This window comes from Leifsonia sp. ZF2019 (genome assembly GCF_019924635.1).
In the GTDB taxonomy this organism is placed as follows: Bacteria; Actinomycetota; Actinomycetes; order Actinomycetales; family Microbacteriaceae; genus Leifsonia.
The window spans coordinates 1,247,369-1,303,952 of sequence record NZ_CP065037.1; the positions used below are offsets into that span (position 1 = coordinate 1,247,369).

The following is a 56,584-nucleotide window of genomic DNA, read 5'->3' on the forward strand; positions in this document are numbered from 1 at the left end:
AGGAGCGAGGACTCGAAAGCGGTGTCGATCCGGGGCTCGTCGGCGATTCGGGCGGCCGACGTGCGCGCCGTGTCCACGACGATCACGACACGGCGATCCCGCTCCGGCCGCCACGTGCGCACCATCACCCGGGCGCCGCTCCCGCCGGTCGGATCGTGCCGCCGGGCGGTCGCGCGCCAGTCGATGGAGCGCACGTCATCCCCACGGACGTATTCCCGGAGCGAGTCGAACTCGGAGCCCTGACCGCGCAGGAGCACGCTGGTGGTCCCGTCGAGCTCGCGTAGCCGCGCCAGTCGCGACGGGAGATGCTTGCGGGAGGAGAACGGCGGAAGCACCCGGATGCGCCCGGGCGCGGAGAGCGTCGCCTGCCGCGCCCACAGGTGCAGCGGCCCCCATGCCCGCACGGTGATCTGCGCGACCCGGCGCTCGCCCCGCCGCCACGGCTTCAGCGTGACTGCGAACCGGCGACGCTCGCCGGACGGGAGCACCAGCCGGTGCCGGGAGGGCGCCGCCCCGGCCGACGGCTCCCACGCATCGCGCAGGGTTCCGCGGATCGTCCGCCTGCCGGTGTTCGTAATGACGAGCTCTGCCGTCGCCTCGGCGCCGAGACGGACGCGCCCCGGGATCGAACGCTCGATGCGCACGCGTCGTGGGGAGCCCGCGATCGCGAGGTCCACGGCGCCGAGCAGGAGGCAGAGCAGCACCCAGCCGCCGAGCGCGGCATAGGCGGGCGCAGCCTCACGCCCCAGCAGCACGATGGGAATGACCCCCAGCGCGAGCAGGGCGACGAAACGTCCGGAAACCGTCATGGTCGGTCAGATCGGGACCTGGACCTGCTGGACGATCGAGCGCAGGATCGCATCCGGTCCCACGCCCTCCAGCTCCGCCTCGGGCCGCAACTGGATACGGTGCCGCCAGACGGGGACGAGCATCGCCTGCACATGATCCGGCGTGATCGAGTCGTAGCCGGACAGCCAGGCCCACGCCTTCGCGGCGGCGAGAAGGGCGGTGGTTCCGCGCGGACTCACGCCGAGGCGCACGGACGGGCTCTGCCGGGTGGCGCGGGCCAGATCCACGATGTACGCGAGCACGTCCGCGTTCGCCCCCACCGCGGCGGCCGAGTCGCGGGCGGCCTGCAGCTCGGTGGCGGTGAGGACGGGCATGACGCCGGCGGCGGCCAGATCCCGCGGATTGAAGCCGGCCGCGTGGCGGCGCAGCACCTCCACCTCGGTCTCGCGTTCGGGGATGTCCAGGGTCAGCTTGAGCAGGAAGCGGTCGAGCTGTGCCTCAGGCAGCGTGTACGTGCCCTCGTACTCGATCGGGTTCTGCGTCGCGGCGACGATGAACGGGTCGGGGAGGCGACGGCTCAGACCGTCGACGCTCACCTGGCGCTCCTCCATCGCCTCGAGCAGGGCGGACTGCGTCTTCGGGGGAGTGCGGTTGATCTCGTCCGCGAGCAGGATGTTCGTGAACACCGGGCCCTCGCGGAAGACGAAGCCGCCGGTCTGCGCGTCGTAGACGAGGGAGCCCGTCACGTCGCCGGGCATCAGGTCGGGCGTGAACTGGACGCGTTTGGTGTCGAGGCTGAGCGCGTGGCTGAGCGAGCGGACCAGGAGCGTCTTCGCCACCCCGGGGACCCCCTCGAGCAGCACGTGCCCGCGGGCGAGGAGGGCGATGATCAAGCCCGTGACGGCGCCGTCCTGGCCGACGACGGCCTTGCCGACCTCGGTCCGCACGCGGGCGAGGGTCTGCCGCAGCGCCGCAGCGTCTTCCGGCGGGGCGGGGGATACGGGGACTCCGGTCGTGACGTCGGTCATGGCTCCATTCTTCCGGTCGAGCCCGCCTCGGCGGGCGAGGCGGCGGCAGCGGTCGCCCGTTCGAGCGCCGCGAGGTCGTCGGAGAGGGCGATCAGGTCGCGGTCCGTGCGGGGGATGTCGTCGACCAGCAGATCGCGGACGCGAGTGCGATCCTGGGCGGTGAGCGCCGCGACGGCCTCGGCGAGTTCTGTCGCGCTCGCCGAGGCGGGAAGGCCGACCAGGGCGGCCAGGCGCCCGAGCGTGCCGATCCGGAGGGCATCGGCCGCGCGCAGGTGCGCGGACGAGCGCTGGTACAGGCGGGCGCGGCCCTCCCGCGTCTCACCGGCGCGCACGACGACGGGGAGGTTCTCGACCACGAGCGGGCCGAACCGACGCCCGCGCCAGACCGCCGCCGCCACGACGACGAGGACGAGAAGGAGGAGCACGGGCGTCACCCAGCCCGGCGTCAGGGCCGCGAGGTCCGGCGGCCCGGTCACCGGGCGGTCGTCGATCCCCGGCAGGTACCAGACGAGGGTGCCGTGCTGTCCGAGCAGGTTCAGACCCAGTGCGGCGTTCCCGGCACGGTCGATCCCGTCGTTCATGAGCAGCGGCGCCGACCCGACCAGGTAGACGGTCGCACCCTTGAACATGGTGCGGACGAGAGAGGCCGCGCCGGTCGCGTCGGCGAAGCAGGAGGCGCCGTCGTCCTGCACGCGGAAGGTGCCGGGGACTGTCGCCCCGGAGGTGTTGCCGGTCGGGCGCGGGTCGATCCGCGCGGCCCGCTCCGCGGCGGGGACACCGCAGCCGGCGTCCGCGGGCCCCCTCGGCTCGCCGCTCGCGTGGACGCCGGGCGCCACCGTGCGGAGGGTGCGGAAAGTCGGCTCGACGATCACGATCGTCTTCGCGAGCCGCGCGAGCTCGTCGTAGGCCGACGATTCGAGATTGCCCGCGTCGTCGAACACGAAGAGGGTCGTGTCGCTTCCGGCGCCGACCGCTTCGCGCACCTGATCCAGAGACGATGCGTCGCGCACGTCCACACCGCGGGACCCGAGGACCTGTGCGAGCGCCTTGCCTCCGGTCGGCCCGGCATTGCCTGCATCCAGCGGGACACCGGACGAGGAGCGGCCTCCGGTCAGGAAGATGCCCGCCAGCGCGACCAGGACGGCGACGGCGCCGAGCACGATCCACGGCACGGCGCGACGGCCGCTCTGCCGGAGGGTGGGGGAGACGGCCGACGCATCCGCCGGCGTCGTGCTCGTCTCCGGTGTCATGTCGACGGGAGGTGCGGGCGTCATGGCACCGCCACCGGGATCGCCGGACGCACCTGCTGCAGCCGTTGGTCGAGAGCGACGAGCTGCTGGTAGGCAGCGGGGGTTCCGGGACGGTCGAGGTAGCGCACGGCATCGAACGAGCGCGCCGCCTCGCTCAGCTGCTCCCGTTCGCCCGGGACGACGGTGGAGGCGGTCGCGGCGAAATGGGTCGCGGTGGTCCCGGGCGTGACCGCCACGAGGGTCCGCTCGTCGAGCCCGACCGCGATCGCCCGGAACTGCTCCTCGATCGCCAGCACCCAGTCGCCGGCGCTCGCCGCCTCCGACGCGGAACGCCGCAGTTCTGCGGCGGAGCGCCCGTCGTCGTCCCCGAAGACGGGCCGCCTGTCCAGGGCCGAGCGGCGGTTCACCCGCGGGCGGCCGAAGATCACGAACGCGGCGACGACGAGCGCCGCGATCACCAGGACGACGACCAGCAGGAGGACCGGGCCGGCATCGCCTGTCGGTCCCTGCAGCAGCGAGTCGATCCAGTCCTGCACGGCCTTGGAGGCGAGGTCGAACCAGGTCGGTTTGGCCGCCTGGTACTCCGGCCTGGCCAGCTCCTCCCTGATCCACTCCTGAGCCTGCGGCCCGGACGGGTCGACGGGGATGTCGAAGCGCACGATCCTCAGCTGCCCGGCCAGGGCGGGGTCGCCGAGGGCGCCGCCGGGGCTGCGGGGGCGGGGACCAGGTACGGGTCGGGCAGCTCCTGCCCGGTCTGGCGTGCCTCGACGAAGCGGACAAGCTGGAGGTCGAGACCCTCCTTGCGCATCCGGAGGTCGATGTAGAGCAGCGACACCGCCGCCGTCTGGACCACGCTCCCGATCGCACCGACGACGGCGCCGACGATGCTCGACAGCACATTGACGCCGAGCTGTCCGACGAGGATCTGAGTGAACGACGATGGATCGTTCGTGCTGAGCGAGGTCGGTGCGAAGATGCCGCCGAGCATCCCGCCGACCACGCCGAACGGGATCGACACGATCTGCGCGACCGCGTAGATGATGACGGTCATCAGGGCGATGAGCCCGAAGGTCTTCCAGAAGTACCCGGTCGTGAGCCGCCACGAGCGCGTGAGGGCCTCGCCGATCCGGAGCCGTTCGAGCACGATCGCGCTCGGCACGAGAGCGATCTTGGTGTTGACCCACACGGCCAGCGCGATCAGTCCGAGGCCGCCCAGGATCCCGACGAGCGCGGCCCCGATGATGCCTGCCGAGCCGCCGACGGCGGCCAGCGCGACGGCGATCGCCACGACGAGGGCGATCGCGACGAACCAGGCGAAGGACACCAGGAAGGTCCAGCCGATCAGCGGACCGATGCGGCCGCGCACGAGCTGCCAGAGGGACCGGAAGGTGAGCTTGTCGCCGAGCGTCTCGCGCGCGACCTCGCCGACCACGACGCCCTGGAGCAGTGCGCTGGAGATCGCCGAGACGACGATCGAGAGCAGGCCGAGCACGACCGCGCCGCCGACGGCGCCCGCGAGCAGAGTGCTCTGATCCGACGTGTCTGCGTTGATGGCGCGCTGGAGCAGGAAGTACACGGCGCCGGCGAGGATGACGGTGACCAGGATGGTGGGGATGCCCTGGATGAGCAGCGCCGCGCCGACGGTGATCTTCGGATTGCGCCGCAGCGCCTGGAACGGAGCGCCGAGAAGCGTTCCGAACGGCAGCGGGCGCAGGGGGACGAGCCCCGGTTTCGGCGGCGGCGCCCAGCCGGGCTGCTGCTGCCAGCCGGGCTGCTGCTGCCAGGTCGGAGGCTGCTGCTGCCACGCCGGCGGCTGCTGGCCGTAGACCGGCGGCTGCTGGCCGTAGACCGGCGGCTGTGCCTGACCGGGCTCCTGTCCCGGCGCGTACTCCCCGTATCGCGGCCGCGGTGCCTGACCGTCTTGTTCGTCGCTCACGCCGTGCCCTCTCATCCCCGCCCGTCGTGCGTTGCTCCCATGCTGGCACATCTGTCACCGCCGCACGGTCCCGTCCACAGGGAACGGGCAGGCTTCCGACTTCTCCACAGCGGCCTCGCGGCGGCCCTCCACGGCTCGACCAGGGGACTCGACTATGGTTGTGCCGTTGCATCCGCGGCCGCCGGCCGCCCGAGAGGGGTTCAGGGGAACTTCGCACATGACTAGTCGCATCCTGGTGGTCGACGACGACACCGCCCTCGCCGAGATGATCGGCATCGTGCTGCGCACCGAGGGCTTCGACCCGGTCTTCTGCGAGGACGGCGCCCAGGCCGTCGACACGTTCCACTCGGCACGACCCGACCTCGTCCTGCTCGACCTGATGCTGCCGGGGCTCGACGGCATCGAGGTATGCAGCCGGATCCGGGCGGAGTCGGGCACGCCGATCATCATGCTGACGGCCAAGTCCGACACCGCCGACGTGGTCAAGGGGCTCGAATCCGGCGCGGACGACTACATGGTCAAACCGTTCAACCCGAAGGAGCTCGTCGCGCGGATCCGCACGCGGCTGCGTCCCGCCGCCTCCACGCCGCCGGCCGAGCAGCTGCGCATCGGCGATCTCGTGGTCGACGTCGCCGGCCACGAGGTGCGTCGAGGCGAGCAGCGCATCGCACTCACCCCGCTCGAGTTCGACCTGCTCCTGGCGCTCGCGTCGAAGCCGCAGCAGGTGTTCACCCGCGAGATGCTCCTCGAGCAGGTGTGGGGCTACCACTACAAGGCCGACACCCGGCTCGTCAACGTCCACGTCCAGCGCCTGCGTGCCAAGGTGGAGCAGGATCCCGACAACCCGAAGATCGTCATGACCGTGCGCGGCGTCGGCTACCGCGCCGGCGCGGCGACATAGCGCGGAGCCGGTCGCGATGCGGTTCCGGTGGCCGGACAAGGAGTGGTGGCGACAGGCGCCGTCGCGGCTCGCCCGACTGTGGCGCCGCTCCCTCCAGCTGCGCACCGTCGCGATCACCCTCGCCCTCACCGGGGTCGCGATCCTGGTGACGGGCGTCTACATGGCGCTCAGCATCTCCAACGACCTGTACCAATCGCGGCTGGACCAGGCGCTTCGCGACTCCAGTCGGGCGACGACGGCTGCGCAGTCGACCATGAACGCCTCCGACGTCTCGTCGGCGGACGGCGGCCGCAACCTCCTGAACTCGGCGCTGCAGTCGGTGCAGACCTCGACCTCCAGCCGGCTGGTCGCAGCGTACCGGGTGCCCGGACAGGACACGAGCGTTCTCGCGCCGCCGGACCGGGGGAGCCCGGCGCTCAACTCGGTCATCTCCGACCAGCTCCGCGCCAAGGTGCAGACCGGCGGGACCGAGCAGTTCTACCAGTCCGTCGCGCTGCCGGCGGGTTCCGACTCCTCCGATCCCGGGATCGTCGTCGGAACCCAGCTGACCCTCCCGTCCTACGGGCGGTACGAGCTCTATATCGGCTACAACCTGCGCGACTCCGAGAACACGCTGCTGTTCGTGCAGAACACCCTGCTGCTCGCCGGGCTCGCGCTCATCGTCCTCATCGGAGCGATCACCTGGGTCATCGTACGGTTCGTGGTCGAACCGATCCGCGTAGCCGCCCGCACCAGTGAGCGTCTGGCGGCGGGCGACCTCGCCGTCCGAATCCCGGAACGCGGCGAGGACGTCTTCGCGTCGCTCGCGCGGTCGTTCAACGGGATGGCGGACAGCCTCCAGAGCCAGATCAACCAGCTCGGGACGCTGTCGCAGCTTCAGCAGCGCTTCGTCTCGGACGTCTCCCACGAACTGCGGACGCCCCTGACGACCATTCGGCTCGCCGGAGACGTGATCTACGACCAGCGGTCGACGTTCCCACCCGCGACGGAGCGGACGGCCGAGCTGCTCCACACGCAGATCGAGCGGTTCGACCGGCTCCTCTCCGACCTGCTCGAGATCAGTCGGTACGACGCGGGCTCCGTCGTCCTCGACCCGGAGCCCACCAATCTCGTCCGGCTCGCCGAGGATGTCGTGGACGAGCTGCGAGCGCTGTCCGAGCAGAACGGTTCCCCCCTCACCCTCGACGCGCCCGGCGGCTACTTCGACGTCGGGATGGACCCGAGACGGATCCGGCGCGTGGTGCGCAACCTGATCGGGAACGCGATCGAGCACGGCGAGCGGCGGCCGGTCGTGGTCACCGTCGACAGCAATGAGAGCGCGGTCGCGCTGACCGTGCGCGATTACGGCATCGGGATGAGCCATCACGACGTCAACCACGTCTTCGACCGGTTCTGGCGAGCCGATCCGTCGCGCAAGCGCACGCTGGGCGGCACGGGGTTGGGGCTCGCCATCTCCCTCGAGGACGCGACGCTGCACTCGGGCTGGCTGCAGGTGTGGTCGATGCCGGGGCAGGGGTCGTGCTTCCGGCTGACGCTCCCGCGAGTGCCGGGACGTGAGATCGCCGGATCCCCGCTGCCGCTGCCGCCGGTCGACGCGGGCGAGCTGCCTGCGGCCTCCACGCCGCCCGACGCGCCCGCGTCGCCGGACGCCTCCGCCGACGACGTCCGCCCCATTCCGAAGCGGGAGGCCCGCGCATGAGCAGACGACCGATCCGGTTCATCGCCGCGGCCGTCGCGGTGGCGGTCGCCCTCGTGCTCTCGGCCTGCGCCAGCATCCCGGACAGCGGTCCCGTGCGGCAGGGCGGCCCGGTCGCCCAGGTGGACGACCCTCTCGACCTCGACTTCAACCCGTCCCCACCTGAGAAGGGCGCCTCCCAGCAGCGCATCGTGCAGGGGTTCATCGATGCCGCCTCGAGCCCGAAGAACAACTTCGGGATCGCTCGTGAGTATCTGACCGACGCCATGGCCGCGAGCTGGAACCCGGACGAGTCGGTCACCGTGGACGATGGTCGTAACCGCACCTACGACAGCGATGGCGACCAGTGGGGGGTGGAGGTCAATCCGGTGGCGAGCGTCGATTCGGTCGGCGCGTACCACCCGGTGACGAGCCGGGCGCCGATCGGCCTGCGCTACGAACTCGTCAAGCAGAGCGGTGAGTGGCGGATCGCCGTGGCGCCGAACGGCATCGTGATCGACGACCCGACGTTCCGTGCCGTCTTCACGCAGCAGACGCTGTACTTCTACAGCCCGGACTACAGCTACCTCGTGCCGGACGCCCGGTGGTTCCCCGCCCGAGTCGCGACCTCCGCGACCCGGGTGGCGAGCGCGGTGCTCGCCGGACCGGCGAAGTGGCTGAACGGTGCGGTGGCCAACGCGTTCCCCGAAGGCACACAGCTGGCGGTCCCGTCGGTGACCACCGTCGGCGGCGTCGCCCAGGTCGACCTCAGTTCCGAAGCGGGACGGGCCGACACGCTCCAGTTGCAGCGCATGCAGCTGCAACTGGAGCAGAGCCTCGGGAGCCTCGCCCAGTCGGTGCAGCTCTCCATCGAGGGCAATGTCGAGCAGATCGCCCCGCTCAGCTCCGGGGCCGCACCCCAGCAGGACCCGTCGGTCGACACCCACGCGATCGTCTCCCGCGGGGACACGTTCGGACTGCTCTCCGGTTCCACCGTGGCCCCGCTCAGCGGCCTCAGCGACCGGGTGGTCGCGCTGCAGCCGACGGCGGTGGCCCTCGACGCAGCCCGTGACGAGGCCGCCGTGCTCTCCGCCGGTGGCGCGTACCTGGTGCGGCGCTCCGGCGACACGATCCGCGTCGACGCGCGGGCCGGGCTGATCGCACCGGCCATCGACAACACGGGATTCGTCTGGTCGGTGCCGGCCGACGCGCCGGGCGCGCTCCAGGCGACAGCGGCGAACGGCGAGGTGCACGCGGTGGCGACGGACTGGCCGCAGGCGGTCGGGATCCAGTCGTTCGCCCTCTCCCGCGACGGCACGCGTGTCGTCGCCCTGCTGCGCACCTCGACGGGGTACGCACTCGTGGCGGCGGGGATCGTGCGCGGGTCCGGATCCGTCCCCACCTCGCTGACCCAGCCGGTGGAGCTCGCGGTCGGCTCCGGCACGCCGCTGGCCGTCACGTGGACAGGCGAACTCACGGTCGCCGTGCTCAACGCGACGAACGGGGACGCGACGAGCATCGTCGAGCAGACGATCGGCGGCGAGCAGACCATCACGACCGGGCCGGGCGGAGGCCGCACGATCGTGGGAGCGGACGGTCTTGCGCGCTATCTCGTCCTGACCGCGGATGGAAGCCTCCAGGCGCCCACCGGGACGGGATGGCAGGCGCAGGCCGACAAGGTGGGTGCGGTCGCCGTCCAGCTCGGACAGCCGTAGCGCGTTCTCCACAGGGGAGAGGCTCGGCGCTGTTCTCCACGAAGATCCTCCCGGCGGCCCGGGGCCGCGCGAGCGCCGCGATGCTGGAGCCCATGACAACCACATCGATCCTTCAGGAGTCCCTCCGCGACGCGGCCGCCGTGCTGCTCCCCGTCCGCTGCGCCGGCTGCGGTGAGCCGGACCGGAGTCTGTGCGCGCGATGCAGGCACGACCTGGCCCCTCGCGTAGCGACGACGTCGGCCGGGGGCGTGCGCGTGTGGGCGGCTCTCGAATACGCCGAGACTCCGCGGCGGGTGATCCTCGCCTTCAAGGAGTCCGGGCGGGTGGACGCTGCGCCGGCCCTCGGTCGTGCACTGCGGGCCGCCGTGGTCGACGCTCAGCGAGCCGTGAGCGACCGAGCGGAGACGGGGCGCGGGCGCAGCGATGGCAGGGGCGCGGACGCCTTGCTCCCCGTCCTGATCCCGTCGACCACCGAGGCACGCCGTCGACGGGGGTTCCACCCGACGGGGATGCTGCTCCGCCGTGCCGGCATCCTCGTGCCGCCGCTGTGGCGCGCCCTGCGGCTCACCCGGCAGACGCAGGACCAGGCCGGTCTCTCGTCCGCGGGACGGGCGGCCAATCGTGCGGAGAGCCTGGCCGCGTCCACGCGGCTCCGGGGAAGACGATGCCTGATCGTCGACGACATCGTGACCTCGGGGTCGACGGTCGCTGAAGCCGCTCGCGCGATCCATGCCGCGGGAGGGCTGGTGGTGGGTGCCGCAGCCCTGGCGCGGACGCCGCGCCGCGAGGGCGCCGACCTCACAGCGAGACCTCGGAACGTTCCCAGTCAATAACAGGCGTTGTCCGGTTCCGTTCCCCGTGAGGGAGCACTACGGTAGTCCAAAAGGCGCACGGGTCGCCCGGGATCAGGACGACACCGCGTCGGATCAGGGAGGTCTCCATGGACATCAACATCATCGGACGCAACCTGGGAATCACTGATCGCTTCCGTGAATACGCGACCGAGAAGTCGGACAAGATCGCGCATCTGGCAGAGCGGGCCATCTCCCTCGAGATCAAGGTCAGCCGCCACAACGAGAAGCTCGGTGGCCAGAACGGCGATGATCGGGTCGAGCTGACACTCGTGGGGCCGAAGGCGGTGGTCCGCTCGGAGGCGACGGGCACCGACAAGTACGCGGCGTTCGACATCGCCCTGGGCAAGCTCCTCGAGCGCGTGCGTCGCGCGAAGGACCGTCGCAAGGTCCATCGCGGGCAGCATCGGCCGACCTCGCTGCGCGAGGCGAGCACGGACGGCTTCAGCGCCGTGGGGCTCGCAGCGGCGCCGGTCGCGGTGCTCGACCAGGTCAGGACGGGCAGCGTCCCGGTGGTGCAGGACTCCGAGGCGACGGAGGAGGCCGCTGACGAGGAGTACTCGCCGGTCGTCATCCGCAAGAAGGTGTTCGCCTCGCTTCCGATGACGGTCGACGACGCGCTCTACTACATGGAGCTCGTCGGTCACGACTTCTACCTGTTCGTCGACCAGGAGACGCAGCGACCGAGCGTGGTCTACCGCCGCAAGGGCTGGGACTACGGCGTGATCGCGCTGGACGACGACGCGGATGAGCTGCAGGAGGTGGCCACCGCCAGCCGCAAGCTCGGCTGACGACCCCGCGCCGATGGCGTCCGCCCGGGCGGCGGACGCCATCGGCGCCTCCGTGCGCGGATCCACCCTCCATTCGGCCGGCTTTCAGCTTCCGCTGGAGGAACCCGACGGCTGATCCCGTACGATGTCTCTAACGTCGGCGGTGCCAGCCGTCCGGCGTGCGTCCGACACGGGCGCGGGCACGATCGGCCCGAACGAACACAAGTGGAGTGCATCAGTGGCCTCAGTTCTGGAAAAGGTTCTCCGTCTCGGCGAGGGGCGCACCCTCCGTCGGCTCGAGGCGTACGCGAAAGCGGTCAACGCCCTCGAAGACGACTTCGCCGCGCTCTCCGACGAAGAGCTCATGCACGAGACCGTCGAACTCCGCGAGCGCTACAGCAACGGGGAGTCGCTCGACGACCTCCTGCCCGAGGCGTTCGCCGCCGTCCGCGAGGCGGCGAAGCGCACGCTGGGCATGCGCCACTTCGACGTGCAGCTCATGGGAGGCGCCGCGCTTCATCTCGGCAACATCGCCGAGATGAAGACCGGTGAGGGCAAGACCCTCGTCGCGACGACGGCCGCCTACCTCAATGCCATCGCCAGCCGCGGCGTTCACGTGATCACGGTCAACGACTACCTCGCCAGCTACCAGTCGGAGCTGATGGGCCGCGTGTTCCGCGCCCTCGGCATGACGACCGGCGTCATCCTCTCCGGACAGACCCCGGAGGAGCGCCGGGAACAGTACGCCGCCGACATCACGTACGGAACGAACAACGAGTTCGGCTTCGACTACCTGCGCGACAACATGGCGTGGCAGGCACAGGACATGGTCCAGCGCGGACACTACTTCGCCATCGTCGACGAGGTCGACTCGATCCTCATCGACGAGGCACGTACCCCGCTCATCATCTCGGGACCCTCGTCGGGCGAGGCGAACCGCTGGTTCGTCGAGTTCGCCAACCTCGCCAAGCGCCTCACCGCCGGTGAGGACTTCGAGGTCGACGAGAAGAAGCGCACCATCGGCGTGCTCGAGCCGGGTATCGAGAAGGTCGAGGACTACCTCGGCATCGACAACCTCTACGAGTCCGCCAACACGCCGCTGATCTCGTTCCTGAACAACGCCATCAAGGCCAACGCCCTCTTCAAGCGCGACAAGGACTACGTCGTGATGAACGGCGAAGTCCTGATCGTGGACGAGCACACCGGCCGCATCCTGGTCGGCCGCCGCTACAACGAGGGCATCCACCAGGCGATCGAGGCGAAGGAGGGCGTCGAGGTCAAGGCCGAGAACCAGACGCTCGCCACCGTCACCCTGCAGAACTACTTCCGCCTCTACAAGAAGCTGTCGGGCATGACCGGTACGGCCGAGACCGAGGCGGCCGAGTTCATGAGCACGTACAAGCTCGGCGTCGTCCCGATTCCGACCAACAAGCCGATGCAGCGCATCGACCAGCCAGACCTCGTCTACAAGAACGAGCAGGCGAAGTTCGAGCAGGTCGTCGAGGACATCGTCAAGCGCCACGAGAAGGGCCAGCCCGTCCTGGTCGGCACGACCAGCGTCGAGAAGAGCGAGTACCTGTCGCGCTCTCTCGCCAAGAAGGGCGTCCGTCACGAGGTCCTGAACGCGAAGAACCACGCGCGCGAGGCGGCGATCGTGGCCCAGGCCGGCCGTCTCGGCGCCGTCACCGTCGCCACCAATATGGCCGGTCGAGGCACGGACATCATGCTCGGCGGCAACGCCGAGTTCATCGCGGTCGCCGAGATGAACGCGCGCGGGCTCTCCCCGGTGGAGACGCCCGACGAGTACGAGGAGCAGTGGGACGCCGTCTTCTCCGAGGTGAAGGAGAAGGTGCAGGAGGAGGCCGACAAGGTCATCGAGGCGGGAGGACTGTACGTGCTCGGCACCGAGCGCCACGAGTCCCGTCGCATCGACAACCAGCTCCGCGGTCGTTCCGGCCGTCAGGGCGACCCGGGCGAGAGCCGCTTCTACCTCTCCCTCACCGACGACCTCATGCGACTCTTCAACGCCGGCGCCGCCGAGAGCCTCATGGGCCGGTCGAGCGTCCCGGACGACATGGCGATCGAGTCGAAGGTCGTCAGCCGGGCGATCCGCAGCGCGCAGTCGCAGGTGGAGGCGCGCAACGCGGAGATCCGCAAGAACGTCCTCAAGTACGATGACGTCCTCAACCGTCAGCGCGAGGCCATCTACGGCGACCGCCGCCACATCCTCGAGGGCGACGACCTGCACGAGCGGGTGCAGAAGTTCCTGACGGACGTCATCGACGACATCCTCGACCAGCACACCGGCGAGGGCAGCGGGGACGACTGGGACTTCGACGCCCTGTGGGCGGAGCTCAAGACGCTCTACCCGGTCGGCGTCAGCATCGACGAGGTCATCGCGGAAGCGGGCAACAAGGGCCGCATCAACCGCGAGTTCATGCGACGCGAGATCATGTCCGACGCCCGCCTCGCGTATCAGCGTCGCGAGGAGTCCCTTGGTTCGCCGGCGATGCGCGAGCTCGAGCGCCGCGTGGTGCTGTCGGTCATCGACCGTCGCTGGCGTGAGCACCTGTACGAGATGGACTACCTCAAGGACGGCATCGGCCTGCGCGCGATGGCGCAGCGCGACCCGCTGGTCGAGTACCAGCGCGAGGGCTATGCGATGTTCCAGCAGATGATGGGGGCGATCCGCGAGGAGACCGTCGGCTTCCTGTTCAACCTGGAGGTCGAGGTCAACCAGGCTCCGGGCGAGGTCGAGTCCCCGTCGGTGGCGGCCAAGGGTCTGGCCCGTGGCGAGAGCGAGCAGCAGCGTCTGAGCTACTCCGCCCCGGGCGAGGGTGGCGGCGTCGAGGTCCGCAACCAGCGCGGTCAGATCGAGCAGGCCGCGACGGCTCGAGCCCAGAAGGCGCAGCAGCAGGCGGCGCCTCAGGCCGCCGCTCCGCAGCAGGCGTCCGCGCAGCGCGGCGCCTTCGGCCAGCGCGTCGAGTCCGACGGCGACGATGCTCCCGCGAACCGCGCGGAGCGCCGCGCCCAGTCCAAGAAGCGCTGAGCCCCGCACGACCTGGCCCAGACCGGAAGGCGGCCCCTCTCGAGGGGCCGCCTTCCGGCGTTCCGGTGTCGTGCAGCTGATCCGGTCGGGGTCAGAGGACGCTGATGGCCGTCGCGCGCCAGCGGGAGCGGTGACGCTCGAGGCGCACGGCGACGGCGCGGGAGCGGGAGGTCTGGTGCACGACCACGACCGCCTCGATCACGCCGTCGGCGGGGCGACCGAGCACAGGAGCGCCGAGCCGGAAGCGCGGACGCATGGCCTCCTGCGCGGCGACGCTGCGGGCACGCGCGGCCAGCACCGTCCGCCGCAGGAGATGCAGGAAGACCGCGTCGGTGACCCAGCGGCCGATCTGGTCGAGCGCCCGCGCACCCGCGAGGATCTCGACGACGCAATGGGCGAGATTCAGGCAGAGGAGCTCCGGATCGTCGTCCAGGGCGGCCAGCGCGTCGTACGCGCCGGGATCCGACGTGGTCAGCGGAGGAGGCGGGACGGCGCGGGTGGCACGGGGTCGCTGTGACGTCGGCGGCCGAAGGTCGGCGGGCCGCGCGGGGGAGGCGTCCTCGGCTTCGTCTGCCTGAGTGCGTCCGGTGGCGGAGCGACTCGCGCCGCCCTCGACACCCCGCGGCTGTTCGCGATGGATCGTGGGACGGGCCGGACAGGACTTCTGGACGGCGCCGACCGGAGCGTTCGACCGGTCGTGTCGCGGCGAGGCCGTTCGCTCCGGGGCGTTCGTCCGCGCGGGAGCGGGCGAGCGGTCGGTCGTCGTCGCTGTGGTGGGCATGGGTCTCCTTGTGATGTGATTCGGTGTCGTGCTGCGTCGTCCGCTCCCGCGGGGAGGGGAGGCGGTGGAGACCGTCCGCCGCCGCGAGGACCGCGCTCACGGATGTCGACGCGCGCCGGATTCCCTGTGCTCACGGTTCCCCCCGATCGTCGACGGCCCCCGGCCGGTGTTCGCACGACCTCACTCAAGCAGCGGGGAGCGGGGGAGTCCAGGGCGTCGACGCGGGTGTGGATAACCGCCGTCAGGGCGCCGGGGGTCCGCCTACACTAGGGGGGTGTCGACGCTCAGTGATCTCATCCATGCCCAGGGTCGTTCGTCCGAGGCCGACGTGGAATGGCTCCACGGACTCGTCGGCGACTGGCAGCTGCTCGCCGACCTGGCGTTCGCCGACATCGTGCTGTGGGTGCCCACGTCCGACGATGACTTCGTCGCCGTCGCGCATGCGCGGCCGTCGAGCGCTGCGACGCTGTTCTACCGCGACTTCGTAGGGCAGCGCATCAAGCCGGAGTGGAAGCAGCAGGTGACCGACGCCTTCCGGACCAAGACGATCATCGACACGTCGGCCCCCGACTGGTACGAGGAGACTCCGACGCGCGTGCGTGCGGTTCCGGTCATCCGTCGCCTCACGGTGCACTCGCCCGACACGGCCGACGAGCCGATCGCGGTGATCACCCGGCACACCAACCTCAGCGAGGCGCGCACGCCGAGCCGGCAGGAGCTCGTGTTCAACGAGTGCGCCAACGACCTGTTCAGCATGATCGCCTCCGGCGACTTCCCCGACCTGGGCGCGCCGGCCGCCCCTCGGCGCGGCCAGCCGCGCGCCGCGGACGGGCTGATCCGTCTCGACGTCGACGGGATCACGACGTTCGCCAGCCCGAACGCCCTGAGCGCGTTCAACCGTATGGGCTTCACCGGCGAGCTGGAGGGTGAGTCGCTGGCGACGGTCACGACCGGCCTGGTGGTGGGCACGCTGACCGTCGACGAATCGCTCCCGCTCGTCGTGACCGGCCGCGCCCCGTGGCGGACCGACATCGAGGCACGCGGGGTGACGGTGTCGCTCCGCGCCATCCCGATCCGCAATCGCGGAGAGCGCGTCGGCGCGATCGTCCTCTGTCGCGACGTGTCGGAGCAGCGGCACCAGGAGCGTGAGCTCATCACCAAGGACGCGACGATCCGCGAGATCCACCACCGGGTCAAGAACAACCTGCAGACGGTCGCTTCGCTGCTGCGCATCCAGGCGCGCCGGACGCACTCGGAGGAGGCCCGCGAGGCTCTCAGCCAGGCGATGCGCCGAGTGGCGGCCATTGCGGTCGTGCACGACACGCTGTCGACCGGTCTGGCGCAGATCGTCGACTTCGACGACGTGTTCGACCGCGTCCTGCTGCTCGTCGCGGAGGTGGCCGCGAGCCACACCACGACGGTCCATCCCAAGAAGTCGGGCTCCTTCGGCACGCTGCCGAGCGAGTACGCGACGCCGCTGGCCCTGGCGCTGACCGAGCTGGTCACGAACGCCGTCGAGCACGGCCTCGCCGGCCGCGAGGGCCAGGTCGAGATCATCGCGAACCGCTCGGCGGAGTCGCTGACGGTCAAGGTCGTCGACAACGGGTCGGGACTGCCGGAGGGCAAGGTCGGCTCCGGTCTCGGCACGCAGATCGTGCGCACGCTCATCCAGGGCGAGCTCGGCGGAGCGATCGACTGGCACACGCTCATGGGGCAGGGCACCGAGGTGACCATCGAGGTCCCCCTGCGCTACCTCACGACGGTTTGACGCCGTCGGCGGCCCCTCGGCAAAAGAAAGGCCGAGGGGCGCTCCGCCTCGTCGGTGCTGTGCGGGGTGCTAGGTGTCCGTCCAGCTGGTGCGGAGCGCCGCCTCGGCGGTGCTGTGGTGCGATGAAGAGTCTGTGGTGTGGCGGTGCCGCGCGCTCAGGAAGCGCGGCGGGCGCGGGCGGCGCGACGCTTGAGAGCGCGGCGCTCGTCCTCTGAGAGGCCGCCCCAGACGCCCGAGTCCTGGCCGGTCTCGAGGGCGTACTGCAGGCAGATCTCGGTGACGGTGCACCGCGCGCAGACCGCCTTCGCCTTGTCGATCTGGTCGACGGCGGGTCCCGTGTTTCCGACGGGGAAGAAAAGCTCGGGGTCCGCGGTCAGGCAGGCGGCTTTGTCGCGCCAATCCATGAAGATATGCTCCTTGTTCGCTGAATGTCTCCTGGCCTGAGTGGCCTAGAATGCAGGTAAGCAGTCGGGTTACAGGGTTCTTCAGATCCGTTGGGGAAAAGACCTGCCCACCACCCTGTGAGCACTAACTCGACCTCCAATATGCTCCCATAGGGCCCAACTCGAATCAATAGTTTTGTATGGGATAACCCTGGGAACACATGACGGAAATAGTGGAGTGATATAGTGCCCGACTCGAACTCCCGACCGCCCGCGCTGATCGCCCTCGCGGTGATCCTGTTCCTGGAGGCCGCTCTGGTCACCGGGCTCGCCGGCTGGCTGCTCGTCGAACTGCTCACGGTGACACCCGAGTCGTTCGCGACCGCGATCGCGATCTTCATCCTGACGCTGCTCGCGGCGATCTGGGTCATCGTCACCGCCGCGGGCATCCTGCGGAGGCGCGGATGGGCACGCGCGTCGACGGTGACCATCCAGATCCTGCAGATCGCCGTCGCCGTCGGCTGTTTCCAGGGTCTCGTCGCGCGGCCGGACCTGGGCTGGGCGCTCCTCATCCCCGCCCTGGTCGCCGGAGTCCTCGCCCTCACGCCGTCCGTCGTCCGTGCCACGGTGCGCAACACAGAGCAACACGATTGAGCACGAGTCGGGAACAAGACGCAGACTGAGTGCGTTATGCCCGAAATCGTGACTGATCTCTCCGCCCCGCAGGCCCCCGCATTCACACCCTCTTCGCCCGCGTCCGTCGACGCGGCACGCGCCGGCTACGACGCATGGCGACAGGCGCGGCTCGCGAGCGTCGCCGCCCCGACCGGCAACCTCGCCCTCGTGGAGACGCGCTGGCTCGCACCCGACGATCAGACCACGGCGGAGGACGCGCTCGCCGGCCGGCCCGCCACCGTCACCGCCACGGAGCTGACCCGTCGCAACCTGGAGACCGGGGAGCCCGAGCGGGGAATCCGCCTGTGGGACGCCGACTCGCCGGCCATCCGGGCGTTCGAGACCATCGACGCGTTCCCGTTCGATCCGGAGTGGGTCGTCGAGGCCGAGTTCCGCCCGGTCGCGGCCGACCGCACGGTGCCCTTCGAGCACCTACGCGACAACGGGCTCACCCGCGATCTCGTCGTCCCCGGTGACATCACCTTCCGGCTCGACGGCGTCGACCACACCCTGAGCGCGTTCGACGACGACGGCACTCTTCTGCTCGTCTTCGCCGACGCCACCAACGGTGCGGAGGGGAACGACGGAACGTACGCGTCCGGGCGCTTCCTCTTCGTGCAGCGCGACGGAGACCGCGTCGTCCTGGACTTCAACCGCGCCTTCGTGCCTCCCTGCGGCTTCTCGGACCAGTACAACTGTCCGCTGCCGCCGCGGAACAACCGCTTCGCCGTGCCCGTCCTCGCGGGCGAGAAGCGCGTGGTGCTCCGCTCGGGCGGCGCGCGATAGCGCATCCGGTCCGTTCCACCCTTCCCTTCCCCCACCTCCACAGCACAGGAGAACTCCGTTGAGAAAGACCCCCCTGCTCGCCACTCTCGCGATCGGCATCGCCGCGGCGTTGACGCTCGCCGGATGCTCGGGCGCCTCGTCCTCCTCGTCGGCGTCCGGAACGGACGCGACGATCGCCGTCGGCTCGCAGAACGAGCCCGTCCACCTCGACAACACCGCCGGCAGCGGCAGCGGAGTCACGGAGGCGTTCAACGGCAACGTCTACGAGGGGCTGTTCAAGCTCACCGACGACGGCAAGGTCGAGCCGCTGCTCGCGACCAAGTACACCGCCAGCGAGGACGGCCTCACCTACACGTTCACGCTCCGCGAGGGCGTGAAGTTCCACGGCGGCTCCGCGTTCACCAGCGCCGACGTCAAGCGCAGCATCGAGCGCGTGACCGCCGCCGACTCGCAGTCGGCCCGCAAGTCGCAGCTCGCGGTGATCTCGGGCATCGAGACCCCCGACGCGCACACCGTCGTCATCACACTGAAGAACCGGTCGATCTCCCTCCCGTACAACCTCAGCTACGTGTGGATCTACGGTCCGGGCGTGAAGGACTACAAGACGGCGGAGGACGGCACCGGCCCCTACACGCTCGGCACGTGGAAGCGCGGCAGTTCGCTCAGCATCGAGCGCTGGAGCGGCTACTGGGGCGAGAAGGCGAAGAACAAGGAGGTCGTCTTCGACTACTTCACCGACGCCTCCGCTCTCTCCAACGCGCTCGTGACGAACCAGGTCGACATCGTCACCAACATCCAGAGCCCGGACGCGCTCGACCAGCTCAAGGGCAACACGGACTACACGATCAACGACGGCAAGTCGACGGTCAAGGAGCTCCTGGCGTTCAACGACCGCGTCGCGCCGTTCGACAAGGCTGAGGTCCGCAAGGCCGTGTACTCCGCGATCGACACCAAGAAGCTCCTCAACTCGATCTGGGGCGACTACGGCACCCTGATCGGCTCGATGGTCCCGCCGAGCGACCCCTGGTACGAGGACCTCACCACGGTGAACCCCTACGACACGGCCCTCGCGAAGAAGGAGCTCGCCGACGCGGGCTATGCGAACGGCTTCACGTTCACGCTCGACACCCCGAGCTACGACCCGCACCCCGCCGTCGCCGAGTTCGTGAAGAGCGAGCTCGCCAAGGTGGGCATCACCGTGAACATCAACACCATCTCGGCGGACGAGTGGTACTCGAAGGTGTTCAAGGAGAAGAACTTCGAGGCGACCCTCCAGGAGCATGTGAACGACCGCGACGTGGTCTGGTACGGGAACCCCGACTTCTACTGGGGCTACGACAACCCGCAGGTCACCCAGTGGGTGGACGAGGCCGAGCAGTCCTCGACCACCGCCGAGCAGACCGCGAAGCTGAAGCTGGTCAACGAGCAGATCGCGAAGGACGCTGCGAGCGTGTGGCTATACCTCACGCCGCAGATCGTCGTCGCCTCCAGCGACCTCTCCGGCTATACCGTCAACGGGCTGAACTCGACCTTCTACACGTACGACATCGTCAAGAAGTAGCGCCGAGAGCACACCCTCCTCGCCCGGGGAGTCCGTGACGGACTCCCCGGGCCTCTACGCTGAAAACACCATGGCCCCGTATCTGTTGCGTCGCACCGCGTTCCTCGTGGTGTCGCTGCTGCTCGCCATGGTGGTCCTGTTCTTCCTCCTGCGCGTGCTCCCGGGCGACCCGGCGAATGCGCTGCTGTCGGTCAACGCGACCCCGGAGCAGATCGCAGCCGCCCAGAAGCAGGTGGGCAGCGACAAGCCGCTGATCGACCAGTTCTTCGCCTGGTTCGGCAGCCTGCTGCGGCTCGACCTCGGCACGTCCTTCATCAGCTCTCTGCCGGTCGGGCCCGAGATCGTCTCCCGGCTGGCGGTCACCATCCCGCTGACACTGCTGTCGTTCGCTCTCGCGCTCGTCCTCGCCCTCCCGATCGGATTCGTCGCGGCGTGGAAGGCCGACCGCTGGTACGGCATCGCCCTCTCCGCGTTCTCGCAGCTCGGGATCGCCGTGCCGGTGTTCTGGGTCGGCATCCTGCTGGTCAGCGTCTTCTCGATCAACCTCCGCTGGTTCCCCTCGGGCGGCTTCCCGCGCGACGACTGGGCCGATCCGGCGGCGGCGCTGGAGTCGCTCGCGCTGCCGATCATCACCATCGCCATCGTGATGAGCGCCTCCATCGCGCGATACGTCCGCAGCGCGACGCTCGACGTGATCGGGAGCGACTACCTGCGCAACTCGCGGGCGCTCGGGTCGACCTTCGGCGGGGCGATGTGGCGGCACGGCGTGCGCAATGGAGCCGTGCCGGTCATCTCCATCCTGGGCATCGAGCTCGCCACGACCTTCCTCGGCGCCGTCGTCGTCGAGAGCGTCTTCACCCTGCCCGGGCTGGGGAGCATGCTGCTGCGGGCGATCGAGCAGCACGACTTCCAGAGCATCCAGGGCATCCTCTTCGTCTCGACGTTCGCCGTGCTGATCATCGGTTTCGCCGCCGATGTGGTGCAGCGCCTCGTCGACCCGCGCCTGCGGCACAGCATCTCGGGGAACCGATGAGCGCGGTCGTCGATCAGGCGGCGGCGCAGGGCGCCGCACCGCAGCGGCGCGGCCGACGGCGTGCCCGCCGTTCGGTGACCCTCGGGATCGGGCTGACGCTCGTCGGACTGATCGCGCTCGTCGCACTGGTCTCGTTCTTCTGGCTGCCCTACGCGCCCAGCGACACGTCGGGCGGGAGGCTCGAGCACCCCGGGCCGGAGCACTGGCTGGGCACCGACAAGCTCGGGCGCGACCTCCTGTCGCAGCTGATGGTCGGCGCTCGCATCGCCCTGGCCGTCGGGCTCGGCTCGGTCGCGATCGGCGCGCTCATCGGCGTGACGATCGGTCTTCTCGCGGCGTTCGCCTCGACGTGGCTCGACGACACCATCTCCGCCGTGCTGGACATCCTGATCGCCTTCCCGACGCTCCTGCTCGCCATGCTCATCGTGGCGGCGCAGGGCGCCTCGCTCGGCACGGCGATCCTTGCGATCGGGCTGGCGATGTCTGCCGTCATCGCGCGTCTCACCCGCGTGCTCGCCAAGCGTGTGCTGGGGCACCAGTACGTCACGGCCGCGCGCACGTCCGGCACAGGCTGGCCCGGCGTGGTCGGCCGGCACGTGCTGCCGAACATCTGGCCGACGCTGCTGGTCAATCTGGCGCTGCAATTCGGCATCGCGGTGCTCGCCGAGGCGAGCCTGTCGTATCTGGGCCTGGGTGCACCGCCGCCGAACGCATCGTGGGGCCGCCTGCTGCAGGAGGCCCAGGGCACTGTGGCGGTCGCCCCGGTCGGCGCCATCGCGCCCGGCGTCGCGCTGGTCGTGCTTGTGATCGGCGTCAACCTGGTCGCAGACGGTCTCCGTGACGTCGCCGACCCGACGAGGAGGCGCTCCTGATGATCCTCGACGTGAGATCCCTCTCCGTGGCGGCGCGCGACGGCGCACCACTCGTGCGCGACATCTCCTTCTCTCTGGCGGCCGGGGAGCGGCTGAGCCTGATCGGCGAGTCCGGTTCCGGCAAATCGCTGACGTCGTTCGCGGTGGCCGGCCTCGTGCCGGACGGCCTGACCGCCGCGGGATCGGTGGAGCTCGACGGTGTGCAGGTCGTCGGGGCGAAGGAACGCGATCTGGTCCCGCTGCGCGGACGTGTCGTGTCGTTCGTCTTCCAGGAGCCGCTGACCGCGCTCGATCCGCTGATGCGACTCGGGCAGCAGGTCGCGGAGCCGCTGCGCCGCCACCTCGGCCTGCGCGGGAGCGCGCTCCGAACGGCGGTGCGCGAGGCCCTCGACGAGGTGCGGTTGCCGGATCCCGACCGCATCGCGCGTGCCTACCCGCACGAGATCTCCGGCGGTCAGCGGCAGCGCGTCGCGATCGCTGCAGCGCTCGCCTGCCGCCCCCGGCTGCTGATCGCGGACGAGCCGACGACCGCGCTCGATGTCACCGTGCAGGCCGATGTGCTCGCCCTGCTCGACTCCCTCGTCGCCGAGCGCGCGATGGCGCTGCTGTTCGTCAGCCACGACCTCGCCGTCGTGTCCCGCATGACCGATCGCGCTCTGGTGCTGCGCGGAGGGCGCGTGGTGGAGGAAGGCAGCATCCAGCGCCTCCTCGACGCGCCGACGGACCCGTACACGATCGAGCTCGTGCGCAGCGCCCGGGAGCTCGACGCCGCCCTGGAGGTGGAATGACCGCCATCCTCGAGCTCCGCGACGCAGGCTTCCGCTATCGCCGCGCCACCGCTCCCGCGCTGGAGGGCGTGTCGCTGAGCGTGGAAGAGGGACGCAGCGTCGGTCTCGTCGGCGAGTCCGGCGCGGGCAAGACCACCGCCCTCTCGCTCCTGCTCGGCCTCAGCAGCCCGAGCAGCGGCGCCGTGCTCTTCGACGGCGCCCCTCTCGACCGCCGGGATGGACGGGTCATGCGCGTGTTCCGGCGGAGCGTGCAGACGGTCTTCCAGGACCCCTACTCCTCGCTCGACCCGCGCCAGAGCGTCGGCCGCATCGTGGGCGAGCCGCTCGCGTCGCTCCGGATCGCGTCGGGAGCCGACGCCCGCGACCGTGTCGCCGCGGCGCTCGAAGCCGTGGCTCTTCCCGCGGATGCGGCCGGACGCTACCCGCACGAGTTCTCCGGCGGGCAGCGGCAGCGCATCGCGATCGCCCGCGCGATCGTGTCGCGGCCGCGGGTGCTCTTGGCCGACGAGCCGGTGAGCGCCCTCGACGTGACGACGCGCGTCCAGATCGTCGAGTTGCTCGGCCGGCTGGCCGAGCAGGACGGCATGACCGTCGTCATGGTGTCGCACGATCTCAGTGTCGTGGCGTCGCTCTGCGCCGAGACCGTCGTGCTCCGCGGCGGACGGGTGGTGGAGCAGGGGCCGACCAGGGCGGTGCTGCGCACCCCGGCCGACCCCTACACGCAGCGCCTGCTCGCGTCGGTTCCCCGCCTCCCGGCCTGAGCGGGTCTGCGGGTCTAGTCGAGGCCGAGCTTCTTGCGGAGCGACGCCACGTGGCCCGTCGCCTTCACGTTGTAGAGCGGCAGGCGCACCGAGCCGTCGGGGTCGATCACGAACGTCGAGCGGATGACGCCCTGCACCACCTTGCCGTAGAGCTTCTTCTCGCCATAGGCGCCGTACGCGTTGTGGACGGCGAGGTCCTCATCGGAGAGCAGCGGGAAGTTGAGGCCCTCCTGCTCCTGGAACTTCTTGTTCTGTGCCGGGGCGTCCTTCGAGATGCCGATGACCTGGTAGCCGGCCGACTTCAGCGAGTTGAGGTTGTCGCGGAAGTCGCACGCCTCCTTCGTGCACCCCGGCGTCATCGCCGCGGGATAGAAGTAGACGATCACGTTCTTCCCGGCGTAGTCGCCGAGGGAGACGGGGGAGCCGTCCTGGTCGGTCAGGGTGAACGCGGGGGCCGGCCGGCCGGCTTCGAGTCGCACGTCAGTCATGCGTCCATTCTCGCTCAGCGCGCGAAGGTCGTGAGCAATCTCTGGAGGGAGTCGAGCCGTGCGCGCCCCGCCTCGCCCAGGGCGCCGGCCTCCACTGCCTCCACGATGGCGCAGTCCGGAGCGTCCGGCAGGTGGGTGCAGCCGCGCGGGCAGTCCTCCGCCAGCTCGGCGAGGTCGGTGAACGATTTCAGGATGCTGTCCGTGTTCACGTGCCCGAGCCCGAACGAGCGCACGCCGGGGGTGTCGATCACCCAGCCGTGTCCCTCGCGGCTCTCGACGCGGAGCGAGACGGTGGACGAGGAGGTGTGCCGGCCTCGCCCGGTGACGACGTTGACATGGCCTGTCGCTCGGCGTGCGCCGGGCACGAGCTCGTTGACCAGGGTCGACTTGCCCACACCCGAATGGCCGACGACGACCGTGTCGTGACCCACCAGAGCCGCCCGGATCTCGTCGACCGGGATGCGGTCCTCACGACTGGTGAAAACCGGCAGGTCGAGTCCGGCGAAGTTCGCGAGGAACGGGGCCGGATCGGCGAGGTCGATCTTCGTCACGCACAGCATGGGCGCGATCCCGGCGTCGTACGCGGCGACCAGGTAGCGGTCCACGAGTCGCGTGCGCGGCTCGGGGTTGGCGGCCGCGACGACGATGAGCATCTGATCGGCGTTCGCCACGATCACCCGCTCCACATCGTCGGTGTCGTCGGCGCTGCGGCGCAGAAGGGTCGAGCGCTCCTCGATCCGCACGATGCGGGCGAGGGTGCCCTCCTCCCCGGTGGTGTCGCCCACGACGGCCACGCGGTCCCCGTTCACGATCGGCTGGCGGCGCAGCTCGCTGGCTCGGGCGGCGACGGCCTGGCGTTCGTCGTCGGTGTCCTCATCGAGGAGCACGGTGTATCGGCCGCGGTCCACGCCCAGCACCCGCGCGATCTGCGCGTCGGAGTGCCCGGGCCGCGTCTTCGTGCGCGGCCGGTTGCCCTTCGGGTTCGGCCGCGAGCGGACGCTCGACTCGTCGAAGGCGTCGTACTCGTCGTCGTCGTCGCCGTCGTCCCACCAGGCCCCCGTGTTCTCCGTCACTGAGTAGCGGTGCCTTCCGCGAGCATCCGCGTCCACAGCTGGGTGAACTGAGGCAGGGTCTTCGCCGTCGTGGCGACGTTCTCGATCTCGACGCCCGGGACGACCAGTCCGACGATGGCGCCGGCGGTCGCCATGCGGTGGTCTTCGTAGCTGCGCCACACGCCGCCGTGCAGCGGCCGCGGCTCGATGCGCAGGCCGTCCTCCAGCTCGGTGACCGCACCGCCGAGGCCGTTGATCTCGGCGGCCAGAGCCGCCAGCCTGTCGGTCTCGTGGTGGCGGATGTGCCCGATGCCGGTGATCTCGCTCGGCCCGTTCGCGAGAGCGGCGATGGCGACGAGTGCCGGGGCGAGCTCGCCGCCGGTGGTGAGGTCGAGCTGCACGGGGCGGATGCGCTCGGGCCCGGCGACCGTCAACCGGTCGCCCTCGCGCGTCACGGTCGCGCCGAACAGAGGCAGCAGTTCCGCCAGGTCGGCGCCCACCTGCGTGGTCGACTCCGGCCAGCCGGTGATGGTCACCGTGCCGCCGGTGACAACCGCGGCCGCGAGGAACGGCGCCGCATTGGAGAGATCGGGCTCGATGTCGACGTCCCGCGCGGCGATGGCGCCCGGCCGTACGACCCAGCGTCCCACCTCGGGCGACTCGACCTCGACGCCGCGGGCCGCCAGGGTGGCGATGGTCATCTCGATGTGCGGGAGGCTCGGGAGGCGCTCGCCGGAGTGGGTGAGGTCGAGGCCCTCAGTGAAACGGCTCGCCGAGAGCAGCAGCGCGCTGACGAACTGGCTGGAGCTGGAGGCGTCGACACTGATCGCGCCTCCGGCGACCGAACCCGTCCCGTGCACCGTGAACGGGAGCGAGCCGCGGCCGTCGTCGTTCACATCGACGCCGAGCGCCCGGAGGGCCGCGATGATCGCCCCCATGGGCCGACCGCGCGCGGAGTCGTCCGCGTCGAACGACGTCGGCCCGAGGGCCAGACCCGCGATCGGGGGGACGAAGCGCATGACGGTGCCCGCCTGGCCGCATTCGATCGTGGTGCTGCCGAGCAACTCCTCCGCGGGCGTGACGAGGAGGTCGGCGCCGAACTCGCTGTCGCCGTGCTTCTCGTCGATGCCGACGCCGAGAGAGCGCAGCGCCTCGATCATGTTGGCGCTGTCTCGCGAGTGCAAGGGAGCCCGCAGCAGCGAGGGCCCGTCGGCGAGGGCCGCGAGCACGAGCTCGCGCGCGGTGAGCGATTTGGATCCGGGGAGCGACACCGACGAGGAGACCGGCCCGGACGCGACGGGCGCGGGCCACAGCGTGTTCGGCTCCTCCGTGCGGGCGTCGCCGTACGGGTCGAAGTCGGGAGCGGAATATTTCGAGATCAGCATTGTTGTCAAGGGTATCCGTGTTCCCGACCGAAGGAAGGACATCCCGTGGCATCCAGGACCGCCGTTCTCGACGCTCCCCGCGCGACGACACGTCGCGTGCCCCTCGGGACCCGATCCCTCCGCCGCTCGGACACCCGTCGAGACGTCGTGGCGGCGGCACAACTAGACTTGCCCCCGATGAGCACCGAAACCGAGGACAGCGGTCGCCTCTTCGAGGAGCAGGCCCTGCCGTTCATGGACCAGCTGTACGCAGCGGCCCTCCGCATGACCAGGAATCCGTCGGACGCACAGGACCTGGTCCAGGAGACGTATGTCAAGGCGTACGCCGCCTTCGCGCAGTTCCAGCAGGGCACGAACCTCAAGGCGTGGCTGTACCGCATCCTCACCAACACGTTCATCAACACCTATCGCAAGAAGCAGCGCGAGCCGTATCAGGGGACGATCGACGAGCTCGAGGACTGGCAGCTGGGAGGCGCGGAGTCGATCTCCGCGTCGTCCAGCCGCTCGGCCGAGGCGGAGGCGATCGACCATCTGCCCGACAGCGCCGTCAAGGACGCGCTGCAGGCCATCCCGGAGGACTTCCGGCTGGCCGTCTACCTCGCCGACGTGGAGGGGTTCTCCTACCAGGAGATCGCCGACATCATGAAGACCCCCATCGGCACGGTGATGAGCCGGCTGCACCGCGGTCGCAAGATGCTGCGGGAACTCCTCACCGACTACGCGCATGAGCGCGGGCTCTCTGCTGTCCAGCCCGCCGCCGTGCAGACCACCAGGAGCACGAAATGACGGACTGCGGCTGCGAGAAGGCCAAGAAAGACCTCGAGGAATACCTGCGCAACGAGTTGTGCCGCGAAGATGCGGCGGACATCCGGGAGCACCTCGCGAACTGCGACGGGTGCACGAACGAGGCGCACCTCAACGTGGTGCTGACCGAGGTCGTGCAGCGGGCGTGCAAGGAGACCGCGCCGGAGACGCTGCGCACCGAGGTGCTGCTGCGCATCCGGTCGTTCCAGGCGACCGCCCACTGACGACCGCCGGAGGCTAGTCGGTCCAGCGCGGAGCCGGGTCGCCCGCGGAGGCGAAGCGTGACTCCCAGATCGCGTCCAGCTCGGCCGTGGTCGCCGGGTCGAGGTCGATCCCGCCGACGGCGACATTCTCGGCCAGGTGTGCGGCACTCGACGTCCCGGCGATGATCAGGGCGACGGGGGAGTGAGCGAGCAGCCACGCGAGTCCGATCTGCGCCGGGGTCGCTCCCAGTCGTTCGGCGGCAGCGATCACCTCGGGCTGCTCGGTGGCTTTGGGGATGCCGGGGAAGCCGGAGCCGAGCGGGAAGAACGGCACCCACGCGATCCCCTGGTCGGCGCACAGCCGCAGGAGAGGTTCGAAGCGCCGGTCGACGACCCCGTAGGCGTTCTGCACGCACACGATGCCGGCGGGGAGGGCGCGCCGCAGAACGGGCTCGTCGACCGCGCTGAGACCGATCGCGCCGACGGTGCCGGCGTCGCGCAGGGCGATGAGCGCCGCCAGCTGATCGTCGAGGTCGACCACCTGCTCGCCCTCCGCCACGATGCCGGGTCCGACGTCGAGACGACGGAGGTTCACGACGTCGAGGCGTTCGCGCCCGAGCGTGCGGAGGTTGTCCTCGACAGCCTGCCGGAGTTGCTCGGGCCGTTGGCCCGGCCGGAGCGGAATCGGGCCGCCGGGATTCTTCAGCGCGCCCACTTTCGTGACGACCACCACGTCGTCCACGGGCCGGATCGCGCGGCGGATGAGGTCGTTGGAGATGCTGTCGCCGTAGAAGTCGGCGGTGTCGATGTGGTCGATGCCGAGTTCGACCGCCCGGCGCAGAAGGCGCACGCCCGCTTCGGGGTCTGCGGTGAACCGTTCCAGCGCCATCGCGCCGTAGCCGATGCGCGCCACGGAGTGACCGGCCAGGTCCGCGGTTCCGCCCGGGCGGATGATCGTGTCGTTCATGGGGGACTTCCCTATACTCGAGAGAGAGCGGAGGAGCCTCCGCTTAGCTTCACTATACGGAGGAGCCTCCGCTTTGTCATCTCCTGAGACGACCTCGACGCGATCCCGCGCACCTCGCGCGGATGCCGCTCGCAACCGCGCCGTGCTCGTGGAGGCCGCACGGTCCGCGTTCGCGGCCGGCGGGGAGCAGGTCTCCCTCGAAGCCATCGCGCGGGCGGCCGGGGTGGGGATCGGAACCCTCTACCGCAACTTCCCGACCCGTGAGGACCTCGTCGCCGCGGTGTACGCCCAGGAACTCGACGCGGTCATCGCCGCAGCGGAGGACCACCTCGACGCCGTGCCCGCCGATGCGGCACTCCGCAGCTGGCTGGACCGCTACGCCGGGTTCGTGACGACCAAACGCGGCATGGCCGAGTCGCTGCGAGCCGGCGCACTCGCGGACGCGGCCAACACCCTCCACACCCGCGAGCGCGTGAACAGTGTGATCGCGCGCTTCCTCGAGGCGGGGGCGGCGACCGGGGCACTACGGGGCGACCTCGAGGCCGACGACGTCACGACCGCGCTCGTCGGCGTCTTCCTCGCCACGCGGAGTACCGCGGACACGGCCCAGATCGCGCGCCTGCTCGACCTGCTCGTGGACGGCCTCCGACCGCGAGCCTGACGCGGGCGCAGACGGCGGGCCGCGACGGTCGGTCAGCGCACCTGGTGGAGGAAGAAGAGCGCGCCGAGCGGGTCGGTCGCCTGCGCGAAACGGCCGAACTCGCTGTCCCACGGATCCCGCACGATCGTGCCGCCGAGTTCGGCGACCCGCTGCGAGGCGGCGTCCGCATCGGCGACGCCGAAGTACACGACCCAGTGCGATGGCACGCCGGGCGGCAGCATCCCGTCGGCGTCGTAGATCCCGCCCGCTGGCATCTCCGGGTCGCCGAACGTGGAATAGCGGAAGTCTGCCGTGTCGCCGAGCACTTGGGTCTGCCACCCGAAGACCCGCGTGTAGAAGTCGACCTGCGCGGGGTAGGCGCGCGCATAGAGCTCATGCCAGGCGATGCCGCCCACCTCCGCGACAAGCTCGAAGCCGCGGTGCTGCTCCGGTTCCCACAGCCCGACGACCGCGCCGCCGGGGTCCGCGATCACCGCGAGACGGCCCTGGTCGCCCACTTCCATCGTCGGCGCCAGCGCGTGCGCGCCGTTGTCGACGGCATCGCGCTCGGCCGCGTCGGAGTCCTCGACCAGCAGGTACGTGAGCCACGCATCGGGCTGCGCGCCCGGCATCGCGGGGCCGAGCCCGGCGACGGTGCGGCCGTCCTTGCGGAGGGTGACGTACCCGCCGTACTCCTCACCGGCCTCGTCGGCGGTCCAGCCGAACAGGGACGTGTAGAACGCGAGCGCGCGGGGGACGTCGGAGGATGCGAGGTCGACCCAACAGGGCTCGCCGAGGCGGTGGGTGGTCAGCACGGTCATGGCCACAACGTACGCCCGAGAGCGCGCCCGGCAACAGGCCCCAGGCGGCAGGGGTGCGTGAACGACGGAGGCCGGCCGCACCCGAAGGTCCGACCGGCCTCGCACACCGTCCGTGCGCTAGAGCGTCAGCGCACGCTGGATGAGCACCGACTGCTCCTGCGCGTGGCGCTTCGCCGAGCCGGCGGCCGGGGAGGCCGACGGCGGGCGGGAGACGACGCCGAGCGGGCGCGGGCCCAGCTTGGAGGTCTCCAGGATCATGTACGGCCACGCGCCCTGGTTCTCGGGCTCGTCCTGCACCCACACCAGCTCGGCGTTGGGGTAGGAGTCGACGACCGCCTTGAGTTCGGCCCCGGGCAGCGGGTAGTACTGCTCCACGCGGACGAGGGCGATCTCCGGGTTGGGATTCTTGTCGAGCTCGTTGAGGAGGTCGTAGTAGAGCTTGCCCGCCATCAGGAGCACACGCTTGACGGCGCCCTTGTCGGAGATGCGGGCGTCGTCGATGACCGGCTCGAACTTGCCGTTGGTGAAGTCCGCGACGTCACTGGTCGCACCGCGCAGCCGCAGCATCGCCTTCGGAGTGAAGACCACGAGCGGACGGCGCGGGCGGGCGTACGCCTGACGACGCAGCAGGTGGAAGTACGACGCCGGGGTCGACGGGCGGGCGACGGTCATGTTGTTCTCGGCGCACAGCTGCAGGTACCGCTCGATGCGGGCACTGGAGTGGTCCGGTCCCTGGCCCTCGTAGCCGTGCGGAAGGAGCAGGACGAGCGACGAGCGCTGACCCCACTTCTGCTCGGCCGACGAGATGAACTCGTCGATGATGATCTGCGCGCCGTTGGCGAAGTCGCCGAACTGGGCCTCCCACAGCACGAGGGCGTCCGCGCGCTCGACCGAGTAGCCGTACTCGAATCCCATCGCGGCGTACTCGCTCAGCAGCGAGTCGTAGATCCAGAACCGGGCCTGGTTGTCGCTGAGGTTCGCGAGCGGCAGCCACTCCTGGCCGTTCGAGCGGTCGTGCAGCACGGCGTGGCGCTGCACGAACGTCCCGCGGCGGGCGTCCTGGCCGGCGAGGCGCACCGGGGTGCCCTCGAGGAGCACGGAACCGAGGGCGAGCAGCTCGCCGAAACCCCAGTCCACACCGCCGTTGCGGCTCATGTCGCTGCGCTTGTTGAGCAGCTGCTGGAGCTTGGGGTGCACGGTGAAGCCCGCGGGCGGGTTGTTGAACGCGTCGCCGATGAGCTGGATGACCTGCTCCGAGACGGCGGTGCTCTCCGGCTCCCCGACATTGTCGTCGTTCTGCTGCGCGTTCGGCGCCTCGAGTCCGGCCGCGACGCCGTCGGCGGTCACGATCGGGGTCGAGTTGGTCTGCGCCGCGTGCGTCTCCATGAAGGCGCGCTCCAGGCGCTCCTGGAAGTCGCGGTGCGCCTGCTCGTACTCTTCCTCGGTGATGTCGCCGCGGCCGACGAGGGCCTCGGTGTAGAGGCGGCGCACGGAGCGCTTAGCCTCGATCAGGTTGTACATGAGCGGCTGCGTCATCGACGGGTCGTCGCCCTCGTTGTGACCGCGGCGGCGGTAGCAGATGAGGTCGATGACGACGTCGCGCTTGAACTCCTGGCGGTACTCGAACGCCACCTGGGCGACGCGGACGACGGCCTCCGGGTCGTCACCGTTCACGTGGAAGATCGGCGCCTGGATGGTCTTCGCGACGTCGGTCGAGTACACCGACGTGCGGCCCTCGCCGGGAGGGGTGGTGAAGCCGACCTGGTTGTTGATGTTGACGTGGATGGTGCCGCCGGTGCGGTAGGCGCGCAGCTGCGACATCTGCATCTGCTCGACGACGATGCCCTGGCCCGCCATCGCGGCGTCGCCGTGGATGAGGATCGGCAACGTGAGGAAGGTCCCGGCGGGTCGGCGGTCCTGCTTGGCGCGGACGATGCCCTCGAGCACGCCGTCGACGGCCTCCAGGTGTGACGGGTTCGCGGCCAGGTAGACAGCGATCTCCTCGCCGCCCGAGCCCTTGAAGGTGCCCTCGGTGCCGAGGTGGTACTTGACGTCGCCCGAGCCCTGGACCGTACGCGGATCCTGCGTGCCCTCGAACTCGCGGAAGATCTGGCCGTAGGTCTTGCCCGCGATGTTGGTCAGCACGTTGAGGCGGCCGCGGTGGGCCATGCCGATGGCGGCCTCGTCGAGCCCCGCCTCCGCCGCGCCCTGCAGGATCGTGTCGAGGAGTGCGATGGTGGACTCGCCGCCCTCGAGGCTGAACCGCTTCTGACCCACGTACTTCGTCTGCAGGAAGGTCTCGAACGCCTCCGCCTCGTTGAGCTTGCCGAGGATGCGCAGCTGCTCGTCGTGGGTCGGCTTCTCGTAGGCGCGTTCGAGCTTGTCCTGGAACCACTTGCGCTGGGCCGGGTCCTGGATGTGCATGTACTCGATGCCGACCGTCCGGCAGTACGAGTCGCGCAGCACGCCGAGGATGTCGCGCAGCTTCATCGTGCGCTTGTCGCCGAACTGGCCGGTGACGAACTCGCGGTCGAGGTCCCAGAAGGTGAGACCGTGCGTCTCGATCTCGAGGTCGGGGTGCGATCGCTGCTTGTACTCGAGCGGATCGATGTCGGCCATGAGGTGGCCGCGCACCCGGAACGAATTGATGAGCTCCTGCACCCGGGCGGTCTTGTCGACGGCGCTGGCGAGGTCGACGCTGATGTCCGGGTTCCAGCGGATCGGCGCGTACGGGATGCGCAGCTCGGCGAAGATGTCCTCGTAGAAGCTCCGCTTGCCGATGAGCAGCTCGTGCACGATCTTCAGGAACTCGCCGGAACCGGCGCCCTGGATGACGCGGTGGTCGTAGGTGCTCGTGAGCGTGATCGTCTTGCCGATCGCCAGGCTGGCGAGGGTCTTCTCGCTCGAGCCCTGGAACTCGGCCGGGTACTCGAGGGCGCCGGCGCCGATGATCGCGCCCTGCCCCTTCATCAGGCGGGGCACCGAATGCACGGTGCCGATGCCGCCCGGGTTCGTCAGGGAGATCGTGGTCCCGGCGAAGTCGCCGGCGGTCAGCTTGTTGGAGCGCGCCTTCTGCACCAGCTCTTCGTACGCGGTCAGATAGTCGCCGAAGTGCATGGTGTCGGCCCGCTTGATGCTCGGGACGAGCAGGGCACGGCTGCCGTCGGGCTTCGGGATGTCGATCGCGATGCCGAGGTTGATGTGCGCGGGGGCCACGACCGACGGCTTGCCGTCGACCTCGTCGTAGTAGACGTTCTGGCTCGGGAACTCCTTGAGGGCCTTGATCAGCGCCCAGCCGATGAGGTGGGTGAACGAGACCTTGCCGCCGCGGGCGCGCTTGAGGTGGTTGTTGATGACGATGCGGTTGTCGATCATCAGCTTCGCCGGGATGGTGCGGACGCTGGTCGCGGTCGGGACCGTGAGGGAGGCGTCCATGTTCGTGGCGAGCGACTTCGCCATGCCGCGCAGCGGAGTGACCTTGTCCTCCGCCTCCTCGCCGTCGCCGACGACGGCGTTGGGGGAGGTGACGGGGGCGTCGGCCGGAACGGGCGCGGGCTTCGGCGCCACCGACGTGGTGCGTGCGACGGGCTGGCTGCCGATCACGGGGATCGGTGTGGTCATGGGATGGGCGTCGGACGGGGTCGTCGGCTCGGACGGTGCGGGGACGGCGGGCTCGGCCGGGCTCGGGGCGGTCGGCTCGCTCGGGGTCGGCGCGACCGGTTCGGAGGGGGTCGGTGCGGGGGTCTCGTCGGGGGAGGGGATCGAAGCCTCGCCGTCGCCCTCCGCGACCGAGGGCCGGTAGCTCTCGAGGATCGGCCACCAGGACTTGTCGACCGAGTTCCTGTCCTTGACGAACTGTTCGTACAGCTCGTCGACGAGCCATTCGTTGGCTCCGAACTCGCCCGACGATCCGTCGTCGGTTCCCACTCCGGTCAATTGGCTCGACACAGCCGATCGCCCACTCTCTCCATTGATTTCGTCCGTCCGGGCGGCTTGTGGCCACCCGCTTCCATCCGAGCATCAAGCCTAATCCCATCGGCGCATCCGTGCAGTCGCCCAGCCGGGGGCGATACCGTTATTCCCATGCAGTTCTATGGAACGACGCCACGCCACGACCTCACCTACTCCGACGTCTTCCTCGTCCCCTCCCGATCGGACGTGACGAGCCGGCTCGACGTCTCGCTGGCGCCGGGCGACGGCACCGGGGCGACCATCCCGATCGTGTCGGCGAACATGAACTCGGTGACCGGCAAGCGTCTCGCCGCGACGCTCGCCCGGCGCGGCGGTCTCGGGGTGCTCCCGCAGGACATGCACCTGCAGGACCTCGACGAGGCGATCCGCTGGGTGAAGGCCCAGCCGGTCGCGTTCGACACCCCGTATCCGGCCGCCCCGGAGGAGACCGTCGCAGACGTGCTCCGCCGCATCCCCGCCGTCGAGGGGCACGGCATCGTCGTGCACGACCAGTCGGGGGAGTTCCTCGGCTGCCTCGCCGCCGTGCAGCTCGGCTCGGCGCTTCCCGACGCGCGGATCGGCGACCTGCTCCACGGCACCCTGACCTCCCTCGACGCCGAGGACCTCGCCGACGGCCGCTCCGCGTTCGCGGTGATGGACGCCGCCGGCCTCGAGTTCGCCCCGGTCCTGGACCACGGCCGCCTCGTGGGCACCCTGAGCAAGAAGAGCGCCTTGCGCTCCACCATCTACACGCCCGCCGTCGACGCTTCCGGCCGGTTGCGCGTCGCCGCCGCCGTCGGCATCAACGGCGATGTCGCGGGCAAGGCGAAGGCGCTCGCCGCCGCCGGTGTCGACGTGCTCGTCATCGACACCGCCCACGGCGACCAGGACGGCATGCGTCGTGCCCTGCACACCGTCAAGGGACTCGGCCTCGGGCTGCCCATCGTCGCCGGCAACGTCGTCACCGAGCAGGCCGTTCGCGATCTCGTCGCCGCGGGGGCGGACATCCTGAAGGTCGGTGTGGGCCCCGGCGCCATGTGCACCACGCGCATGATGACCGCGGTCGGCCGCCCGCAGTTCTCCGCCGTGCTCGAGACGAGCGAGACGGCACGCGAGCTCGGCGCCCACGTGTGGGCCGACGGCGGCGTGCGCTACCCGCGCGATGTCGCGCTCGCCCTCGCCGCGGGAGGTGCCTCGGTCATGATCGGCTCCTGGTTCGCCGGGACCATCGAAGCCCCGGGCGCGCTCGACCGCGATGCGAACGGCGCCCTCTACAAGGAGAGCTGGGGGATGGCGAGCACCAAGGCGGTCAACGGCCGCTTCGAGCGCCTCGACGCCTACGAGCTCGCGCGCAAGACCCTCTTCGCCGAAGGCATCTCGAGCTCCCGCATCTACCTCGACCCCCTGCGCCCGTCGGTCGAGGACCTCCTCGACATGATCACCACGGGCGTCCGCAGCTCCTTCACCTACGCGGGCGCCCGCAGCGTCGAGGAGTTCCATGAGCGCGCCCTGGTCGGTATCCAGTCGGCCGCCGGCTACGAGGAGGGCAAGGCGCTGCCGGTCAGCTGGTAGGCGAGGTCGGAGCGGGCGCGGCTGGCAAGACGCTGTGAGCGCCGGCCCGGCGGAATGTCGGTCGCCCGGCTGCGGGTTGCCCCTGATGACCCCACCCCCGTCGGAGCGCCGCTCCACGTCGAAATGAGGCCCACCCGTGACCCCATCCCCGTCCGCCCCGAACCGCAAGCAGAAGCAGGCAGAGGCCCGCGCGGCCAAGCTGGAGCAGTTCAAGAAGGAGCAGGCGCGCCGCAAGCGCAACCGCTGGATCGGGATCGGGTCGGCCGTCGTCGGTGCGGTCGCCGTCGCCGCGCTCATCACCACGATCATCGTGACCGCGCCCAAGGCGGCCACCTACGAGGCCGGCGGCAAGAGCATCTCCATCGAGGGAGTGAAGACGTTCGACAACACGGCGGGTCACGTGACCGGAGCCGTCGACTACCCGCAGAACCCGCCGGCCGGTGGTGAGCACAACCCGATGTGGCTCAACTGCGGCGTCTACACCCAGCCGGTGCCGAACGAGAACGCCGTCCACTCGCTCGAGCACGGCGCGATCTGGGTGACCTATTCGCCCGACCTCTCGACGGAGCAGCTCGACCTGCTGAAGACCAAGCTGCCGCGCACGTACGCGGTGCTGTCGCCGTACGACGGCCTCCCGGCCCCGATCGTGCTGAGCGGATGGAACGTCCAGCTCCAGGTGCAGGAGGCGGACGACCCGCGTATCGCGAAGTTCTTCGAGGCGTACTGGCAGAGCTCGTCCGTGCCGGAGCCGGGCGCGTCCTGCACGGGCGCGTACGACGCTCCCGGCAAGGTCTCCTAGCCGATGAGCCGCGCGCCGGGACGGGCGTGGCCGATCGCGCTCGCGGGTCTGGTGGTCGTCGCGGTCGTGGCGGTGCTCGCCTTCTCCGCGGGGCGGTTGAGCGTCGGTGCGCCCCGGACTCCGGGGACGACCAGCGCCGAGGCCGGATTCGCCCGCGACATGCAGGAGCACCATCAGCAGGGCGTCGAGCTGGCGATGATCGTGCGCGACCGCACCGGCGACCCCGAGACGCGCCTCCTCGCGTACGACATCGCGACGGCGCAGAGCCAGCAGGCCGGACAGCTCTACGGCTGGCTGACGGGCTGGCGACTGCCGCAGGCCGCGTCCGAGCCGTCGATGACCTGGATGACGCGGCCGGCGACGGTCGGGGCCACCGCAGGGTCCCACGAGCACGACAGCGGCGCGCACCGACCCGGGGAGCCGATGCCGGGACTCGCGACGCCCGAGCAGCTCGCGCAGCTCCGCGCCGCGACCGGCGTCGATGCCGAGCGGCTCTTCCTCACGCTGATGATCGCCCACCACCGCGGCTCGCGCGCAGCGAGGACGCGACGGTGCGGACATTCGCCCAGGGCGTGGTCGCGAGTCAGACATCCGAGATCGAGCTGATGGAGTCGATGCTCGCGGCGCGGGCCTAGGAGCCGGCGGCGCACAAGGGTTCCGGTCGCCTCAGCCGGCAGCACTGCGGGAGCACTACGCCCGGCTAAGGGGAACGCTGGGAATCCGCCCCGGATCCGCCCCGGTCCGCGCGGATCCCGTCGGTATACTTGCCGGGAAATGGACGACCCTCCCTCTTGTAGCCCATTCCAGTTCCCGAATCCGCCGTCACGGCGCGAGCGGGGTGACCACCGTGCTCACTGAGTGGCTCCTGCTCGGCGTCGGATTGCTGCTGACCATCGGCACCGGCCTCTTCGTCGCGAGTGAGTTCGCGCTGGTGAACCTCGACCGCGGTGACCTCGAAGCGCGGCGCGCCCGCGGCGAGTCCCGCCTCGGCATGACGATCGCGGCGCTGAAGATCACCTCGACGCACCTTTCCAGTGCGCAGCTCGGCATCACACTGACGACGCTGCTGACCGGCTACACGATGGAGCCGGCGATCAGCTCGCTCCTGCGCGGGCCCCTACTCGCGCTCGGGCTCCCCGGTGCAGCGGTGACGCCGATCGCGACGATCGTGGCCATCCTGGTCGCGACGCTGCTCTCGATGATCCTCGGCGAGCTGGTGCCCAAGAACTTCGCACTCGCGCTCCCGCTCGCCACGGCGAAGCTCGTCATCCCGTTCCAGACGGTGTTCACGACCGTGTTCCGCCCCTTCATCGCGCTCCTGAACGGCACGGCGAACGGCTTCCTCCGCCTGCTCGGCATCGAGCCGAAGGAGGAGCTCTCCGGCGCCCGCACGGCCGAGGAACTGTCCTCCCTGGTGCGCCGCTCGGCGAGTGCCGGCGTGCTGGAGGCCGACACCGCGACTCTCCTCAGCCGCACCCTCGCGTTCTCCACCCGCACCGCCTCCGACGTGATGACGCCGCGCCCCCGGATAGAGACCGTGCGCCGCACCGATCCGGCCCAGGCGGTCATCGGGCTGGCGAGGACATCGGGCTTCTCGCGCTTCCCGGTGGTGGACGAAGACGTCGACGACGTCGTCGGGTTCGTGCACGTCAAGCAGGCGGTCGCGGTGCCGCGAGAGCGACGCGCCAAAGTGCCCGTCTCGGCTCTGCAGACCGACGCGCTCCGTGTTCCCGAGACCATGAGCCTCGAGACGCTCCTCGGCGAGCTGCGAGGCCGCGGCTACCAGATGGCCGTCGTCGTCGACGAATACGGCGGAACCTCCGGGATCGCCACCCTCGAGGACCTCGTGGAGGAGATCGTGGGCGAGGTCGCCGACGAGCACGACCGCACCCGCGCGGGCGTCGTACGCGGCCGCGGCTCCATCACCTTCCCCGGCATCCTGCGCCCCGACGAGCTCGAGGAACGCGCGGGTGTGACCGTCCCCGAGGAGGGCCCGTACGAGACCGTCGCCGGGTTCGTCATGAACGAGCTCGGCCGTCTGCCGAAGGTGGGCGACGAGGTGGCGATCGAGGGCGGGACGCTGCGCGTCGAGCGCCTGGAGGGGCGGCGCGTCGACCGCATCCGGTACACGCCGGACCCGGCCCCCGCCCCGGGCGGAGAGGGGGCTCGCCATGAGTGACTGGGTGGGAATCCTCTGGCTGGTGATCCTGCTGCTGGTCAACGCCTTCTTCGTCGGCGCCGAGTTCGCCGTCATCTCCGCGCGCCGCTCGCAGATCGAGCCGCTGGCCGAGCGCGGAAAGCGCAGTGCCAAGACCGCGCTCTACGCCATGGAGCACGCGACGCTCATGCTCGCGACCACACAGCTCGGCATCACGGTCTGCTCGCTGCTCATCCTGAACGTGTCCGAGCCGGCCATCCACCACCTGCTGGAGGTGCCCCTCCACGCGACCGGATGGTCGGAGGAGGTCATCGGCACCGTCGCGTTCATCGTGACGCTGGTGCTCGTGTCGTTCCTGCACGTGGTGTTCGGCGAGATGGTGCCGAAGAACATCTCGTTCTCGATGCCCGACCGCGCCGCGCTGCTCCTCGCCCCGCCGCTGGTCGCCGTCGGCCGGGCCGTGCGCCCGATCATCGTCGCCCTGAACGCGACGGCGAACGGCGTGCTGCGCCTCTTCCGCGTCGAGCCTAAGGACGAGGCGGCGAGCACCTTCACGCTCGACGAGGTCGCGACGATCGTGAGCCAGTCGACGCGCGAGGGCGTCCTCATGGACCGCACCGGCGCGCTCACCGCGGCGTTCGAGTTCACCGAGAAGAAGGTGCGCGACGTCATGGTGCTGCCGGAGACGCTGGTCTCCCTGCCCGCGTCGCCCACCCCGGCCGATGTCGAGCGCGCCGTGACCAAGCACGGCTTCTCGCGCTACGTGGTCCCGGACGCCGACGGCGAGCCCACCGGCTACCTGCACCTCAAGGACGTGCTCGACCTCGAGGAGACCGGCTTCGAGCTCCCCGTGCCCGCCAAGCGGGTACGCCGGCTCGTCACGGTCTTCATCGACAGCGATCTGGAGGACGCCCTCGCGACGATGCGCCGCTCGGGCAGCCACCTGGCCCGCGTCGTCGACGCCGAGGGCGAGACGGCCGGGGTGCTGTTCCTCGAAGACATCATCGAGGAGCTCGTCGGCGAAGTGCAGGACGCGACACGGAGGTCGTAGACCTCAGCGCCGCCACTGCGCGCGCAGGTACTGCGCGGGCCAGTAGTCGATGTCCACGCCGAGCTCGTGCGCGGCCCGCAGAGGGAAATGCGGGTCGCGCAGGATCTCGCGGGCGAGCATGACCGCGTCCGCGGCGCCGCTCTCGACGATGTCCGCCGCCTGCTGCGGCGTGGTGATGAGACCGACCGCGCTCACGTCCACCTCGGCGGAGGCGCGGACGTGCTCGGCGAACGGGACCTGGTAGCCCGGGCCGAGGGGGATTCGGATGCCGGTCTGGATGCCACCGGAGGAGATGTCGAAGAAGTCGGCCCCGGCCTCCTGCGCCCAGCCGGCGACGGTCGCGGTCTGCTGTTCGTCCCAGCCTCCCGGCGTCCAGTCGCTACCGGAGAAACGGACGAACAGGGGGACGCCGTCGCCCACCTCCTCGCGCACCGCGGCGACGATGCGCAGCAGCAGCCGGGCGCGATTCTCGAGGGAGCCGCCGTACTCGTCCTCACGGTGGTTGGCGAGCGGGGAGAGGAACTGGTGGAGGAGGTAGCCGTGCGCGGCGTGCAGCTCCAGGATGCGGAAGCCGGCGTCGACGGCGCGGCGCGCGCCGGCGCGGAAATCGTCCACGATCTTCTCGATGCCGGCGAGGTCGAGGGCGCCCGGCACGTCCAGGTCGCCGAAGGCCTCGGCGGAGGGGGCCACCGTCGGCCAGCCGCCCTCGGCGACGGGGACGGACCCCGTGCGGTCCTCGAAGCCCCAGGCGGGCCAGCTCGACGCCTTGCGGCCGGCGTGGGCGAGCTGGATGCCGGGAACGGCCCCCTGCGATGCGACGAAGTCGACGATCGGGCGCCAGGCGCCCGCCTGCTCGTCCGTCCAGATGCCGGTGTCGCGCGGCGAGATGCGGCCTTCGGGACTGACAGCAGTCGCCTCCGTGAAGACGATGCCGCTGCCGCCGGCGGCGATCGAGCCGAGATGCACGAGGTGCCACTGCTGCGGGACGCCCGAGTGGTCGAGCACCGAGTATTGGCACATCGGGGACGTCCACAGGCGGTTGCGGGCGGTCACGCCGCGCACGGTGAAGGGATCGAAGAGAGAAGTCATCGTCTGTACTAAGCCGCCAGGGTCTCGAGATATGCCCGGAGATCCGCCGCCGTCGTGAAGACGTGGCCGGCGATGCCGACCGCCTCCGCGCCGCGCACATTCTCCTCCTTGTTGTCGATGAAGACCGCCTGCTCGGCCGTCACATCGAGGGCCTCCAGCACGTGCCGGAAGATCGCCGCGTCGGGCTTGATCGTCCCGAGCTCGCCGCTGACGAACACCTGCTCGAACAGGTCGCCGAGCGTCCCGTGGCGGAAGTAGGAGCCGAAGTCGCGCCCCGCGTTCGAGAGAAGCGCCAGTCGCGTGCCGCCCGCCCGGAGGTCGAGCAGCACCTCGAGCGTGCCGGGGTCGATGGTGAGCCAGCTGCGGAAATCGGCCAGCCACAGCCGGTGCACCCGCTCGTCCTCCCACTGCTCGCCGAGCTCGCGTTCGATGCCGCGCCAGTACTGCTGGATTCCGAGGGTGCCCTGGTCGAGATCGTGCCGGTGCCGCCAGTACGCGGGCCAGAAGACCTCGCCGTCGCCGCCGGCCAGCTCCACCAGGGCGGCGCGGTCCTCCTCCGACGGTGTGACCGAGATGACCTCGCCGTAGTCGAAGACGACGACCCTGCCGGGGATGTGGATGCCCATGACTTCAACCTATCGCGGGAGGAGAACCTATCGTTGAGGGGTGGAGGTGCGATGAACGAGGTGCGCGGGACGCAGGTTCGGCAGTGGGGCGAGGCGGACTCCGCGGGATGGATCGCCGTCCCGGCGGAGGACAGCGACAAATACTCCCGCGGGGTGCTCGGGGTCGTCACCGGCTCCGACCGCTACCCGGGCGCGGCCGTGCTGGGCGTCGAGGCCGCCGCTCGCACGGGGGTGGGGATGGTCCGCTACCTCGGCGCGCCGCGGCCGGCGGAGGAGGTGCTGCGGCGCCGCCCGGAGACGGTGTCGGCGGGCGGACGCGTACAGGCCTGGCTGATCGGCTCGGGGATGGACGCGAGCGCGCCTCCCTCCGACGACCTCCTGCGGCTGCGCGCGGCGCTCGCCGACGGCACGCCCGTCGTCGTGGACGCGGGGGCGCTCGACCTGGTGCGCTCCTCCTCCGCGCCGGTCGTCGTCACACCGCACTACCGGGAACTGGCCGGAATGCTCGCGGCCCGTGCCGACGACGACTCCGATGCGGTCACCGCCGCCGAGATCGCCGCAGACCCGGCCGCATGGGCGGAGCGCGCCGCCCGCAGCCTGGGGGTCACTGTGCTCCTCAAGGGGCACACCACGCACATTGCCGTGCCGTCCGGCTCCCGTTATACGGTGAGCGCCGGACCGGCCTGGCTCGCGACCGCGGGCAGTGGGGATGTGCTGGGCGGCATCCTCGGTGCGCTGCTCGCCACCCACGCCGACGAGATCGGATCGGGCGGTCACGAGGCCCTCGCCGCGCTCGCCGCCACCGCCGCGTGGGTGCACGGGCGCGCGGGGGAGCGTGCCTCCGACGGCGGCCCCATCGTCGCCCTCGACATCGCCGAGGCCGTCCCCGCCGTGATCCGCGATCTTCTCAGGGAGCGCGGCCGTGCTCCCAGGGGCGGAGCCTGAGGCATCCCCTAGGATGAGCGGCATGGGGATGGACGCGCCGCCGATATCGGCGTCGACGACTCCGGAATCCGCCCCCGGCGGCCTCCGCCGGGCGCTCTCCCATGCGCTGGCGCTCTGGATCGGGTTCCTGCTCGTCCACCTCGTCATCGGGGCGCTCGCCCTGCACCAGGGCAAGGGCCTCGGCGACGTGTACTTCGTCTACAAGCCGTGGGCGCTGATGGCCGCCCAGGGGACCGAGATCGTCGGGGTGAACGCCGATTGGGTGTACCCCTTCGGGGCGCTGGTGCCCATCATGCTGCCGCTGCTGCTCGGGGCGGACAACTACGTGGGCGGCTGGCTCACCCTCGTCCTGCTGCTCGACGCGGCCGCCTTCGCCGCGCTCGTCGTCGGCCGTGACCGGCGCCGCATCGTCGCCGCGTGGTGGTGGCTGGGCTTCCTGCTTCTGCTCGGCCCGGTAGCCGTCGGCCGGCTCGACTCGGTCGCCGCCGCGCTTGCCATCGTCGGACTGCTGTGGCTCGCCGTGCACGAGCGCGCTGCGGTCGTCGTGCTGACGGTCGCCACGTGGATCAAGGTGTGGCCCGCCGCCGTGCTCGTCTCCGCGGTCGTCGCGCTCAAGAGCCGCTGGCACATCGTCGTGGTCGCCCTCGTGACCACCGCCGTCATCGTCGCCGTCCCGCTGATCTTCGGAGCCGGGATGCACCTGGCGAGCTTCATCGCGATGCAGACCGGTCGTGGCATCCAGATCGAGGCGCCGATCAGCACCTTCTGGATGTGGCAGGCCGCCTTCCACGTGCCGGGTGCTGCCGTGTACTACGACCGAGAGCTCGTCACGTTCCAGGTGAGTGGAGCCGGCACAGAGCTCGCGGGCTCCCTGATGAACCCGCTGCTCGCGATCACCGGGGTGGTGGTCGCCCTGCTCGGCGTGCGCGCGCTCCACCGCGGGACGCCGTACACGCGGATTCTGCCCGAGCTGTCGCTCGCCATCGTCACGGCACTGATCGCGTTCAACAAGGTCGGGTCGCCGCAGTACGTCACGTGGCTGGCCGCCCCGATCGTGATCGGGCTGGTCTACCAGGGCAAGGGCTTCCGCACCCCCGCGATCCTCGTCCTGATCACGGCCGGGCTGACCCAGGTCTTCTACCCTTTCCTGTACGACTGGCTGCTCATCCCCGATCCGGGCCTCGTCGCCGTGCTGACGGTGCGCAATCTGATGTACTTCGTGATCCTGGGCTGGGCGATCGCAGCGCTGTGGCGGACGCGTCACGCCGCCGAGGCCGTGTACGACACCGTCCCGACCCGCGTCTGGCCGTTCCGCGCTCCCGTCGCCCCGGTGGCAGGAGCGGCACTACGAGAGGAGACACCATGATCGTCGCGTTCTCCGTCGCACCGAGCGGCGGCCCGGGCGGTTCCGATTCCGTGCACGACGCTGTCGCCGCCGCCGTCCGCGTCGTCCGCGAATCGGGCCTCCCCAACCGCACCTCGTCGATGTTCACCGAGATCGAGGGGGAGTGGGACGAGGTGATGGATGTCGTCAAGCGCGCCACCGAGGCCGTCGGCGCCTACGGCTCCCGCGTCTCCCTCGTGCTGAAGGCGGACATCCGCCCCGGTCACACCGGCGAGCTCGACGGCAAGCTGGAGCGCCTCGAGGCCGCGCTCGACGCCCAGTAGGGCTCCCGTCCGCCGAGGTTCACGTTATTGCGCCTATCCCGGCGTCGTGAGCGCAACCACGTGAACCTCAAGGTGTGTACGTCGGGTCGAAACGATTCGATATATGCTGTCGGAGTGAATCCCGGAATCGACGGGCCGACGCAGCTGTCGTCGGCCCGTACTCGTCTTGCGCTGCTGGCCCTCGCCCTCGGCGGGTTCGGCATCGGCTCCACCGAGTTCGTCGCGATGGGGCTGCTGCCCAATATCGCGCACGACCTCCTGCCGCAGCTGTACGCCGCGTCGTCCACCGACGCGATCGCGCAAGCGGGATGGATCATCTCGGCGTACGCGCTGGGCGTCGTCGTCGGCGCGCCCACCATCGCGGCCGTCGCGGCGCGGCTGCCGCGCAAGAGGCTGCTCCTCTGGCTGCTGGTCGCGTTCACGCTCGGCACGATCGCCTCCGCCCTCGCTCCGACGTTCGGGACGGTGCTGGTCGCCCGATTCGTCTCCGCCCTGCCCCACGGCGCCTACTTCGGCATCGCGTCGCTCGTCGCGGCGTCGCTCATGGGGCCGGGCAAACGCGGGCAGGGCGTGGCCTTCGTGCTCTCCGGGCTCACGATCGCCAATGTGATCGGCGTCCCGTTCATCACGTGGGTGGGCCAGACGACGAACTGGCGCATCGCCTACCTCGTGGTCGCGGCGATCTTCGCGCTGACGTTCGCCGCCGTCGCCTTCCTGGTGCCATGGCAGGCCGGCGACCCGAAGGCGACCCTGCGCAACGAGCTCCGCGCGTTCGGGCGCCTGCAGGTCTGGCTCGCGCTGCTGATCGGTGCGATCGGATTCGGCGGATTCTTCGCGGTCTACACGTACATCTCCCCGATGGTGACGACAGTCACCGGGCTGTCCGAGTCCGCGGTGCCCCTGGTGCTCATCCTGATCGGCATCGGCATGACCGTCGGCAACATCCTGGGCGGCCGGATGGCGGACCACAGCGTCGAGCGCAGCATGATGCTGTTCTTCGCCGTGCTTCTGGTCGGATTGGCGGCATTGTTCTTCTCGGCGGCGACGCTCGCCGGGCTGCTGATCTCGGTGTTCGTGATCGCGGCGGCGGCCTCGGCGCTGTCGCCGACCATCCAGACCCGTCTGATGGACGTCGCGCACGACAGCCAGTCGATCGCGGCGGCGCTCAACCACTCGGCGCTCAACATCGCCAACGCGTCGGGCGCGGCCCTCGGCGGCCTGACGATCGCCGCCGGTCTCGGCTATCTGTCGCCGGTCGCCGTGGGCGCGGTGCTCGCTGTCGCGGGCATCGTCCTCGCAGTGATCTCGTTCGGCATCGATCGCTCCCGCGTCCACCGCGGGGTGGACACCGGCGTCGTGCACGCGCAGCGTCCCACGGTCCCGATCGACTGAGCGCCGTGACGGCGGAACGGGGCGCCCGGTCCGAGGGTCAGTCGTTCTGGAGCAGGATGCCGTCCTGGATGGCGCGCTTGCGCAGGGCGACCTTGGTGCCGACGTCGTAGCCGGCCACACGGTACTTCTCGCGGATGCGCTTGAGGTAGCTCTTGGCGGTCTCGTCCGAGATGCCGAGCTGGAACGCGACCGCCTTCACGGGTTCGCCCGCGCCGTAGAGAGCCATGACCCGACGCTCCTGGGCGCTCAGCTTGGGCGCGCCCCCGACCTCGCCGGCGTTGAGCGCCAGGTCGAGCTCTGCCGAGATGAACGACTCGCCGGTGCTGGCGGCGCGGATCGCCTCGACGATCATCTCGGCATCCTCGCTCTTCACGAGGTAGCCGAGCGCACCGGCGGCGAGGGCCTCGCGCACCACGGCGGGCTCGGAGTACGTGCTCATGAGCACGGTGCGCACGCCGGTCGTCTTGAGGGTCGACAGTTTGAGCGAGACGGGGATGTTGTCTTTGAGATCGAGGTCGAGCAGCACCACGTCCACCGGGAACTCCGGATGGGTCAGCAGCTCGGGCCAGCTGGCGACGGCCGCGACCATGTTGATGTCGTCCGCGGCGTTGCGGATCCATTCTGTCAGAGCACCGAGCAGCATCTTGTGATCGTCCACGATGGCGATTCTGATGGGGGGAGCCTCGCTCACGAGCAGCCTCTCTTCGGTTCTGATGCGGTCGGCCGGTCAGGTCGGGTCGGCCGTGGCGTCGCTGACGGTCGTGATGTCGATCCGGAGCGTCGAGCCCGAGAACGACTCGACGAATCGACCCACTTTACGGATAGCTTGCCACGCTGCGGGGTCTACCCCGTTTCGCGGCACACCGGTAGTCGCGATCGAGATCGTCATCCTCGTGCCGGACGTGGGAGCGCCCGGCTGCTCGACCGCGGGGCGGGAGAGGTCGAGCGACAGGCTGCGCGCCTGGCCGGCGCCCGCCCGGACCGGGTCGCTGATGAGCAGCCAGACGGCGGTGAGGAGGCCGTCGCGCTGGTCGCGGGTCAGACCGGCCGCGAGGCCATCCGGATCGCTGAGCATCACGGTCGGACCGAGCAGGGCGGACTCCGTGACGGCGTGGTAGAGCCAGGTCTCCTTTCGGCCCTGGATGAGGTGGAGGCGCAGCTCGGTCGCGATGGTGGCCGCGGTGTCGGCGGTCGCCTCATCGAGCGGAAGCGGGGTGCGGCCCGTTGCGACCCCGTCGAGGAGGCGCTCGGCGGCGAGGTCGAGACGGGCGAGCTCCTCGGAGGCCATCATCCCGACCGCGTAGCCGGGGGACGACACGGTGCTCTGCACTTGCACGAGGTCGAGCTCCAGCTGCACGAGCGTGCGCAGGGAGCGGATGATCTGCACGCTGATCAGGGGAGGGCCGACGGCGATCGCTATCGTCACGGCGCCCGGGCCGAGCATCCGGATATCGCCCTCGGAGCGCACGACCAGTACGGCGGCGAGCACCAGCCCGAGTGCTGCGGAGACGATCACGATGTCACGGGGCGGGCGCACCGGCACGCAGAGCAGGAGCGACGGTCCCACCGCGGCCGCGGCGGTCAGCGGCACCCAGGCGCGCGAGGAGGTGCCGGCGATGTCGAGGGCGACGGCGGCCGCCCACAGCACCAGCGCGCTGACGAAGAGCCAGAGCGGGAGCTCCTCCGGGAGCCGGAAGCGGAGCACGAGCGCGGCGACGAGCGTCGCCGCGATGAGCGCCCACGCCGAGATCCCCAGCGGCAGCACCGGATACGCGCTCAGGTTCAGCACGAAGAGGACGAGCAGGAACGCGATGAGCGCCAGCGATGCGATGTTGAAGCCGAGATCGAGCCGCGCGCGGCCGAGGGCGTCGCGCTCGTCGCCGCCCGGCCGGCCGAGCGGCGAGCGCGGCATGGTGGCCTCGTCGACGCGTCTCACTTCGGGACCTCCAGCACCACGGTCGTCCCGCTGCCGGGGGAGGAGAAGAGCCGGGCGTTGCCCCCCACGTCGCGCAGTCGCGCGACGATCGACTCCGTGTAGCCCAGCCGGCCCTCCTCGATGGTCGCGACGTCGAAGCCCTTGCCCGCGTCGGTGACCATGGCCCGCACGGTCGTCTCGTCATCCGTGATGGTCACGTGGGCCTCGTTGACGCCGGAGTGACGGCGCACGTTCTCGAGGCACTCCCCGAGCGCGAGCAGGAACGAGTCGAGCACATCGCTGGGCAGCAGCACCTGCCCCGAGCCGTGCCAGTTGACCTCCAGGCCCATGCGGCGGAAGCGCTGCTTCACGGACTCCAGCGTGTTGCCCAGGGTCGACTCCTCCACCGGTTTCAGCCGGTAGTCGCCGGAGCGCGTGGGGTCGGGTGTGAAGCCGAGGCGCAGCTGGCGCAGCAGGGCGGCGTCCTCCGCCGCCTGCTCGCGCAGGGCGGCGACGCTCACGCCGACACCCGAGTGGGCGAGCAATGTGAGAGTCGCGAGCACCGTGTCGTGCAGCAGCCGGGCTCCCTGGCGGCGGCGCGCCTCCGTCTCGCTGGCCTGGCGTTCGACGCGGTACGCGCGGCTCATCGTCGAGATGCGCTTGAGCGTGCGGGGGACGGTGCGTGACAGCCACACGCCGGTCGCGGTGAGGGCGACCCAGCCGGCGCCGATCAGCAGCAGCGGCTCGGCGAGCCGGGACCCGGTCACGAGCAGGGTCGTGACCGCAGCGGCGACGGTGACGGCGGCGGCCGCGATCAGGAGCGCCAGTCCGGAGCGGGAGGTCACCGACTGCACCGACAAGCAGGCGATGCCGACGGCGCCGACGACGCCCACCGCGCTCAGCGCGGACGGGCCGAGCGGGGTCATCGGCAGGAGGTTCAGCAGGATGATGGCGGTGCCGGCCACCACGATGACGCACATCCAGAGCGCGGAGCGCGCGAGCCCGGCGAGCTGGAACTGCGCGTATGCCAGGCACGCGAGGAGCACCAGGGAGGCGAGGTAGAGGGGCAGAGGCAGGGTTCCCGGGATGCTGAGGCAGACGAGGGCGGTCGCGCTCGCGGTCAGTCCGACGGTGCGGGCCGTCGCGGCGAGGAGCCGATCACGCTCCTTCTGGATGCGCGACATCCTCCTCCGTTCCGCTCAGGACGCGAACAGGCGCCTCAGGTGCTCGCTGACGGCGTCGTCTTCGATCAGGAACCCGTCGTGACCGAAGTCCGACCGGATCACCACAGGAACTCTACCGTCGATCGTGTCGGGCAGGTGGGAGGCGATGACCTCCTGCCCCTCGACCGGGAACAGGCGATCGCTGTCGATCCCGAGCACGAGCGTGCGCGCGGTCACCCGTGCCAGGGCGGCGGCAACGCCTCCCCGGTCGCGGCCGATGTCGTGCGAGTTCATCGCCTGCACCAGGGTGATGTAGCTGTTCGCGTCGAATCGCCGGGTGAACTTGTTGCCGTGGAAGTCGAGGTAGGACTCGACGGCGAAGCGGCCGCCGCCGCCGAGAGGGCTGATGCCGCTCTGCCACGTGCGCTCGAAGCGCGCGTTGAGCTCGGACGGGCTGCGGTAGTTGAGGAGGGCCATGCGGCGCGCGAGGGCCAGCCCCTGCGAGGGGCCGTCGCCGTCGCCGGCGTCGTAGTAGAGGCCGCCGCGGAACAGCGGGTCGGTTCGTACGGCCTCGATCTGCACCGAGTTGAGCGCGATCTGGTCGGCCGTCGAGAACGGGGGAGCGGCGAGCACCGCCAGGCGCTCGACCCGCTCCGGGAACGACACCGCCCACTCCAGAGCCTGCATGCCGCCCATCGAGCCGCCGACGACGGCTGCCCAACGGTCGATGCCCAGCGCGTCGGTGAACGCGGCCTGCGCGTTCACCTGGTCCCGGATGGTGGTGAACGGGAAGCGCGGGCCCCACTCGGCGCCGTCGGGGGCGATGGAGGCCGGTCCGGTGGTGCCCTGGCAGCCGCCGAGCATGTTCGGGACGACGACGAACCAGCGGTCCGTGTCGATCGCCTTGCCCGGGCCGATGATCCCGGACCACCAGCCCGCGGTCTGCTGCCCGGGTCCGGCCGGCCCGACCGCGTGGCTGTCGCCCGTCAGCGCGTGCAGCACCAGTACGGCGTTGTCGCCGGCGGGAGAGAGCTCGCCCCAGGTCTCGTAGGCGATCCGCACGTAGGGGAGGGATTCGCCGCTCTCGAACGCGAACGCCCCGATCCCGGCGAACCGCCTGCCCGCCGGCGGGTCGGTCTCCTTCCACGCGCCGCTGGCCGGAGGCTTGCCGAGCAGCGAGCGCGCCTGGGCCTCCGTGATGAAACTCGACGGGGCCGTGTCGGCGGATGTCTGCCACTCCATGGGTTCATTCTCGCGGAGCGGGAGGGGCGTCCGCGCTCTGTTACGTCGCCAGCGGTGCTGTAGGCTTCCTGGGACTCGGCTTTCAAAACGATGAAAGTCTTTACATGTGTTGCGGGGTGGGCGGATCATGATCGTCTTCTTGATCATCGGCGGCGTGGGGCTGGCCCTGCTGCTGATCTCGATGCTCTTCGGCGAGCTGCTCGACCTGCTCGACGGCGCGCTCTCCGGCACCGGGCTCGGCGCCGGTCTCACGATCTTCGGCGCGTCCGGGCTGCTGGTGCTGGCCAACGACTGGCCGGTCGGCTTCGCGTACCTGATCGCTGCGGCAGCCGGCGTCGTGACGCTCATCGGCGTGCAGCTGCTGGTACGCCGTTTCCAGAGCAGCGAGGACGGCACCCCCTCCGATCCCTCCGACCTCACCGGCGTGACGCGTACGCGCGTGACGCCGAACGGAGGCGAGGTCAGCCTCGACGGGCCCCACGAGCTCGAGGCGCGGCTGGCCTACTCCGATGAGGAGATCCCGGCCGGCACCGTCATCCGGGTGGTGGAATCCCACGGCGCCCGGGTGAAGGTCGCACGGCTCGCGTCCGCCTCCATCCCCGCATCCACCGACCCTGAGAAGGACTGAGACATGAACACTCCCTCCTCCATCGCCGGCATCATCGCGGTCGTCGGCATCATCGTCGCCGTCCTGGCGGTCTTCCTCTTCATCGCCAGCCGGATCCGGCGCGTGGCCCCCAACGAGGCGCTCGTCATCGTCGGCCGCGGCGCCGGGCGCGCGTCGGCCGCAGCGGTGGCATCCGGCGAGCACGAGGGCGGCCAGCGTGTCGTCATCGGCGGCCGCGTGTTCATCTGGCCGATCCTGCAGCAGGGCTTCGCGATCTCGCTCGAACAGCGCCAGATCGGCATCGTGGTCGAGGGCGTCGACGCGAACTTCATCAAGCTGGCCATCCAGGCCAGCGTCAACTTCAAGGTCTCGGGGACGCCGGAGGGCGTCCGCCGCGCCGCGCAGCGCTTCCTCTCGCAGCAGAACTCGCTGACCGAGATCATCCAGCAGTCCCTCGAGGGCTCCCTGCGCTCGATCATCGGCAACATGCCCGTCAAGGACATCATCTCGAACCGCAACGCGCTGTCGGAGGCGGTCGTCGAGGCGACCAAGGTCGACCTCGCCGAGCAGGGCCTCCAGGTCGACCTGCTCAACATCTCCGACATCTCCACGCCGGGCACCAACTACCTCGCCGACCTGGGCCGCGCGGAGGCCGCGCTCGCCAAGCAGAACGCCGAGATCCGCGAGGTCGAGACCGCGCGCGCCAGCGAGTTCGCCCGCATCGACGCCGCCGAGCAGATCGCCGAGCGCCAGAAGGCGCTGAGCCTCAAGCAGGCCACGATCAAGGCCGAGACCGATCGTGCCAACGCCGAGGCGGAGGCCGCGGGGCAGCTCGCGCAGGCCGAGCAGCAGAAGCTGGTCGCGACGCAGGAGCGCGACGCCCTCGCCGAGAAGGCGAAGGTGGAGCAGGAGCGTCTCGACATCGAGGTGCGCAAGCCCGCCGAGGCCGACGCGTACGCGACGGTCCAGCGCGCCCAGGCCGAGCGCGACGCGGCCAACGCCGCCACCGAGGCCGACGCCTACAAGCGCCGCACGATCGCCGAGGCCAACAAGGTCGCCGCCGTGCAGGACGCCCAGGCTGCCGCGGAGTCCGTCCGCCTCGCCGGTGAGGCGGAGCGCGACCGGCAGATCGCGCTCGCCGCCGGTGTGCGTGCGGACGGCGAGGCGCGGGCTTCGGCGATCGAGGCCGAGGGTCTCGCGGAGGCACGGGCCACCGACGCCAAGGCCGAGGCGCTGCGGAAGTTCGGGGAGGCGGGCCTGGCGTCCGAGATCATCGACCGCCTGCCCGAGATCACGCGCGCCGTCGCGGAGCCGCTGGGCAATATCGACAACCTCACGGTCATCAGCACCGAGGGCGCGTCCGCGGTCACCAAGACGATCGGCCAGGTGACGAGCGAGGTGCCGAAGGTCGTCAAAGACCTGACCGGTCTCGACCTGGGGGCGATCCTCGGCTCCCTCGCGGGAGGGGCGCTCGGCGCGACCGCGCTCGGCGCTGCAGCTCCGGGCACCGCGACGCGCGTCGAGCGGCCGACGTCCCCGGCGACGACGGCCGGCGAGTAGCCTCCAGCGACGACGACGACGACGGCCGGCCGGCCGGCGGGACTACCCGTCGGTGTCCGGCCGTGTCGCTTCCCGGGAATCCGCCTCACCCGGGTCTGCGGGCAGCGGCAGCTCGCGGCCGAGTTCGCGCGGGCTCGAGTGGTCGTGGCGGAGGTACTGCGTCCGCTCGTTGAGGAAGGAGACGACCGTGGCGCTAGCGGTGCCGACGATGGCGATGCCGCCGATCATCAAGACCACGGCGAGGACGCGGCCGGTGATCGTCACCGGGTAGAAGTCGCCGTAGCCGACGGTCGCCATCGTGACGCACGCCCACCAGACTGCATCGCCGAAGCTGTGGATGTTGCCGCCCGGCGCGTAGCGTTCGGCGCGGTAGACGGCGAGGGCGATCGTGTAGATGAACATCACGACGAAGGCTCCGGCGATCACCAGCACCCGTCGTCGCACGTGGGCGGGGGAGTCGCCGCGGAAGCCGTGGATACGGCTCAGCCCGGTCAGCAGCCGGAACGGCCGCGCCATCGGCAGAAACACCGAGAGCAGATCGACCTTGTTGCGGCGCACGAAGCGCACCTTGTCGTCGGCGAGCGCGAACCGGATCACGTAGTCGACCAGGAAGAACAGCCAGACAGCCAGGAGAACCCCCACGAGCAGCGCGTGCAGCCACCGTGCCGGGCGCTCGTCGAGGATCTCCCAGCTGTAGGCGATCAGGAAGACGACGCTGGCGACCACGCCGGGCCAGGCGGTCGCCCGCTCCCAGCGCTCGCGCCCGGCGTCGTCGCCCACGCCTCAGCCCTCCCTGACCTGCAGCGGGCCCTTGTGGAAGCGGTACGGGGCGGCCTGGGCGACGGGCTTCACCACGATGAGGTCGAGGTCGACGTGCCGCGGCAGCTCCAGGGCGTGCACGATGGTCTCGGCGATGTCCTCCGCGCTGAGCGGCTCGGGAACGTCCTCATAGACCGCGTCGCGCTTCTCCTTGTCGCCGCCGAAGCGCACCAGGGAGAACTCCTCGGTCGCGACCATCCCGGGCGCGACCTCGACGACCCGGATGGGCTCGCCGTTGAGCTCGAGCCGCAGCACCTCCGTCAGCGCGTGCTGTGCGAACTTCGCGGCGTTGTAGCCTCCGCCGCCGACGTACGCCTGATGGCCCGCGATGGAGGTGAGGTTGAGGATGTCGGCATGGCCGGTCTCGGCCGCGCCCGCCCGCAGCAGCGGCAGCAGCGCGCTGATCACCCGCTTGGTGCCGAGCACGTTGATCTCGTACATCCAGGCCCAGTCGTCGACGCTCGAGCCCTCGACCGAGTCGAGCCCCTTCGCCCCGCCGGCGTTGTTGACGAGGGCGTGCACGCTCCCCGTGGCCGCGAGATGGTCGCGGAGCGCGTCGACGTCGCTCTGCTTCGTGAGGTCGGCGGCGAACACGTCGGCCCCGGTCTGGTCCGCCAGCGCGCGCAGCCGGTCCGCGCGGCGGGCGACGCCCACGACATCCCAGCCCCGCTCGCGGAAGAGGCGGACCGCCGCCGCCCCGATGCCCGAACTCGCTCCCGTAACGACCACACGTCTGCTCATGGATCCCATTCTCACGGGTTACGGCGTGTTTCGGGCGCGTTGCCGCCCTGCGAGGCGCCCTCTACCCTGGCAGGGAGGCGGTGGCAGGGCCGCTCGACGATTTTCACCCGAAGGAGCTACGCCATGACCGACGCCGCTGACTGGCAGTTCGAGACCAAGCAGATCCACACCGGCGCTGCGCCCGACCCCGTGACGAACGCCCGGGCCACGCCGATCTACCAGACCACCTCCTACGTCTTCAACAACGCGGAGCACGCCAAGAACCTGTTCGCCCTCGCGGAGTTCGGCAATATCTACACCCGCATCCAGAACCCGACCCAGGCCGTCGTCGAGGAGCGCGTCGCCGCGCTCGAAGGGGGCACCGGCGCCCTCCTCGTCGCCTCGGGCCAGGCCGCGGAGACGTTCGCGGTGCTGAACATCGCCCAGGCCGGCGACCACATCGTCTCGTCGAGCTCGATCTACGGCGGCACGTACAATCTCTTCAAGTACACGCTGGCCAAGCTCGGCATCGAGACCACGTTCGTCGAGAACCAGGACGACGCCGAGGAATGGCGCCGTGCGGTCCGCCCGAACACCAAGCTCTTCTTCGCCGAGACCATCGGAAACCCCAAGATCAACATCCTCGACATCGCGCTCGTCGCCGACGTCGCGCACGAGGCCGGTGTGCCGCTCATCGTGGACAACACGATCGCGACCCCGTACCTGATCCGCCCGTTCGAGCACGGCGCCGACATCGTCGTGCACTCGGCCACGAAGTTCCTGGGCGGCCACGGCACCGTCATCGGCGGCATCGTCGTCGACGGCGGCCGCTTCGAGTGGTCGAAGAACGTCGAGAAGTTCCCGGGCCTCACCGAGCCGGACCCGTCGTACCACGGCGCCAGCTACACCGCCGCGGTCGGCGACGGGATCGCCTACATCATCAAGGCGCGCGTGCAGCTGCTCCGCGACCTGGGCTCGGCGATCGCCCCGGCCAGCGCCTGGCAGCTCATCCAGGGCATCGAGACGCTCTCGCTGCGCGTCGAGCGCCACACCCAGAACGCGCAGGAGATCGCGGAGTTCCTGGAGGCGCATCCCGACGTCGCCACGGTCAACTACTCGGGCCTGCCCACCAGCCCCTGGTACGCCGCCGCCAACAAGTACGCTCCCAAGGGCGTCGGCGCGGTGCTCTCGTTCGAGCTCAAGGGCGGGGTGGACGCGGGCCGCGCGCTCGTCGACAACCTCGCGCTGTTCAGCCACCTCGCCAACATCGGCGACGTGCGCAGCCTCGTCATCCACCCGGCATCGACCACGCACTCGCAGCTGACCCCCGAGCAGCAGCTCACCGCGGGCGTCACGCCCGGCCTGGTGCGCCTCTCGGTCGGCCTGGAGAACATCGACGACCTGAAGGCCGACCTCTCGGCCGGCCTCGCCGCTGCCCGGTCGGTCGCCGAGGCCGCGCGCGCGTAACCTCCGAGAAGTTCCCGAGACGTGAGTCGTTGCGGGTCCCGGACACTCCGGTCCCGCGACGACTCACGTCTCGTTCGTCAGACGACGGGGTCCGCGAGCATCGGCTCCGCGTCCGAGAACGCCAGCTTGGGCACGAAGAAGAGGAGCACGGCGGCGGCGATCGCGCCGAGGCCGCAGATGGCCCAGACGAGCATGTAGCCGAACAGGCTCGCGGCCGTCGCCGTGACGGTCGCGGCGCCCGCCAGAAGGACGACGCCGAACACCGCGGAGGCGAAGGAGCCCCCGACCGTCTTCGTCGTGTTGGTCATGGCCGTGGCGACACCGGTCTGGCCGCGCGGGGCAGCTGCGGCCGCCGCGGCGGGGAGAGCACCGACGAGCGCGCCCGAGCCGATGCCCGCGATCGCCATGTTGGTGAACACCTCCCACGTCTCCAGGTGGAACGGCAGGAACATCAGGTAGCCGATCCCGACCAGGAAAGCGGCGATGATGAGCGTGATCCGCGGGCTCAGCCAGGACGAAACGAGCGGGAAGAGCACCGCGCCGACGATCATGGAGATCAGGTAGGCGCCGATCAGGATGCTGCGCTGGCCGGCCGTGAGACCGAGGCCGTAGCCGTTCACCGGGTCGGTTCCCGCATACGTGCTGAGCGGTGCCTGCGCGCCCAGGAGGCTGATGCCCACGAGACCGGCGGTGAGCTGGATGGGCCACATGTTCGGGCGGCGCAGCACCCGGAGGTCGATCGCCGGGTCGGACTGCCTGAGCTCCCACCGGCCGAAGGGCACGAAGGCGAGCACGCCGACGACGATGAGCGCCCACACCCACCACGTGCCGACACCGTTGATGCGCAGGAAGGTGAGTCCCGAGGTGATGAGCAGGAGCGCGAGGGTGAGGAGGACGAACCCGACGCCATCGAGCCTGCGGTCGGGCGTCGGCTCCGACTCCGGCACGCCGAAGAGGATGGCGAAGAAGACGAGGGTGACCGCGATCGCCGGCACCATCAGCGTGACGCTGAGGTTCTCGCCGACCGCCTCGAACAGCAGCCCGGCACCGACCGCGCCGAGGATGGCCCCGAGCTCGAGGGCGACGACGAGCAGCCCCGCCGCGCGCCGCCTCTGCGACGCCCCGGTGCCGGAGCGGCGTCCGCGGTCGAAGATGAGCGCCACCTCCAACGGCAGCCAGACCACATAGAACCCTTGCAGCGCGAACGCGATGAGGAAGGTGACGAAGTTGCCGGAGAACGCGAGGGCCCACGTGGAGAGTGCGGTGATCACGGTCGCGATGAGCAGGACGCGCTTGTGCCCGAACATGTCGCCGAGCTTCGCGAGCGGCGGCACGACGAGGGCGGAGAGCAGCAGCTGCGCGGCCTCGAACCAGTTGTAGTCGGCGTCGTGGATGCCCAGGTGCTTGACCGTGTCGGAGATCAGCGGAACGTAGTACCCCTGCAGGATCCCGCTGGTGAGCTCCACCAGCGCCAGCCACCCGATGAGCCCGGCGGTCACGCCGATCGCGACGGTCGCCCGGCGGGACGAGACGGTCTTCTCTGAGGTCATGCTGGATGCTAGCACCGCTCGCGGGCGGGTAACGTAGGGGGGTGGCCAGCGAACTCGACGACTCAGGTGCAGGTGTTCTCGCAGAGACCGAACGGGAAGTGCTGGGCTGGTTGGAGTTCGGCGACGCCGCCCGCCACCTCGCTGGCGAGGTGCTCGAATCCGGGTTCGAGCCCGACATGGTCATCGCGATCGCGCGCGGCGGTCTGCTGCTCGCCGGGGCGATCTCGTACGCGCTCGGCATCAAGGCGTGCGGCGCACTCAACGTCGAGTTCTACAGGGGTGTCGACGAACGTCTGCCGGAGCCGGTCGTGCTCCCGCCGATGCTCGACTCGTCCGCTCTGGAGTCCAAGCGCGTGCTGCTCGTCGACGACGTCTCCGACTCGGGCCGCACCCTCGCCATGGTGGTGGACCTGATCGCCGCCTCGGGTGCCGACGTGCGCACGGTCTGCCTGTACTCGAAACCGCGCACCGCGCTCGAGCCCGACTTCGTCTGGCGCCGAACCGACCGCTGGATCACGTTCCCGTGGTCGGCGCTGCCGCCGGTCACCGCGGCGCACT

52 protein-coding genes (2 of these 52 cut by a window edge) are annotated in these 56,584 nt (G+C 70.4%); 30 read left to right on the forward strand and 22 right to left on the reverse strand.

Annotation, left to right across the window (positions count from 1 at the left end; all coding sequences use genetic code 11):
* The 5 genes in view from IT072_RS06100 to IT072_RS06120 are tightly spaced (at most 6 nt apart) and all read right to left on the reverse strand, a layout consistent with a single transcriptional unit that may run on beyond the window.
* A protein-coding gene (locus IT072_RS06100) for a DUF58 domain-containing protein (protein ID WP_223360065.1) crosses the window boundary here: on the reverse strand, positions 1 to 809 show its 5' portion. The gene continues 523 nt to the left of window position 1, outside the view; 809 of the gene's 1,332 nt are visible here — the first part of the coding sequence; its start codon is at positions 807 to 809; its stop codon lies beyond the left edge, outside the window.
* Positions 810 to 815: 6 nt separating this feature from the next.
* Positions 816 to 1,817 (reverse strand): AAA family ATPase, encoded by a 1,002-nt coding sequence (locus tag IT072_RS06105; RefSeq protein ID WP_223360066.1) that lies wholly within the window; start codon positions 1,815 to 1,817, stop codon positions 816 to 818.
* Entirely contained in the window at positions 1,814 to 3,091 is a 1,278-nt protein-coding gene (locus IT072_RS06110; RefSeq protein ID WP_223360067.1) for a DUF4350 domain-containing protein, read from the reverse strand. The genes IT072_RS06105 and IT072_RS06110 overlap by 4 nt, the downstream gene beginning before the upstream one ends.
* The gene (locus IT072_RS06115) at positions 3,088 to 3,726 is read right to left on the reverse strand and encodes a DUF4129 domain-containing protein (RefSeq protein WP_223360068.1); all 639 of its coding nucleotides are present in this window, start codon (positions 3,724 to 3,726) and stop codon (positions 3,088 to 3,090) included. The genes IT072_RS06110 and IT072_RS06115 overlap by 4 nt, the downstream gene beginning before the upstream one ends.
* 5 nt (positions 3,727 to 3,731) lie before the next feature.
* Positions 3,732 to 5,003 (reverse strand): hypothetical protein, encoded by a 1,272-nt coding sequence (locus IT072_RS06120; RefSeq protein WP_223360069.1) that lies wholly within the window; start codon positions 5,001 to 5,003, stop codon positions 3,732 to 3,734.
* A 217-nt stretch (positions 5,004 to 5,220) separates the two neighbouring features.
* Between IT072_RS06120 and mtrA the strand changes: the two genes are divergently transcribed.
* The 6 genes from mtrA to secA all read left to right on the forward strand — a co-directional run bounded on the left by mtrA (position 5,221) and on the right by secA (position 13,964).
* On the forward strand, positions 5,221 to 5,904 hold the full coding sequence (mtrA, locus tag IT072_RS06125) for an MtrAB system response regulator MtrA (RefSeq protein ID WP_223360070.1): 684 nt from the start codon (positions 5,221 to 5,223) through the stop codon (positions 5,902 to 5,904).
* A gap of 16 nt (positions 5,905 to 5,920) precedes the next feature.
* Complete coding sequence (gene mtrB / locus IT072_RS06130; protein WP_223360071.1) at positions 5,921 to 7,603, forward strand: MtrAB system histidine kinase MtrB; 1,683 nt, start codon at positions 5,921 to 5,923, stop codon at positions 7,601 to 7,603.
* Positions 7,600 to 9,294, forward strand: coding sequence for a GerMN domain-containing protein (locus IT072_RS06135; RefSeq protein WP_223360072.1), 1,695 nt, complete (start codon positions 7,600 to 7,602; stop codon positions 9,292 to 9,294). The genes mtrB and IT072_RS06135 overlap by 4 nt, the downstream gene beginning before the upstream one ends.
* A 92-nt stretch (positions 9,295 to 9,386) precedes the next feature.
* Entirely contained in the window at positions 9,387 to 10,127 is a 741-nt protein-coding gene (locus IT072_RS06140) for a ComF family protein (RefSeq protein ID WP_223360073.1), read from the forward strand.
* A gap of 107 nt (positions 10,128 to 10,234) precedes the next feature.
* Positions 10,235 to 10,936, forward strand: a complete 702-nt coding sequence (gene hpf / locus IT072_RS06145; RefSeq protein WP_223360074.1) for a ribosome hibernation-promoting factor, HPF/YfiA family — start codon at positions 10,235 to 10,237, stop codon at positions 10,934 to 10,936.
* 217 nt (positions 10,937 to 11,153) lie between these two features.
* Positions 11,154 to 13,964 (forward strand): preprotein translocase subunit SecA, encoded by a 2,811-nt coding sequence (gene secA, locus IT072_RS06150; RefSeq protein ID WP_223360075.1) that lies wholly within the window; start codon positions 11,154 to 11,156, stop codon positions 13,962 to 13,964.
* Between the two features lie 91 nt (positions 13,965 to 14,055).
* On the opposite strand, the gene IT072_RS06155 is transcribed toward secA, so the two are convergent.
* Positions 14,056 to 14,745 (reverse strand): Rv3235 family protein, encoded by a 690-nt coding sequence (locus IT072_RS06155; protein ID WP_223360076.1) that lies wholly within the window; start codon positions 14,743 to 14,745, stop codon positions 14,056 to 14,058.
* A 274-nt stretch (positions 14,746 to 15,019) separates the two neighbouring features.
* Between IT072_RS06155 and IT072_RS06160 the strand changes: the two genes are divergently transcribed.
* Positions 15,020 to 16,513: a sensor histidine kinase gene (locus tag IT072_RS06160; RefSeq protein WP_223360077.1), complete on the forward strand. Its 1,494-nt coding sequence runs from the start codon at positions 15,020 to 15,022 to the stop codon at positions 16,511 to 16,513.
* A gap of 155 nt (positions 16,514 to 16,668) precedes the next feature.
* Here the strand turns inward: IT072_RS06160 and IT072_RS06165 are convergent, their stop codons facing one another.
* The gene (locus tag IT072_RS06165; protein WP_018190103.1) at positions 16,669 to 16,917 is read right to left on the reverse strand and encodes a WhiB family transcriptional regulator; all 249 of its coding nucleotides are present in this window, start codon (positions 16,915 to 16,917) and stop codon (positions 16,669 to 16,671) included.
* Positions 16,918 to 17,142: 225 nt separating this feature from the next.
* On the opposite strand from IT072_RS06165, the gene IT072_RS06170 reads away from it, so the two are divergent.
* The 7 genes from IT072_RS06170 (at position 17,143) to IT072_RS06200 (ending at position 23,372) form a co-directional block, all read left to right on the forward strand.
* Positions 17,143 to 17,550, forward strand: coding sequence for a hypothetical protein (locus IT072_RS06170; RefSeq protein WP_223360078.1), 408 nt, complete (start codon positions 17,143 to 17,145; stop codon positions 17,548 to 17,550).
* 36 nt (positions 17,551 to 17,586) lie between these two features.
* Complete coding sequence (locus IT072_RS06175) at positions 17,587 to 18,357, forward strand: DUF1684 domain-containing protein (RefSeq protein WP_223360079.1); 771 nt, start codon at positions 17,587 to 17,589, stop codon at positions 18,355 to 18,357.
* 58 nt (positions 18,358 to 18,415) lie between these two features.
* Positions 18,416 to 19,918: an ABC transporter substrate-binding protein gene (locus IT072_RS06180; protein ID WP_223360080.1), complete on the forward strand. Its 1,503-nt coding sequence runs from the start codon at positions 18,416 to 18,418 to the stop codon at positions 19,916 to 19,918.
* A 70-nt stretch (positions 19,919 to 19,988) separates the two neighbouring features.
* On the forward strand, positions 19,989 to 20,951 hold the full coding sequence (locus IT072_RS06185; protein ID WP_223360081.1) for an ABC transporter permease: 963 nt from the start codon (positions 19,989 to 19,991) through the stop codon (positions 20,949 to 20,951).
* A complete protein-coding gene (locus tag IT072_RS06190; protein WP_223360082.1) occupies positions 20,948 to 21,823 on the forward strand; it encodes an ABC transporter permease in 876 nt (291 codons plus the stop codon). The genes IT072_RS06185 and IT072_RS06190 overlap by 4 nt, the downstream gene beginning before the upstream one ends.
* Complete coding sequence (locus IT072_RS06195; RefSeq protein ID WP_223360083.1) at positions 21,823 to 22,611, forward strand: ABC transporter ATP-binding protein; 789 nt, start codon at positions 21,823 to 21,825, stop codon at positions 22,609 to 22,611. Before IT072_RS06190 ends, IT072_RS06195 begins: the two co-directional genes overlap by 1 nt.
* A complete protein-coding gene (locus tag IT072_RS06200; RefSeq protein WP_223360084.1) occupies positions 22,608 to 23,372 on the forward strand; it encodes an ABC transporter ATP-binding protein in 765 nt (254 codons plus the stop codon). Before IT072_RS06195 ends, IT072_RS06200 begins: the two co-directional genes overlap by 4 nt.
* Positions 23,373 to 23,386: 14 nt before the next feature.
* Here the strand turns inward: IT072_RS06200 and bcp are convergent, their stop codons facing one another.
* The 3 genes from bcp to aroA are packed head-to-tail and all read right to left on the reverse strand — an operon-like array spanning position 23,387 to position 26,297.
* Positions 23,387 to 23,860 (reverse strand): thioredoxin-dependent thiol peroxidase, encoded by a 474-nt coding sequence (bcp, locus tag IT072_RS06205; RefSeq protein WP_223360085.1) that lies wholly within the window; start codon positions 23,858 to 23,860, stop codon positions 23,387 to 23,389.
* A 14-nt stretch (positions 23,861 to 23,874) separates the two neighbouring features.
* On the reverse strand, positions 23,875 to 24,933 hold the full coding sequence (gene rsgA / locus IT072_RS06210) for a ribosome small subunit-dependent GTPase A (RefSeq protein WP_223360086.1): 1,059 nt from the start codon (positions 24,931 to 24,933) through the stop codon (positions 23,875 to 23,877).
* Positions 24,930 to 26,297, reverse strand: a complete 1,368-nt coding sequence (gene aroA / locus IT072_RS06215) for a 3-phosphoshikimate 1-carboxyvinyltransferase (protein ID WP_223360087.1) — start codon at positions 26,295 to 26,297, stop codon at positions 24,930 to 24,932. Before aroA ends, rsgA begins: the two co-directional genes overlap by 4 nt.
* Before the next feature lie 177 nt (positions 26,298 to 26,474).
* Here aroA and IT072_RS06220 point away from each other — a divergent pair, with 177 nt between their 5' ends.
* Both IT072_RS06220 and IT072_RS06225 read left to right on the forward strand, forming a co-directional pair.
* Positions 26,475 to 27,083: a sigma-70 family RNA polymerase sigma factor gene (locus IT072_RS06220; RefSeq protein WP_223360088.1), complete on the forward strand. Its 609-nt coding sequence runs from the start codon at positions 26,475 to 26,477 to the stop codon at positions 27,081 to 27,083.
* Positions 27,080 to 27,325, forward strand: coding sequence for a zf-HC2 domain-containing protein (locus IT072_RS06225; RefSeq protein WP_223360089.1), 246 nt, complete (start codon positions 27,080 to 27,082; stop codon positions 27,323 to 27,325). Before IT072_RS06220 ends, IT072_RS06225 begins: the two co-directional genes overlap by 4 nt.
* Before the next feature lie 13 nt (positions 27,326 to 27,338).
* On the opposite strand, the gene IT072_RS06230 is transcribed toward IT072_RS06225, so the two are convergent.
* On the reverse strand, positions 27,339 to 28,271 hold the full coding sequence (locus IT072_RS06230) for an aldo/keto reductase (protein ID WP_223360090.1): 933 nt from the start codon (positions 28,269 to 28,271) through the stop codon (positions 27,339 to 27,341).
* A gap of 73 nt (positions 28,272 to 28,344) precedes the next feature.
* Here IT072_RS06230 and IT072_RS06235 point away from each other — a divergent pair, with 73 nt between their 5' ends.
* Positions 28,345 to 28,932, forward strand: coding sequence for a TetR/AcrR family transcriptional regulator (locus IT072_RS06235; RefSeq protein WP_223360091.1), 588 nt, complete (start codon positions 28,345 to 28,347; stop codon positions 28,930 to 28,932).
* Positions 28,933 to 28,964: 32 nt separating this feature from the next.
* Here the strand turns inward: IT072_RS06235 and IT072_RS06240 are convergent, their stop codons facing one another.
* Positions 28,965 to 29,732 carry a VOC family protein gene (locus IT072_RS06240; protein ID WP_223360092.1) on the reverse strand — a complete coding sequence of 256 codons (768 nt, stop codon included), beginning with the start codon at positions 29,730 to 29,732 and terminating at the stop codon, positions 28,965 to 28,967.
* A 117-nt stretch (positions 29,733 to 29,849) separates the two neighbouring features.
* Complete coding sequence (locus IT072_RS06245) at positions 29,850 to 33,680, reverse strand: multifunctional oxoglutarate decarboxylase/oxoglutarate dehydrogenase thiamine pyrophosphate-binding subunit/dihydrolipoyllysine-residue succinyltransferase subunit (protein WP_223360093.1); 3,831 nt, start codon at positions 33,678 to 33,680, stop codon at positions 29,850 to 29,852.
* Positions 33,681 to 33,815: 135 nt separating this feature from the next.
* Here IT072_RS06245 and IT072_RS06250 point away from each other — a divergent pair, with 135 nt between their 5' ends.
* The 5 genes from IT072_RS06250 to IT072_RS06270 all read left to right on the forward strand — a co-directional run bounded on the left by IT072_RS06250 (position 33,816) and on the right by IT072_RS06270 (position 39,263).
* On the forward strand, positions 33,816 to 35,255 hold the full coding sequence (locus IT072_RS06250; RefSeq protein ID WP_223360094.1) for a GuaB1 family IMP dehydrogenase-related protein: 1,440 nt from the start codon (positions 33,816 to 33,818) through the stop codon (positions 35,253 to 35,255).
* 136 nt (positions 35,256 to 35,391) lie between these two features.
* On the forward strand, positions 35,392 to 36,054 hold the full coding sequence (locus IT072_RS06255; RefSeq protein WP_223360095.1) for a DUF3105 domain-containing protein: 663 nt from the start codon (positions 35,392 to 35,394) through the stop codon (positions 36,052 to 36,054).
* A gap of 3 nt (positions 36,055 to 36,057) precedes the next feature.
* Complete coding sequence (locus tag IT072_RS06260) at positions 36,058 to 36,660, forward strand: DUF305 domain-containing protein (protein ID WP_223360096.1); 603 nt, start codon at positions 36,058 to 36,060, stop codon at positions 36,658 to 36,660.
* A gap of 232 nt (positions 36,661 to 36,892) precedes the next feature.
* Positions 36,893 to 38,233, forward strand: coding sequence for a hemolysin family protein (locus IT072_RS06265; RefSeq protein ID WP_223360097.1), 1,341 nt, complete (start codon positions 36,893 to 36,895; stop codon positions 38,231 to 38,233).
* Complete coding sequence (locus IT072_RS06270; RefSeq protein WP_223360098.1) at positions 38,226 to 39,263, forward strand: hemolysin family protein; 1,038 nt, start codon at positions 38,226 to 38,228, stop codon at positions 39,261 to 39,263. The genes IT072_RS06265 and IT072_RS06270 overlap by 8 nt, the downstream gene beginning before the upstream one ends.
* A gap of 3 nt (positions 39,264 to 39,266) precedes the next feature.
* Here the strand turns inward: IT072_RS06270 and IT072_RS06275 are convergent, their stop codons facing one another.
* Positions 39,267 to 40,352 (reverse strand): NADH:flavin oxidoreductase/NADH oxidase, encoded by a 1,086-nt coding sequence (locus IT072_RS06275; protein WP_223360099.1) that lies wholly within the window; start codon positions 40,350 to 40,352, stop codon positions 39,267 to 39,269.
* Between the two features lie 8 nt (positions 40,353 to 40,360).
* On the reverse strand, positions 40,361 to 40,978 hold the full coding sequence (locus IT072_RS06280) for an HAD family hydrolase (protein ID WP_223360100.1): 618 nt from the start codon (positions 40,976 to 40,978) through the stop codon (positions 40,361 to 40,363).
* A gap of 51 nt (positions 40,979 to 41,029) precedes the next feature.
* Here IT072_RS06280 and IT072_RS06285 point away from each other — a divergent pair, with 51 nt between their 5' ends.
* From IT072_RS06285 to IT072_RS06300, 4 genes are all read left to right on the forward strand, one after another.
* A complete protein-coding gene (locus IT072_RS06285) occupies positions 41,030 to 41,923 on the forward strand; it encodes an ADP-dependent NAD(P)H-hydrate dehydratase (RefSeq protein WP_223360101.1) in 894 nt (297 codons plus the stop codon).
* Between the two features lie 22 nt (positions 41,924 to 41,945).
* Positions 41,946 to 43,289 (forward strand): hypothetical protein, encoded by a 1,344-nt coding sequence (locus IT072_RS06290; protein ID WP_223360102.1) that lies wholly within the window; start codon positions 41,946 to 41,948, stop codon positions 43,287 to 43,289.
* The gene (locus tag IT072_RS06295; protein WP_223360103.1) at positions 43,286 to 43,591 is read left to right on the forward strand and encodes a thiamine-binding protein; all 306 of its coding nucleotides are present in this window, start codon (positions 43,286 to 43,288) and stop codon (positions 43,589 to 43,591) included. The genes IT072_RS06290 and IT072_RS06295 overlap by 4 nt, the downstream gene beginning before the upstream one ends.
* 114 nt (positions 43,592 to 43,705) lie before the next feature.
* The gene (locus tag IT072_RS06300; RefSeq protein ID WP_223360104.1) at positions 43,706 to 44,983 is read left to right on the forward strand and encodes an MFS transporter; all 1,278 of its coding nucleotides are present in this window, start codon (positions 43,706 to 43,708) and stop codon (positions 44,981 to 44,983) included.
* 37 nt (positions 44,984 to 45,020) lie between these two features.
* Here the strand turns inward: IT072_RS06300 and IT072_RS06305 are convergent, their stop codons facing one another.
* Genes IT072_RS06305 through metX form a run of 4 tightly spaced genes read right to left on the reverse strand, consistent with a single transcriptional unit; the run spans position 45,021 to position 49,303 of the window.
* Positions 45,021 to 45,674 carry a response regulator gene (locus IT072_RS06305; protein WP_223360105.1) on the reverse strand — a complete coding sequence of 218 codons (654 nt, stop codon included), beginning with the start codon at positions 45,672 to 45,674 and terminating at the stop codon, positions 45,021 to 45,023.
* 36 nt (positions 45,675 to 45,710) lie between these two features.
* The gene (locus IT072_RS06310; RefSeq protein ID WP_223360106.1) at positions 45,711 to 46,919 is read right to left on the reverse strand and encodes a hypothetical protein; all 1,209 of its coding nucleotides are present in this window, start codon (positions 46,917 to 46,919) and stop codon (positions 45,711 to 45,713) included.
* Entirely contained in the window at positions 46,916 to 48,082 is a 1,167-nt protein-coding gene (locus IT072_RS06315) for a sensor histidine kinase (RefSeq protein WP_223360107.1), read from the reverse strand. Before IT072_RS06315 ends, IT072_RS06310 begins: the two co-directional genes overlap by 4 nt.
* Positions 48,083 to 48,097: 15 nt before the next feature.
* The gene (gene metX / locus IT072_RS06320; protein WP_223360108.1) at positions 48,098 to 49,303 is read right to left on the reverse strand and encodes a homoserine O-acetyltransferase MetX; all 1,206 of its coding nucleotides are present in this window, start codon (positions 49,301 to 49,303) and stop codon (positions 48,098 to 48,100) included.
* Between the two features lie 127 nt (positions 49,304 to 49,430).
* On the opposite strand from metX, the gene IT072_RS06325 reads away from it, so the two are divergent.
* Positions 49,431 to 49,931: an NfeD family protein gene (locus IT072_RS06325; protein WP_223360109.1), complete on the forward strand. Its 501-nt coding sequence runs from the start codon at positions 49,431 to 49,433 to the stop codon at positions 49,929 to 49,931.
* Between the two features lie 3 nt (positions 49,932 to 49,934).
* A complete protein-coding gene (locus IT072_RS06330; protein ID WP_223360110.1) occupies positions 49,935 to 51,470 on the forward strand; it encodes a flotillin family protein in 1,536 nt (511 codons plus the stop codon).
* A gap of 42 nt (positions 51,471 to 51,512) precedes the next feature.
* Here the strand turns inward: IT072_RS06330 and IT072_RS06335 are convergent, their stop codons facing one another.
* Entirely contained in the window at positions 51,513 to 52,250 is a 738-nt protein-coding gene (locus IT072_RS06335; protein ID WP_223360111.1) for a potassium channel family protein, read from the reverse strand.
* A 3-nt stretch (positions 52,251 to 52,253) separates the two neighbouring features.
* Entirely contained in the window at positions 52,254 to 53,030 is a 777-nt protein-coding gene (locus tag IT072_RS06340) for an SDR family oxidoreductase (protein ID WP_223360112.1), read from the reverse strand.
* Positions 53,031 to 53,153: 123 nt separating this feature from the next.
* On the opposite strand from IT072_RS06340, the gene IT072_RS06345 reads away from it, so the two are divergent.
* Complete coding sequence (locus IT072_RS06345; protein ID WP_223360113.1) at positions 53,154 to 54,476, forward strand: bifunctional o-acetylhomoserine/o-acetylserine sulfhydrylase; 1,323 nt, start codon at positions 53,154 to 53,156, stop codon at positions 54,474 to 54,476.
* A gap of 77 nt (positions 54,477 to 54,553) precedes the next feature.
* Here IT072_RS06345 and IT072_RS06350 read toward each other — a convergent pair whose 3' ends face one another.
* Positions 54,554 to 56,026: an MFS transporter gene (locus tag IT072_RS06350; RefSeq protein ID WP_223360114.1), complete on the reverse strand. Its 1,473-nt coding sequence runs from the start codon at positions 56,024 to 56,026 to the stop codon at positions 54,554 to 54,556.
* Between the two features lie 41 nt (positions 56,027 to 56,067).
* Between IT072_RS06350 and IT072_RS06355 the strand changes: the two genes are divergently transcribed.
* Positions 56,068 to 56,584: the 5' portion of a phosphoribosyltransferase gene (locus tag IT072_RS06355; RefSeq protein ID WP_223360115.1), read on the forward strand. The gene runs 2 nt beyond the window's last position; only the first 517 of its 519 coding nucleotides appear in the window; it begins with the start codon at positions 56,068 to 56,070; only part of the stop codon is in view: it crosses the right edge, with 1 base visible at position 56,584.

Coding starts and splice junctions, on each gene's coding strand:
- IT072_RS06105 (WP_223360066.1), bottom strand. CDS start 1,817: ATGACCGACGTCACGACCGGAGTCCCCGTATCCCCCGCCCCGCCGGAA.
- IT072_RS06110 (WP_223360067.1), bottom strand. CDS start 3,091: ATGACGCCCGCACCTCCCGTCGACATGACACCGGAGACGAGCACGACG.
- mtrA (WP_223360070.1), top strand. CDS start 5,221: ATGACTAGTCGCATCCTGGTGGTCGACGACGACACCGCCCTCGCCGAG.
- mtrB (WP_223360071.1), top strand. CDS start 5,921: ATGCGGTTCCGGTGGCCGGACAAGGAGTGGTGGCGACAGGCGCCGTCG.
- IT072_RS06135 (WP_223360072.1), top strand. CDS start 7,600: ATGAGCAGACGACCGATCCGGTTCATCGCCGCGGCCGTCGCGGTGGCG.
- IT072_RS06140 (WP_223360073.1), top strand. CDS start 9,387: ATGACAACCACATCGATCCTTCAGGAGTCCCTCCGCGACGCGGCCGCC.
- hpf (WP_223360074.1), top strand. CDS start 10,235: ATGGACATCAACATCATCGGACGCAACCTGGGAATCACTGATCGCTTC.
- IT072_RS06155 (WP_223360076.1), bottom strand. CDS start 14,745: ATGCCCACCACAGCGACGACGACCGACCGCTCGCCCGCTCCCGCGCGG.
- IT072_RS06165 (WP_018190103.1), bottom strand. CDS start 16,917: ATGGATTGGCGCGACAAAGCCGCCTGCCTGACCGCGGACCCCGAGCTT.
- IT072_RS06175 (WP_223360079.1), top strand. CDS start 17,587: ATGCCCGAAATCGTGACTGATCTCTCCGCCCCGCAGGCCCCCGCATTC.
- IT072_RS06185 (WP_223360081.1), top strand. CDS start 19,989: ATGGCCCCGTATCTGTTGCGTCGCACCGCGTTCCTCGTGGTGTCGCTG.
- IT072_RS06190 (WP_223360082.1), top strand. CDS start 20,948: ATGAGCGCGGTCGTCGATCAGGCGGCGGCGCAGGGCGCCGCACCGCAG.
- IT072_RS06195 (WP_223360083.1), top strand. CDS start 21,823: ATGATCCTCGACGTGAGATCCCTCTCCGTGGCGGCGCGCGACGGCGCA.
- IT072_RS06200 (WP_223360084.1), top strand. CDS start 22,608: ATGACCGCCATCCTCGAGCTCCGCGACGCAGGCTTCCGCTATCGCCGC.
- bcp (WP_223360085.1), bottom strand. CDS start 23,860: ATGACTGACGTGCGACTCGAAGCCGGCCGGCCGGCCCCCGCGTTCACC.
- aroA (WP_223360087.1), bottom strand. CDS start 26,297: ATGCTGATCTCGAAATATTCCGCTCCCGACTTCGACCCGTACGGCGAC.
- IT072_RS06220 (WP_223360088.1), top strand. CDS start 26,475: ATGAGCACCGAAACCGAGGACAGCGGTCGCCTCTTCGAGGAGCAGGCC.
- IT072_RS06225 (WP_223360089.1), top strand. CDS start 27,080: ATGACGGACTGCGGCTGCGAGAAGGCCAAGAAAGACCTCGAGGAATAC.
- IT072_RS06230 (WP_223360090.1), bottom strand. CDS start 28,271: ATGAACGACACGATCATCCGCCCGGGCGGAACCGCGGACCTGGCCGGT.
- IT072_RS06240 (WP_223360092.1), bottom strand. CDS start 29,732: ATGACCGTGCTGACCACCCACCGCCTCGGCGAGCCCTGTTGGGTCGAC.
- IT072_RS06250 (WP_223360094.1), top strand. CDS start 33,816: ATGCAGTTCTATGGAACGACGCCACGCCACGACCTCACCTACTCCGAC.
- IT072_RS06260 (WP_223360096.1), top strand. CDS start 36,058: ATGAGCCGCGCGCCGGGACGGGCGTGGCCGATCGCGCTCGCGGGTCTG.
- IT072_RS06270 (WP_223360098.1), top strand. CDS start 38,226: ATGAGTGACTGGGTGGGAATCCTCTGGCTGGTGATCCTGCTGCTGGTC.
- IT072_RS06275 (WP_223360099.1), bottom strand. CDS start 40,352: ATGACTTCTCTCTTCGATCCCTTCACCGTGCGCGGCGTGACCGCCCGC.
- IT072_RS06280 (WP_223360100.1), bottom strand. CDS start 40,978: ATGGGCATCCACATCCCCGGCAGGGTCGTCGTCTTCGACTACGGCGAG.
- IT072_RS06285 (WP_223360101.1), top strand. CDS start 41,030: ATGAACGAGGTGCGCGGGACGCAGGTTCGGCAGTGGGGCGAGGCGGAC.
- IT072_RS06290 (WP_223360102.1), top strand. CDS start 41,946: ATGGGGATGGACGCGCCGCCGATATCGGCGTCGACGACTCCGGAATCC.
- IT072_RS06295 (WP_223360103.1), top strand. CDS start 43,286: ATGATCGTCGCGTTCTCCGTCGCACCGAGCGGCGGCCCGGGCGGTTCC.
- IT072_RS06315 (WP_223360107.1), bottom strand. CDS start 48,082: ATGTCGCGCATCCAGAAGGAGCGTGATCGGCTCCTCGCCGCGACGGCC.
- metX (WP_223360108.1), bottom strand. CDS start 49,303: ATGGAGTGGCAGACATCCGCCGACACGGCCCCGTCGAGTTTCATCACG.
- IT072_RS06325 (WP_223360109.1), top strand. CDS start 49,431: ATGATCGTCTTCTTGATCATCGGCGGCGTGGGGCTGGCCCTGCTGCTG.
- IT072_RS06330 (WP_223360110.1), top strand. CDS start 49,935: ATGAACACTCCCTCCTCCATCGCCGGCATCATCGCGGTCGTCGGCATC.
- IT072_RS06340 (WP_223360112.1), bottom strand. CDS start 53,030: ATGAGCAGACGTGTGGTCGTTACGGGAGCGAGTTCGGGCATCGGGGCG.
- IT072_RS06345 (WP_223360113.1), top strand. CDS start 53,154: ATGACCGACGCCGCTGACTGGCAGTTCGAGACCAAGCAGATCCACACC.
- IT072_RS06350 (WP_223360114.1), bottom strand. CDS start 56,026: ATGACCTCAGAGAAGACCGTCTCGTCCCGCCGGGCGACCGTCGCGATC.